We start from the raw sequence: 57,671 nt of genomic DNA on the forward strand, positions 1-57,671 counted from the left end.
CGCACCGCCTCGCGGGCGCGCCCCGCACAGCGCGCACAGGATGCGCGCCGGTACGCTCGAACGATGCGTCTGGGCGTCCTCGACATCGGTTCCAACACGGTCCACCTGCTGGTGGCCGACGCGCATCCGGGCGGCCGCCCGCTGGCGACGACGAGCCGTCGCACGGTGCTGCGCCTCATGCGCTACCTGACACCCACCGGGGCGATCAGCGAGGAGGGCATCCGCGCGCTCGAGGACGCCGTCGCAGAGGCGCGCCAGACCGCGCGCAAGGAAGGCGTGGTCGAACTGCTCGCCACCGCCACCTCCGCCGTCCGCGAAGCCACCAACGGCACCGAGGTGATCGCGCGCATCGAGGACGCGCTCGGTCAGCCGCTGCAGGTGCTCGGCGGCGAGGACGAGGCACGCTTCACGTTCCTCGCCGTGCGCCGGTGGTTCGGATGGTCGGCCGGGCAGATCCTGCTCTTCGACATCGGCGGCGGCTCGCTCGAAGTGGCCGCGGGATCGGACGAGCTGCCGGCGGCGGCCGCATCCGTGCCGCTGGGCGCCGGCCGCATGACGGTGCGGTTCCTGCCGGAGGATCCGCCCGGAGAAGACGCCGTCGAGGTGCTGCGCACCCACGCGCAGGAGGTGCTGGCGCCGGTCGTCGCGCAGTTCGCCGGCCAGCCGCACCCCGACCACGTGGCCGGGTCGTCGAAGGCGATCCGCTCGCTCGCACGCCTCGCGGGCTACCCCGTGCCGGGATGGTCGGGCGGCGAGCGGATGCTGCTGCCCCGGGCCGCGCTCGGGTCCTGGATCCCGCGGCTCGCCCGCCTTCCCGCCTCGGCACGCCAGGAGCTCCCCGGCATCACCGCCGATCGCACGTTCCAGATCGTCGCTGGCGCGGTGGTGCTGCACACCGCGATGCGTGCGCTCGACATCGACGAGCTCGAGGTGAGCCCCTGGGCGCTGCGCGAAGGCGTCCTGCTGCGCTACATCGAGTCGATGGCCTGGGGATGAGGTCGCCTACGTTCGGCGCCGCTGCTCCCGATAGCCCGCGACGCCGAACGTAGACTGAACCCGAACCCGAGGGTCGGGATGAACTCATCCCGACCGCCCGGCCGTCGGTACCGACGTCCCCCCAAAGGCGATCACTGCCGGCGCTTCGCGAGAGCAGGATCTTCCGTCGGTATGAACGAAATTAGAGCACAGCGCGACGATGAACAAGACTCTGGACTCAGAGTCCATAACGTTTCGTCATCGCCCACGGCGTCGCGCTCCCGCAACAAGGCCCCGCGGATCACGCGTGCCGAGCTGCGCGAACGCGTCCTGGATGCCGCCGAGGAGATGCTCGCCGGCGGCGGACTGTCGGTGGGACTGCATCACCTCAACATGGAGGAGCTGATCCGGCGCGTCGGCGTTCCCCGCAGCTCCGCGTTCGCCGCCTTCGGGGGCAAGGACGAGCTGCTCACGGCCCTCATGCTGCGGCTGCTCGAGCCATCCGGCCCGCACTCGCTCGGCTACTCCCCCGCCACGACCGAGATCGCGACGGAGATCTTCACCCGCCACACCGATCGCCTCGTGAACCCCGACGGCACCCCGAACCCCGCCGGCATCATGGCGGTCCTCCAGGAATCCGTGCGCGTGGCGATCGAGCGGAACGTCGCCGACACCACGACCTCCGCCGAGTGGAAGACCTATATGGCGCTCTCGGTATGCGTTCCGAGTCTTCCCGAAGAGCAGCAGCCGCGGATGCGGGCGGCCCTGCGCGCGAGCGAGACGCAGTTCCTCCACGAGATGGCGACGGTCTACCAGGGGGTCCTGGAGGCCGCGGGACGACGCCCCGCCGAGGGGGTCACGTGGATGCACATCGCGGCCGCCGGGGCCTCGCTCATCGAGGGCATCGCCAGCAAACGTCTCGTCGGGATCGACGAGCTCGAGGGCGTGATGATGCGCCCGGGCCTGGACGGGACGCCCGTCGAATGGGAGCTGCCCGCCCTCGCCTTCTGGGCCATGCTCGACGGGCTCACCCGCCCCGCGGAGTGAGATCCGCGGACGCACGATCGATGGACGGGGCGCCGGTCGGGTTAGGCTACCGCTCGGTGTGGGCAGTGTGTGAGAGTTGCCCTGTGATGGGTATTTCTACGTGGAGGATCGCCGGGTGGCGCATGTGAGGATCGCCCTCGTCGAGGACCAGCCGCTGTACCGCGACATGCTCGCGGGTCTGCTGCGCTCGGTCCCCGACCTGGACCTGGTGGCCGTGGCGGCGAACGTCGCCGAGGCCGAGGCGTTCCCGACCGACCTCGATGTGGCCTTGCTCGACATCACCCTGCCCGACGGCGACGGCCTGCAGCTCGGCCGCGATCTGCAGCGCAGCCGCCCCGATCTGTCGGTCGTGCTGCTGTCGGCGGTCGATCACCTCACCGCCCTGCTCGAGATCCCCGAGGACCAGCGACGACGCTGGAGCTACCTGTCGAAGACCTCCGCGCTCTCGGCGACATCCCTGCTCTCCGCCATCCGCGCCAGCGCCGCCGGCCGCAGCGTGCTCGACCGCGAGCTCGTCGAACGCCGCCGGGCGCGGCCACGCGGGCGCCTCGCCGCCCTCAGCGCGCGTCAGTTCGAGGTGCTCTCCCTGCTCGCCGAGGGTCTCACCAACACGGCCATCGCGCGCCGGCTGGAACTCGCCGACCGTTCGGTCGACAACCACGTGAACGCGGTCTACGGCGCGCTCGGACTCGGCGGCGACGCCGAACGCAACCCCCGCGTGAGCGCGGTGCGCATCTTCCTCGAGGAGAGCGCGTGAGCACCCCGGTCGACCCCCGACCGGTCGACATCGCCGAGGACCGCCGGCTGGACCAGCGCCTCTTCGTCCTGGTCGTCGGTGTCCTCGGCGGCGTCCTCTCGCTCTCCATCAGCACGCAGGCCGTCGTGCTCCTCGGCATCAACGCCGCCAGCCTGCGCGGCGTCGAGGCATCGCCGCTGGTCAACCTGCTGCTGCGCGTCGCACTCAACATCGCCACGATCGCGGTGGCGATGCTCGTCGGCTCGCGGTTGCGCCTGATCGACCGGCAGGGCGTCGCCCGCATCGTCATCCTGCTGGTGTGCGCGGCGATCCCGGCCGCCTTCCGCGCCGTGCTGCAGATCATCGGCGGCTTCTACCCGCAGCCGCACTACTCGCTCACCGACGGCATCATGGCGATGCTGCTGCTCATCGTCACCTATGCGTTCGCGCTGCTGGCCGTCGCCTCGCAGCGACAGGCGCGGGAGTCCGAGCGGGCGCGCACCGCGCAGGCGGCCCAGGCCACCGAGGCGCTCGCATCCCTCCAGCAGGAGGAGCTGCGCGTCCGACGCGAGATCGCCGATGCCCTGCACGGCAACGTGCAGGGGCGGGTCGTCATGATGCAGGCCGAGCTGACGGATGTGGCGCGCCACCTGACGGGCGATAACCGGGCCCGGCTCGACCGGGTGCGCGCGGAGCTCGACGATCTGCGCGAGAACGAACTGCGCGCCTTCAGCGCCTCGCTGTATCCCGAGGGCATCGACCGCGGACTCGTGCCGGCCCTCCGGGCGCTGACGGGCCGCATCCCCGCCGCGATCGGCGCCCGACTGGTCGTGGCGCCCGCCGCCGACACGGCCGCGGCACTCGAGCTCGACCTCGACCGGCGTCTGGCGCTCGTGCGGGTGGCCGAGGAAGCGGTCTCGAACGCCCTCCGCCACGGGCAGGCCACGGCGATCGATGTGACCGTCGACGCCACCGCGGATGCGGTCGTGCTCCGCGTGGCCGACGACGGCATCGGCGTGGCCCCCGACGCACGCCCGAGCGGCCTGGCCCGTCTCGCCGAACGCCTCGGCTCGCTCGACGGCACGCTCGATCTGCGCGACGCCGTCGACACCCCCACCGGCGCCGTCCTCGAGGCGCGGCTGCCCCACGCCTGACCCGCGGCGGACGAACCGGGGTCAGAGGGCGAGGCGCTCGCGCACGACGTCGGCGAGACGGTCGGCGATGCGCCGGGCGTCGTCGATGCCCTCGGCCTCGACCATCACGCGCACGAGCGGCTCGGTGCCGGAGGCGCGCAGCAGCACGCGTCCGCTCGAGCCGAGCTCCGCCGTGGCCTCGGCCACCGCAGCCGAGACGACGGGATCGGCCACGCGTGTGCGGTCGACGCCCGTGACGTTGACGAGCACCTGCGGGAAGACCGTCATGATCGACGCGAGCTCGGCGAGCGTCTTGTTCTGACGCGCCATCTCGGCCATGAGGTGCAGGCCCGTGAGCAATCCGTCGCCCGTCGTGGCGAAGTCGCTCATGATGACGTGACCCGACTGCTCGCCGCCCAGCGAGTAGTCGTTCTGGTTCATCGCCTCGAGCACGTAACGATCGCCGACACCGGTCTGGACGACGCGGATCCCCCGCGCGTCCATCGCCCGGTGCAATCCGAGGTTGCTCATGACGGTGGCCACCAGGGTGTCGTCGCGGAGGACGCCACGGTCCTGCATCGCGGCCGCGAGGATGGCCATGATCTGGTCGCCGTCGATGGTGCGGCCCGCCGCATCCACCGCCAGGCAGCGATCGGCGTCGCCGTCGTGCGCGATGCCGAGGTCGGCACCGACGCGGAGCACCTGCTCGGCGAGGTGATCGAGGTGGGTCGAGCCCACCCCGTCGTTGATGTTGAGGCCGTCGGGATCGGCGCCGATCACGGTGACCTGGGCGCCGGCATCGCGGAACGTCTCGGGAGAGACCCCGGCGGCGGCGCCGTGGGCGCAGTCGAGGACGACGTGCAGGCCCTCTAGGCGGTGCGGCAGGGACTGGAGCAGGTGGACGACGTAGCGGTCCTCGGCATCCGCGAACCGGCGGATGCGGCCCACGTCTGCGCCGGTGGGCAGGAGCTTCGGCCCTGCCACGGCGAACTCGATGCGCTGCTCGACCTCATCGGGGAGCTTGACACCGCCACGCGCGAAGATCTTGATCCCGTTGTCGGGAGCGGGGTTGTGCGAGGCCGAGACCATCACGCCGAAGTCGGCGTCGATGTCGGCCACCAGGAACGCGAGAGACGGCGTGGGAAGCACGCCGGCATCGAGCACGTCGACCCCGGATGAGGCGAGCCCCGCAGCGACCGCCGAGGCGAGGAACTCGCCCGAGATGCGGGGGTCGCGGGCGACGACCGCCGTGATCCGCTTGCCGGACGCACGACGTGCGTCCGCGGAACGTCCCTGGCCCAGGACGACGGCAGTCGCCTGGGCCAGGGAGAGCGCCAGATCGGCGGTGAGGGGGCCGTTGGCCAGCCCCCGCACGCCGTCCGTACCGAACAACGCCATCTGGCGTGTCAGCGCTTCGAGTACTGAGGAGCCTTGCGGGCCTTCTTGAGACCGGCCTTCTTGCGCTCCTTGACGCGAGCGTCGCGCGAGAGGAAGCCGGCCTTCTTCAGGGTCGGGCGGTTGTTCTCTTCGTCGATGCCGTTCAGCGAACGGGCGATGCCCAGACGCAGTGCGCCGGCCTGACCCGAGGGGCCACCACCGTGGATGCGCGCGATGACGTCGTACGCGTCGGTGAGGTTGAGCACCGTGAAGGGGTCGGTCACCAGCTGCTGGTGCAGCTTGTTCGGGAAGTAGTCCTCGAACGTGCGGCCGTTGATCGTGATGACGCCCGAGCCGGGGATGATGCGCACGCGGGCGATGGCCTGCTTGCGACGACCGACGGCAGCGCCGGGGACGGAGAGCACGGGACGCGGGGCGCTAGCGGCCTCGAGGTCGGCCGGCGTCTCGGTCGAGTAGTTGGTGGTTTCTTCGATGTTCGCCACGAGTGTTGTCCTTATCCTTTTCGGCGCTTACTGGGCGACCTGGTCGAAGACGTAGGCCTGGGGCTGCTGAGCGGCGTGCGGGTGCTCGGCGCCACGGTAGACCTTGAGCTTCGTCAGCTGCTGCCGGCCGATGCTGTTCTTGGGGAGCATGCCGCGGATGGCCTTCTCGACGGCGCGAACCGGGTTCTTCTCGAGGAGCTCCGAGTAGGTGACCGACTTCAGTCCGCCCGGGTAGCCCGAGTGGCGGTACGCCTTCTTCTGCTCGAGCTTCTGACCCGTGAGGGCCACCTTCTCGGCGTTGATGACGATGACGAAGTCACCGGTGTCGATGTGGTTGGCGAAGGTCGGCTTGTGCTTGCCGCGGAGGAGGACCGCCGCGTGCGTCGCGAGGCGTCCGAGGACGACGTCGGTCGCGTCGATGACCAGCCACTCGCGCTGGACTTCGCCAGCCTTGGGGGTGTAAGTGCGCGTCACAGTAGTGCTGCTTTCTTAGTCGAACGGAGAAGTTCGTGAATCCCACTCCGGGGTGCTTCCGGTGACAGATGTCGCGGCAAGACGCCAGTGGAGGGCTCACGTTCGCGGGCCGGACCAGCAGGGTCGCGGCACCAAAGAGTCAGACTAGCACGCCGACCCCGCCGCACGAAGCCCTCGTCTTGCGCCCGACCCCCCTACGGGCCCGCGGGGCGGGGTCGGGCCCCCGTGGCGCCGGGTCTGCCGGGGCGCACTCGCGTGAGGTCGGGCCTGCCGGGGCGCACTCTCCTTGTGCATCTGCCTCTCCTTGCTCGCTCGCCTCTCCTTGCTCGCTCGCCTCTCCTTGCTCGCTCGCCTCTCCTTGCTCGCTCGTCGCATATGCAGAGTTCGCGCGACACGCACCCCGCGTATGCGGCGAATGAGCAAAGGGGCGAGGGGGCGAGGGGCCGAACGATCGGCGCGGGATGTGGCGTGGCGGGCGCCGCGAGGTTCATGCCGACGGCGAAGCGATGGCAGCTCTCCTTGCCGACTCGTCGCATATGCAGGGTGCGCGCGATACGCACCCCGCGTATGCGGCGAGCGAACCGGGGGCGGGAGAGGGAGGAACGCCGACTCGATCTCCGCACCGACCTCGCGCACTCCGCATCCTCGCAACCGCACCCGGCACCACCGCGCATGCAGAGAACTTGTGCATAGATTCTATGCATGTCATGCTCGGCGTATGGATGCACACGACGACACCCCGGAGATCCGCGACACGATCGAGCTCGACGAACGATCGGTGAAAGTGCTCGCTCATCCGTTGCGCTCGCGCATCCTGAGTCGGCTGCGCATCGCGGGGCCCGCCACCGCCACCACCATCGCCGCGGCGCTGGGCACGAACTCCGGTGCGACGAGCTATCACCTGCGCGCCCTGGAAAGCGTCGGGCTCGTGGTGGACACCGAGGAGGGGGCCGGGCGGCGGCGGCTGTGGCGCGCCGCATCCCGCGCGCACTCGTGGGTCAACTCCGCATTCGAGGGCGACGAGGACGCCCGCACCGCGATGGACTGGCTGCAACGCGACTACGTGCGCCAGTTCGCCGTGCGTGCCGAGGAATGGCTGGATGCAGCGGCGGAATGGCCCACGGAATGGGTCGACGTGATGGGGCTCAGCGACACCTTCCTCGAGGTCACTCCGGCGCAGGCCGCGTCGCTGCGGGACGAGCTGGCTGCGCTGGCCGAGAAGTACCGCGACGCGGGCTCAGGCGATGGGTCGGCTCGCCGCATCCACCTCACGACGTTCACCCGCCCCGTCGACCTGGGCTGAACCGTGCTGCTCACGGCGCGTCAGGCCGAACGACGCCTGATGCTGCTCACCGCGCTGCGCTGGGTGCCGGTCGGCGTGACGTTCGGGCTCACCGTCCTCCTCCCCCTCGAGCGCGGGCTCACCCTCACCGAGGTCGGCGTCCTGCTCTCGGTGCAGGGGTTCGTGGTGCTGGGGCTCGAGCTTCCGACGGGCGGCCTCGCCGACACGTTCGGGCGCCGACCGGTGCTGGTGGTCGCGGGCATCATCGGGGTCGCCGCGACCGCACTGTTCGTCGTCGCCGACGGCTTCGTGTGGTTCGCCGCCGCCATCCTGCTGCAGGGGGTCTTCCGCGCGCTGGACTCTGGACCGCTCGAAGCGTGGTTCGTGGATGCGGCCACCGCTGCCGAACCGGACTACCCGCTCGAGCGCACCCTCTCCCGCGCGGGAACCGTGCTCGGACTCGGCATCGCCGGCGGGGCTCTGGCGGGCGGCGGGCTCGTCGCGTGGGCGCCCGTGCCCGGATGGTCGCCGCTCGTGCTGCCGTTCCTGGTCGCGCTCGCGGGCGCGATCGGGTCGACCCTCGCCACCGCTGTGCTGGTGCGGGAGCCACCGCGACGGAGACATCGGGCGACGAAGCCCGGGGCCGCCGCATCCGCCGATCGTCCCGCAGCGCCGGTCGCCGCCTTTCGCCTCCTGCGCCGCTCGCCCGTGCTGCGCGCGCTGATCGCCGTCGAGGTGTTCTGGGCGGTCGCGATGGTCGCCTTCGAGAGCCTGACCCCGGTGAGACTCGCCGAGGTGCTCGGCGGCGAGGATGCGGCGGGCGCGGTGTTCGGGCCAGCCTCCGCGGCCGCGTGGGCACTGTTCGCGGCGGGCGCCTTCGTCGCGGGACGGGCGAGCCGACGCATCGGCGTCGTCACGACGGCCATGGTCGCCCGCGTGCTGAACGGGCTGTTCGTCGTGGCGATGGGGGTGGCGGCCGGGCCGATCGGGCTGCTGTCGGCGTACGGACTGGCGTACCTGACGCACGGGGCCGCGGGGCCCCTGCACAATGTGCTGCTGCATCGGGAGGCGGACGCGAACACCCGCGCGACGGTGCTGTCGGCGAATTCGATGGTGGCCGGCGGCGTCTACAGCGTCGGGCTGCTCGTGCTGCTGCCGCTCGCGGAAGCCGCCGGCACCGGTGCGGCGGTGATCGTCGCCGGTGCGTTCAGCATCCTGGGCGTGTTCTGCTACCTCCCCGCCCGGCGCGCGGAGCGCGGCGGCGCCCCGGCCTGACGGGGTGGGGGGTGTTTGCTCACTCGTCGCGTATGCACGGTGCTCGCGCGACGCGCCCCGCTTTCGCGACGAATGAACAGGGTGGTGGCGGCGCGCGGGGGGGGCGGGGCGGGGCGGGCGCGGCGGGGCATGGCGGGGGCGGGCACGACGGCGGGGCAGGCGCAAACCCTGCCCACTCGTCGCATATGCGCGGTGCTCGTTGGGCACACCCCGCTTTCGCGACGAATGAACAGGGTGGTGGTGGCGGGTGCGACGCGGCATGGCGGGTGCGACGCGGCATGGCGGGGAGCGCGGAAGCGATGGCGGGGCACGCGCATACCTTGCTCACTCGTCGCATGTGCACGGTGCTCGCGCGGCACACCCTGCTTTCGCGACGAGTGAACAGGGTGGTCTCGCGACGCGACGCGCGACGCGCGACGCGGGTCAGGCGGGTGGGAGGACCGTGATGGCGTGCACGGCTCCGACGGGCAGAGGCTCGAGGGCGGCCTCGACATCGACGAGCGACCCCGAGACGATGACGGCGCCCCCATCCGCCCACCCGGCCCGGGTGACCGCCACCGACGACCCGCCCACGCCCACTGCGCCCGCCACGACCGCCACGACCGCCACCGCGCGGACGGCGGGTTCCGACGCCCGGTGCAGCGACACGGTGCGCGTCATGGCGAGGCGTTCGAGCGTGCGCGCGAGAACACGGGCCAGCCGCTCGCTCGCGCGGAAGATGATCGACATTGCGCCGGCCCCGTCGGCCACCGTCAACGTGGTGAACGAGGTGAAGCTCACTCCTCTGCTCGAGAAGGTCTCGGCGAGCGCCGTCAGCGTGCCGCTCCGGTCGTGCGCCGAGACGAACACGATCCACCGCTCGTGCACGCCGCCGGTGCGTGGCTGTTCCGCTTCGCCGGTGCTCACCGCATCCACCCCTCGATCGACGACGTGATCTGCCCGCCCACGGCCGCGAGCCGGCGCTCCTCGTCGGGCGCGAGCTCGCCGAGGAGCACGTCGCGCCATCCATCGGGACCGAGGACGACGGGCACGCCGAGCACACCGCGCCACGGGATGCCGTCGAGCGCGATCTCGCCGTCGAGCAGCACCTGACCGGCCACCACGATGTCCCGTCCGTCGAGGATGGTATCGACGAGATCGACGGTGGCTCCGGCCGTGCCGAATGCCGTCTTCGCCCCGCTCTGGTGGGTGAGGTAGGGCCGGACGACCGCCTGCACGTCGGGCGGCCACTCGTCGATGCGGGCGAAGGCGCGTCCGAGCGAGGCCGCATCCGCCGCCGCCGAGATCGCGCCGAGCTCCGCTTTGGCCGCGGCGATCTCGCCCGCGAACGTGCTGAGGTCGCGGGGTCCCCGCAGCCGGTCGAGCACGTCGAGCCGCTCGTCCACATCGAGCCCGCGCAGCCGCACGCTCGACCACAACGGCACGGCCGCATCGCCGTGCTGTCCGGCCACGAAGCCGCTGACGCGTTGACGTCGGATGCCGAGGGCCGAGGCGACTTCGCGGCGGAAACGCAGGGTGTCGAGCCACCCGCCCATGCCGATCACACGGTGACGGCCCAGGTGACGGGCGACCACGGCGACACCGAGCTCCACCGGGTTGGACACGACGACGACCACCTCATGGCCGCTGCCGTTCGCGGCGATGGCGGCGGCGTACTCGTCGAAGATCTCGAGGTTGGCGGCGGCGAGCGCATCGCGATCGACGACCTGACCGACGCCGGTCGGGATGGTCCGTCCGGCCGCGAGCACGATCACGTCGGCGACGACCTCGTCGGGGGTCAGCGCCACATCGATGAGCGGAGCATGCTCGTCGTGCGCGTCGATCAGGTCGACGCGCAGCCCGTGGGCCGCCCGACCCGACGCACCGTCCGCGCGGCCGACGAGCTGCAACCGCGAGGTGGGACGCAGGATCCGCCGCTCGATGAGCTCCGCGCAGATCGCGCGCCCGACATCCCCCGTGGCTCCGAGCACCGCGACATCCATATCCGCGACGCTACCCGACCCCCTCGCCGCCCACTCGTCGCGAAAGCGGGGTGCGGGCGGCTCGGCATCCGTCATCTGCGACGAGTGAGCAAGACCCGCCCGCGCAGGACCCGCCCCCGAGACCCCACCGCACCCCGGAACCCCGCCCCATCCCCCAGCCCGACCCCATCCCGAGCACGGGCCCGAGACCCATCCCGAGCACGGGCCCGACCCCAGCTCACTCGCCGCGAATGCGGGGTCCCCCGCCGCAGCACCCGGCATATGCGACGAGTCAGCAAGACCTTCCCACGCAGAACCACCCGGGAACCGTGCCCCGCCAAAGCCCCTCCCCGCCTCAGCCCGTCCCCGCCCCAGCTCACTCGCCGCGAAAGCAGGGTCCCCCGCCGCAGCACCCGGCATATGCGACGAGTGAGCAAGACCCACCCGCGCAGAACCCACCAGCCCCCGCACCCGCACCCGCACCCGCACCCACACACACCCACACCACACCCGCGGGCGGGGTGAAAGCGCGGGTGAAAACGGGGCGGATGCGGATGCGGCGGGGCGCGGGATCTCCACCCTGAAGGGGAACGGCCACCCGTGCCGTTCCCGCACGCCCCCCGAGCGCGCCCCGGACGACGGCATTCTGCCCGCCGCCCCAGCGCGTTCGTCCGCGCGTGCCCACCGCTGAATCCAGGGGGATCCATGCACACGGCCCACACCGCTCTCGCCGACGGACGCGTCGCGCGCCGACGCACCGCCGCACGACGCACGGCGCGCACCCGCGCCCTGGCGTTCGCCACCGCCCCGGCTCTCGTGCTGGGGATGCTGGGCCTCGGCGTCTGGAGCGCGACGAGCGCGACCGCCGCCGCGCTGCCCGCCCCCACCGCATCGCTCGCGCTGCAGGACACCGGCGGCGCGCACGGCGACGCCGACCCGAAGCCGTTCATCCTCGCCGGCGAGGATGCGACGTTCGACGTGTCGCTCACGAACAGCGCGGCGGATGCGGGCGGCTACAACATCGGCTTCACGCTGAGCGTCCCCAACGGCATCGACTTCGTCGCGAGCGGACTCGGCACCCCCGTGATCTACGCCAGCGGTGCGACGCTGCCCAACAGCAGCAAGACCCCGCCGCTGCCGACCGTCCCGGCCGGAACCCAGCTCTGGGTGTTCGAGGACGTCGCCGACCTGCCCGCCACGGCCGACTACGCGTCGACCCTCACGGTGCGGCCGGATGCGGCCGTCTTCCCCGTCGGCGCCGCTCCCACGTTCCGCCTGGACGGCTACGTGTCGTCCGACCCGGCACTCAAGCCCGTCTTCGACGGCTCCACCGGCGTCGGCGGCGCCGCGGCGCTCGCCGAGACGTCGTCCGACGACGCCGTGACCACCGCGCCCGTGAAGGCGCTGCGCCTGACCAAGAGCGAGCCGAGCCCCGAGATCGAGCTCCTGCGCGGCGTGCACGACCATCAGACCGTCTACACGCTGACGATCGAGAACACCCCGCAGGGCGCCACCGACGGCGTCACCGTCGTCGACTACCTTCCCGCCGGCCTCGAGTTCCTCGGCTGCGCGGATGTCGACAACACCCAGCCCTCCGCGCTGCTGTCGGGCCCCGACGGCACCCGCGAATACCCCGGAGCGGGGCAGGTGACCGGCAGCTCCCCCACCGACTGCCTCGCTCCGGTCAGCGTCGAGACGGTCGACACCGGCATCCCCGCCGATCTGCCCGCCGGCGTCTACACGAAGGTCACCTGGCAGCTGCCCGCGCTCAGCGGGGCGACCGCGCAGGCGTTCCCGACCGCCGCCGGCACGCCCGGTGTCACCACGATCCGCTACGCGGCCGCCGTGCCCCTGTTCGAGAACACGATGGACTTCGCGACCGACGCGGGCTCCGGCGCCCCCTCGCCGGGCAGCCTCGCGCAGGGCTCGAACCTGAACAACAACAACGGCCCGTCGACCCGTCAGGGCCTGGCAGACGGCTACAACGACGGCATCCTCTACACGAACTCCGCGACCGTCGCCGGCACGTACGCGGGCCCCCTCGCCGCGGGCGCCGCGGTGTCGGTGTCCGACACCGACACCGAACGCATCCAGGCGATGGATCTGCGCATCCTCAAGAGCGTCGACACCGGCGAAGGCAGCGAGGGCAACGAGTTCCGCACCGGGCGCCTCGCGACCTTCACGCTGGATCTCGCCACGAGCGAATACACCTCGGCCGACGACATGACCGTCGTCGACACGTACCCCAACGGCCTCTGCCCCGCGATCCCCACGGGCGGCGCGACGCTCACCGGCGACCCCTGGCCGAGCGACTGCGCCTACCCGTCGTCCGCGACCGGGGCGGCGCTGACGGGCGCCACGCTGGACAGCATCCACTACGACGCGGTCGCCGGCACGTTCGAGCTGACGTTCACCCCCGACCCCACCGCACTGGCCGCGAACGACGGCCTGCAGATCGTGTACACGGCCTTCATGCGCGCGGAGTACACCGACGACGCGCCGTACGTCGGCAACACGTCCTCCGGCGACGACCTCGAGAACACGGTCGAGATCGAGGGCATGACGCACTCGGTCCCCGCGCTCGAGGGCATCACCAACGGCTCGGGCGTCCCCGCCTTCGGCGACGAGGACGTGTGGGACGACTCGGCCGCCGAGATCGTGTCGGGCTTCTCCGGCATCTCCAAGCGGGTGCTGGCGCGTGACGCCGTCCTCGCCGGCGGCGACGCCGCCACCTCGTGCGCCGTGCCCTCGTCCGACGGAGCGTGGGACCAGAACCAGACGGATGCCGGTGACACCGCCTTCGTGCCGGGTGACGTGGTCTGCTACGAGCTGACCGTCGACTTCGCCACGCAGATCGACGTGCGAAACCCCCTCGTCACCGACTTCCTGCCCACCGGCGTGCGGTACCTCGACTCGGCCGTCGCGGGCGGCACGTCCGCCGGCATCGACGTCCCCACCCCGACGGTGTCGGGTCAGCGGATCGACTGGAACGTCGGCACGCCCGGCGCCGACGGCGACCGCTTCGTCCCGCTCGGATCGACCCTCGTGCTGCACGTGCGCGGCGAGGTGACGTCGTGGACGCCGAACGACGAGGCCACCCTCGACAAGCCCGAGAACCTCATGAAGTACCAGCAGGAGAACGTGCTCGCCGACGTCTTCTTCCTGCGCGACGCCTCGGCCATCCAGACCGGCCAGGGACCGACGCTCCTCAAGGGCGTCGTCGACGTGGACGGCGACCCGACGCGTCCCGCACGGTCGCAGAACGACGCGAACGGCACCGTCTTCGACTCCGACCGCGACGGCATCCAGGTCGTCGCCGACGACGTCGTCACCTACCGGGTCGACCTCACCGGCGGCACGACGGATGTGGCGGGCCTGGTCGTCTGGGACGCCCTGCCCACCGGCATCACCAAGGCCGACGTGTCGGCCGTCTCGAACGGCGGCACGGCGCTCGATCCGGGCGACGCCGGCTACCCCGCGAACGCCGAGCACCCGACGCGCTCGGTCATCGTGTGGACGGGCATCGGCCTGGCCGCGGCCGCCGAGCGCACGCTCACCTACGACGTGACCGTGCCCACCGACGTGCTGATCGACGAGAACCTGGTCAACACCGCATCCATCACCCAGTACGACGTGGCGCTCAACACGGGCGACGACCGCACGTTCTACCCCGCGGACTCGCTCGACGACACCCCCCGCGACCCCGCGGACGAGGTTCCCGGCACCCGCAGCCGTGACGACTCGGCGATCTATACGCCCCCGGCGGCGGTCACGAAGTCGCTCGCGGGCACCGAGATCAGCCCGGCGACGAACGACCTCGACCCGAACAACGGCGCCGCGCAGGCCGTGCAGGGCGAGCTGATCACCTACACGTTCGCGGTCACCGTCCCGGCGCACACGTCGGTGTCGAACGGTGTGCTGCGCGACCGCGGCACCCTCACCCCCGGCAACGCGGCGCTGACCGTCACCGACGGGACGTGGAGCGCCTCCGCGCTGACCGGCGCCACCGCATCCGACTTCACGTTCACCGCGTCGCCGACGACCGGCGCCGCGCGCGGCGTGCTCGTCTTCCCCGCGACGTACACGAACTCCTCCGACGACCCGCAGGTGTTCACCGTCACCCTCACCGGCTACCTCGGCGACGCGGGCGCGAACAACACGACGCTCACGAACCAGGCGCAGTTCCGCAGCGACTCGTGGAACGGCGACGCGACGGCCACCGTGCAGTACCGCGAGCCCAACCTCGACGTCGTCAAGACGGCGACCCCCGCCACCGACGTCACCATCGGCACCCCGGTGACGTACACCCTGACCGTCACGAACAACACGGCCCGCGTCATCAGCTACGACAACGTCGTGACCGACACCGTGCCCGCGGGCCTGATCGTGGATGCGGCGACGTTCGACCCGGCGCCCGCGTCGGTCGACCCGGGCGTCACCACGGGCGCCGGCGGCGTGATCCGCTGGAACATCGCCGAGGTGCCCGCCACCGCGACCCTCACCTACGACGCCTCGATCGACCCGGCCACCGGTGCCGGCGAGACGTACCGCAACGTCGCCCGGGTCACCGGCTACACGCTGCCCGACACCCTGCCGGGCGATCCCGAGGACCGCCGCGGTGAGCGCACCGACCAGGACGACGCCGTGATCGAGGCGACCACCGCGACGATCACGAAGGGCGTCCGCCCCGCCGGGGCCACGAGCGTCTTCGCACAGGAGATCACCGCTCCCATCGGCGACACCGTGCAGTACGAGGTCGTGACCACCCTGCAGCCGAACATCAACTACTACGACCCGGTCATCGCCGACGACATGCCCGCCGGTGCCCAGCTGGTCACCGCGTCCGTCGAGGGCCCGACCGCGAGCTCGGCGACGATCGATGGCACCTGGGCGCGCACGCACGACACCGCCACCAACACCTGGCGCTGGACGTACGCCGGCGACATCGCCTCGGCCGGCTTCGTGCGCACGCTCACGCTGCGCTACGAGGTGCTGCTGAGCGACGGCATCGCGCGCTCGGTGAACGACCTGCCCAACACGGCGGCCTTCTCGTGGAACAGCCTGAACGGCGACGAGTCGACCCGCACCTCGGTCGACGACGCGGCCGACGTCGACGTCGTGAACCCGGTTCCGGCGATCGTCAAGTCGGTCTCCGACGAGACCCCCGACCCCGGTCAGGACTTCGACTACACGGTCTCGGTCACCAACACCGGCACCACCCCCGCGTACAACCTGATCGTCACCGACACGGTGCCCGCCGGCGTCGTGGTCGACCCCGCGACGATCTCGAACGGCGGCGCCCTCACCGGTGCCGACGCGACGACCGGCGGCGGCACCATCACGTGGGACGCGAGCGATCTGCCGGGGCCGCTGCATCCGCAGTCCTCCGCCGATGCTCCGAAGACCATCGCGCTGACCTACACGGCGACCCTCGCCCCGTCGGCGACGATCGGTGACACCCAGGTCTTCACCAACACGGCCCGCGTGACGCACCTGGAGTCCTTCCCCGACGGCGGGCGCACGTACGACCCGACCGACGTGCAGGACACCGCCACCGTCGATCCCGCGTTCCCGAACGTGACCCTCACCAAGACGACGACCGCCGGCGACACCGCGTACGCCGGCGCCCCGTTCGGGTGGACGCTGACGCTCGTGAACGACGGCGACGGCATCGCCGACAGCGTCGCGATCGGTGACGTCCTGCCGAAGAACTGGACGTACGACGCGGGTTCCGCGACGATCCGGGTGGGCACGGCCGCATCCGCTCCCCTCGCCGACCCGGCGATCGCGACGGCCGGCGACGTGCAGACCCTGACGTGGGACGCGGCGGATGTGGCGGCCTCCCCCGCCCTCCCCGGCACCGCGTCCGGCGCACCCGCCGCCGCGCGCACGATCGTCGTCGCGTTCACCGCGACACCCACCACTGCCGCGCTCACCGACGCCGGCGTCACCTCGTCCGAGGGGGTGCGCGTCGCGCACACCAACACCCTGTCGGCGGTGACGACCGACACCTCGGGCGCCGAGGGCAACTCCTCGGGCTCCTACACCGGTCCGCAGGACACGGCCGACGCATACATCCACGCCGCCGACCTGTCTCTCACGAAGGACCAGGGCACCGGGCTCGTCGCGGGCGGCGCCGCCGGCACCGCGTGGACGATCACGGTCGCCAACAACGGCCCCGACACGGCCGTGGGTCCGTTCACCGTGACCGACGACTGGGGCACGCTGCCCGACGGCTTCGTCGTGACCGGCGTCACGGGCACCGGCTGGAGCGTCGCCACGACCGCGGGCGGGTTCACCGCCACACGCACCGATGCGGCCGACACCCTCGCCGACGGAGCCTCGTTCCCGCCGATCACGGTCACGGCGCGTGCGGCGGCGGGCTTCGACCCGGCCGACGCGCCCGTCGCCAACACCGCGACGGTCTCGAGCACGGGCACCTACGACCCCGAGCCCGACAACGACACCGACGACGCCGAGGTGCCCGTCGCCGTGGCCGCCGATCTGTCGATCGTCAAGACCGGACCGACGACCGCGCCCGCCGCGGGCGGCCCGATCGCCTGGACGCTCACCGTCACGAACAACGGCCCCGCCGACTCGGTCAGCGCCGCGGGTGCGCTCATCACCGTCACCGACACCATCCCCGCCGGGGTCACCGGCGTGACGGTCGGCACCCTGCCCACCGGATGGACCTCGGATGCGGCCGGCCCGCTCGATGCCGGCGACACGCTGACGCTCACCCTCGACGCCGGCCAGCGGCTGACGCCCGCGCAGGCGACGGCCTTCGTGCTGGGCGGCACGGTGTCCTCCTCCATCGCCCCCGACACCGAGATCGAGAACTCCGCGACGGTCAGCCCGGGAGCCACGAGCGACCCCGACCCGTCGAACAACGAGGACTCGACCACCACGACGCCCACCACCGACACCACGCTCGGGATCACCAAGACCCGCCAGGTGTTCGAGGGCGGCGCGTGGCGCGACGCGACGAGCGCGGATGAGACGGTGCCCGGCTCGCCGGTGACCTACCTCGTCACGGTCGCCAACACCGGCACCGCCGACGCCCGCGGCGTGGCCGTGGTCGACGAGGTGCCCGCGTACCTCGCGTACACGTCGTTCGCCTCGGCGACCGGCACCTGGACGCGCACCTCGACCACGAACGCCCCCGGCGACGACCAGACGTTCGCCCTCACGGGCGTGCTGACGCCCGGTGCGACGGCGGCGCTGCGCGTCACCCTCTCGATCGACCCGGCCTACGACGCCGAGGTGGTCAACTGGGCGCAGGCGAGCGCCGACAACGCGACGAACGAGCCGCGCGACAGCGACGACTCCGACGCGACGCGCTCGGCGAACCTCTCCATCGTCAAGTCGCACACCGGCACGGCCGTCGCCGGCGCCACCCTGCCCTACCGCCTGTCGGTGACGAACGAAGGCCCCTCGTACTCGTCGGGCCCCATCGTGATCACCGACACGCTGCCCGCCGGCTTCGGCTACGCGGCGGGATCTGCGACCGTCGCGGTCGCGGGCGGCGCGGCGACCGGCGTCGAGCCGGTCGTCGACGGGCAGACCCTCACCTGGACGATCGGTGCGGCGGGATCGACCCTCGCCGACGGCGCCGGCATCGTCGTGGACTTCACGGCCACGATCGACGCCGCCGTGACGACCGGGACCTACGACAATGTGGGCACGGTCGACGGCCCCGACGACACCGATCCGTCGGATGACACGTCGACCGACCCGACGCCGGTCACCACCTCGGCCGACCTGTCGGTCGTCAAGACCGCCGCCGCCGGGCCGTACGTCGCGGGCACCTCGGTGACCTACAGCATCGACGTGACCAACGCGGGGCCCTCGGTCGCGCGTGACGTCTCGGTCGTCGACACGGTCCCGGCCGGACTCACGGTGACCGCCCTCGGCGGCACCGGCTGGACCTGCGACGTCGACACGGCCACCTGCGAGCGCGCCGTGCTGGCGCTCGGCACATCGACGATCACGGTGACCGCCGACATCGCCGCGTCCGTCCCCACCGGCACGGAGCTCCGCAACATCGCCACCGTCACCTCGTCGACGCCCGACCCCTCCGGGCCGGTCACCGATGACGCGACGATCGAGGTCGAGACCCTCGCCGACCTGGCGCTGGTCAAGACCGCGGTCGACGCGGACGGCGTCGAGATCACCACGGCCGACGCCGGCACCGACGTGCGCTACCTGTTCGAGGTCGTCAACAACGGCCCCTCGGATGCGGTGGGCCCGCTGACGATCGCCGACACGCTGCCCGCCGGCATCCGGTTCGTCTCGGTCGCCGACGGCGCTGCCGCGTGGACGTGCGCGACCCTGGAGACCGACGCGCAGGAGCTGGTGTGCGAGAACCCGTCGGGCCTGCCCGCCGGCGCCTCGGCGACGGACCTCGTCATCGTGGCGGCGATCGATCCCGCGCAGCCGGTAGGCGCGTCGACGAACATCGCCTCGGTGTCGTCGCCCACGCCCGACCCGGTGCCCGCGAACAACACCGACGACGCGCCGCTGGAGATCACCCAGTCCGCCGATCTGTCGATCATGAAGACGCACGACGCGGATGCGGTCGCCATCGGCGAGCAGCTGACGTTCGCCCTCGAGGTGCGCAACGCCGGCCCCTCAGACGCGACGGAGGTGACGGTCGTCGACACGCTGCCCGCGGGCCTCGAGTACGTCGACGCCGGAGCATCGGATGAGGCATGGACCGTGATCGCGGCCGACCCGGCCGAGGACGGCACCACCACGATCACGGCGACCCTCGACGGCTCGCTCCCGGTGGGCACGACGGCGCCGCTCCTCGAGGTGACCGTGCTCGTCCACGCCGAGGCGTACCCGGGCGTCGTCAACACGGCGGTCGTGGGCGCCGCGCAGCCCGATCCGGAACCGGCGGACAACACGTCCGACGACCCGGTCGAGGTGCCCGCGCTCGCCACCCTGGTGCTCGAGAAGACCGCGGTGGGAACCTTCCAGGTCGGCTCGGATGCGCGCTACCGCATCACCCTCACCAACACCGGCCCCACCGAGGACCCGGGTCCCGTGGTGATCTCCGACACGCTGCCCTCGGGCCTCGCCTACCGCGGGGTGTCGGCCAACGGCGCGGCGTGCGTCGAGGCCGGCGGCACGGTGACCTGCACGGTCGAGGGGCCGCTCGCGGTGGGCGCGTCGGTGGCGGTCGAGCTGACCGTCGCCGTGCAGGCGGGGGCCTTCCCCTCCGTCACCAACACGGCCGTGGTCACGACGCCGACCGCGCAGACGCCCGACGCGGAGCTGACGGCGACCGCGACGGCGAGCGTCACGGCGCAGCCGCTGCCCGCGACCGGCGCGGCGGCTCCCGGCATCTGGATCGGCACCGGTGTGCTGCTCCTGCTGGGCGGGGCTCTGCTGCTGGCGACCCGACGCCGGCGCACGCAGAGCTGACCGGACCGGGGGCCGGGTGCGTCCGCGCATCCGGCCCCCGGCTTCCGCATCCCCTCGGCAGGAGAGATCCGCACGGGGACGGCCGCGGCGCCGCATGAGCGAGATGAGGCCGGTGCCGCCCCGCATCCGATATCGTTCCGCAGGGTCCGGGGAACCCGCGCTGCCCCTGTCCCCCGACCGCTCGGAGCCACCGATGACCTCGACCGATGACCGCACCCGCACGGGCGGCCGCGATGTGTGGCTCCTCGCGGCGGTGAACCTGGGCGCTCTCGGCGCTCTGACAACGCCCGCGGTCGCCGGCCTCCCGGTCGCCGTCTCCGACGCGGTGCCCGCCGATCAGCGCGCCGCCGCCCTGGCGACCGTGCTCACGCTCGGGGCGCTGGCCGCGGTCGTCTCGAACCCGGTGTTCGGCGCCCTGTCCGATCGCACGCGCGGGCGTCTCGGACGCCGCCGCCCGTGGCTTCTGGGCGGCGTGCTGGCGGGGCTGGTCGCGATCGGCGGGCTCACCGCATCCGACACGCTGCCCGCCATCGCGCTCTGGTGGGTGCTCGTGCAGATCGCCTACAACGCCACGCTCGCCGCCGCCGCGGCGCTCCTGGCCGACACCGTCCCCGAACCGCGGCGGGGCGCCGCATCCGGGCTGTTCACGGCGGGCGCATTCGTCGGCGCCCTGCCTCCCCTGCTGCTCGCCACACTCCTGCCGCACCACCTGAACGCGGTGTCGTTCGTCATGCCGGTGGTCGCCGTGCTGATCGTGCTGGCGGCGCTGCGCGTGCCCGATGCCGCCGCCTCGACGCATCCCGGGGCCGACCGACGCCCCTCGCCCCTCGCCGGGCGCCGCTCCTTTCCGCGCGCGTTCGCCGCGGTGTGGGTGCAGCGCTTCGCGATGCAGTCGGCGTTCTCACTGACGACGGCGTTCACGCTGTACCTGATCGCCGACCGGATGACGGGCGATGCCGCCACCGCGACGCCCGTCGCGACCCTCGCCACGCTGATCGGCGGCGCGGGCGTCGTCACGGGTGCCGTCGTGGGCGGTGCCTGGGCGTCGCGGCGCGGGCGGTACCTGCCGTTCCTGGTCGTCGGTGCGCTCGGGCTCGCCACCGCCGGGCTCATCCGTGCGTCGGCGACCGCGCCGATCATGCTGTGGGGCGCGGCGATGATCGGCGGCACCGCTGTCGGGTGCTTCCTCGCGGTGAACCTGGCGCTCGCTCTCCGAAGCCTCCCTCCGGAGCGCGCAGGCAGCTACCTCGGCGTGCTCAACGTCGCCGAGACCCTCCCCGCGGTGATCGCCCCCGCCGTCGCGACGGCGCTGTTGCGCGTCGGCTCCGGTGATCCGCTCTCGGGCGCGCCCGACGACTACGTCGCCCTATACACGACGGCCGCGCTCGTGGCGCTGCTCAGCCTCGCCGCGCTCCCCGCCCTGCGACGCGTGGCGCGGAGCGCCTGAGACCCCGGGGCGATCCGGGTCAGACGCCCGCCCCGTCCGTCGACGGATCCTCCCCGACCAGGCCCCGGGCGGCGAGCGCCCGCAACGCCTCATCCCTCGACCCGACGCCGAGCTTGCGGTAGATCGACCTCAGCTGCGACTTGACCGTGTTCGGAGACACCGACAGCGCGGCCGCGATCTCGGCGACCGTCTCGGATGCGCCGAGCTCGCGCGCGACGGCGACCTCGCGACGGGTGAGCCGAGGCGAGGCGGTCGCGCGCGCACCGATGACGCCCGCGGCCATCGCCCGCTCGAGCACGGCGACGAGATCCGGCGACAGCCCCTCGGCGACCGCGACGTCGCGGAGCGCCTCGAGCCCCGCCGCCGGCACGAGCACGAGGGGCTCGAACAGGCCCCGGTCCACCAGGACGGCGTGAAGGCGCACCAGAGCCGCTGCGACATCCGAGACCTCGGCTGGACCCTCGGCGGCGGGGGCGGCAGGGGCGGCTGCGGGCCGGCCAGCGGGCGCGGAGGCGACGGCGGCGGCCGTGAGCGCCAGGTGCTCGGCGAGGGTCCGGGTGTCGGCGGTGTCCAGGGGCGCCACGGACAGCGCGCGCAGCGCCCCATCCGCGTCACCGGCGGCGAGGCTCACCCGGGCGCGCATGATCTCGCGGGCCGCTCCCGCGCTCAGCCGCATCGCCCACCCGCGCGCCGCCTCGAGGTCACCGCGGCCGAGCTCGAGAAGAGCCCGCGCCCGCCGCACCCGTTCCGCGCTGGCGGGGCTCTGCGCCTGGCGTCGCCCCTGCTCGCGCTCGGCGCGCTCGAGACGCAGGATGCCCGCCTCCACGTCACCGCGCAGAAGCGCCGCCACGGCGTCGATCTGCTCGATGATCGCCCAGTGCTCGATCGTCGTGCGATGACGCTCGAGGGTCGCCAGCGCCGCGCTCGCGGCGTCCGGATCGCCGTCCTCGATCGCCAGCTGCGCCCGCGCGACCTGCAGGAGACTCCCGGCGTAGCCGTCCTCCCATCCGTCGGGCCACGACATCTCCGCGCCGCGCGCCACGGCGCCCGCGGCCTCCGGCATGTCGCCGGCGAGCGCGTGCACGCCCGCCAGGTGCGCGAGACCCTGGCGTCCGGCGAGCAGGCCCCGTTCCCGACCGACCGCGTCGGAGCGCCGGAAGCAGTCGAGCGCCTCCTCCACGCGTCCGGCGACGAAGAGCGAGAGACCGATGTGGTTGAAGATCGTCGACTCGTTGCGGCCGAGCCGCATCCGCTCCCCCTCGGACATCTCGCACATGTCGCGGTAGCAGGCCTCCGCGATGCGCCCGGCCTGCGCCGTCCGCCCCGATACCCGCAGCGCCGTGGACTCGACCATCGCCAGCAGCGCCCGATCCGCGGGACGGGCGCGTGCACGCTCCGCGCGGGCGCCGTACGCGGCGATCGCGAAGTACTCGAGGGCCCGCAGGCGGTGCGCGCCCTGGGCGTTCCACAGGATGGCCAGCAGCATGCTCTGCAGCGGGCGGTTGCGCAGCGTCAGCGCGGGCACACGCCCGAGCGAGGCGCGCACCTCGGCGGCGCTGCGGATGAGGTCGTACCAGTGCTCGCGCACCACATCCGTGACCAGGTCGCCGTCGCGCGCCCGCAGCGCCGCCTGCAGGGCGGGGAGCGCGCGTCCCGCCGCGAGATGCCACCGGGCCACGCGCGTGTCGGCGGCGCGCACGCGCTCGGCGGGCAGCGTCCGCCGCGCCGAGCGTTCCGCGGTGCGGCGGAACACCGGCGACAGCACGAAGAGGGTGTCCGAGCGGTCCGGCGACGGCGGGGCCGCCCAGTAGCCGAGGCCCTCCGCCTCCGCCCGGTCGAGCAGCGCGGCCGCATCCGCCGCACCGGTGAGCGCGGTCGCGAGGTCGACGTCGACCGCATCCGACAACGACAGCTCGCGGAAGAACCCGCGGAACTGGTCGTCCCACGCGGGGGCGCGCAGCCGCAGGAGCGACTCGACCGCCGTCTCGAGGGCGTCCTCCGCTCCCCCTCGCGACGGATCGGATGCCGTCTCGCCCGCCAACAGCAGGACGCGGGCGAGCGCGGGGCTCGCACCGTTGTCGAGCACATGGTCCACCGCGGCATCGGATGTCGTCGGGCCCAGCAGCGTCGCGGCCTCATCCGCCGTGAGGGCGAGCTCCGCGGTGTCGATGCGGCGCACGTCGAGCGCGAGCGAAAGACCCGGCTCGGTGAAGCGATTGGCGCGGCGCGTGGCGACCCGCAGCGACAGCGTCGGCAGGTCGGTCAGCAGCCGCAGCAGGCCGTCGATCGTGGTCTCGTCGAGGTGCTCGGCCTCGTCGAGCACGAGCGTGACCGGATGGGGGATCCGGCGCAATCCCCGCGAGAGCAGGTCCCACGGCTCCCGCAGCGCCGTCAGGCTCTCCGCCGCGGTGCGCAGCGGGTTGGATTCGTCGAGCAGGCCCGCATCTGCGAGGGCGACCGAGAGCTGCTGGGCGAAGGCCAGCGGCTCCCCCATCCCCTCGCGTACGCGCAGCCACACGCCGTCCCGCTCGGCGTCGGCCGCCCACCGGGTGAGGGCGACGGTCTTGCCGTAGCCCGCCGGCGCGTGCAGCACGACCAGGGCCGCGGGCACGTCGAGAGCCCCCGTCAGTCGGGGCCGTTCGGCCAGACCCGGGGGGAGTCGCGGAACTGCATGGATGCTCATCGTCGAAGGCGACGGGACCGTCGGGAACGGATTCGGGTGATCTCCCCGTCACCCCCAGACTAGGCCCGCCGGGGCCGACGGCGCGGTGCGGATCATCGGGTTGTGGATCGAGCGCTCAGCCCGGCAGCAGATGCCCTCGAAGCGCCGCGACCACGACGAGCAGCACGACCGAGCTCGACAGCACGATGAGGGGCACGACGGCCACGGCGGGTCCGATGCGGCGCAGCCCGGAGCGGCGGGCGACGCCGACGGACAGGGCCGTCGGTTCGGGTGCGGGCGACGCGCTCATGGGAGCCTCCGAGATGGGCCGGTTTCGGATACCGGTTCGGGTGCCGGTCCGGCGGGACCCGGTTCGACCGGGCCCGGCGAAGCCCACGCTAGGACGCCCGCCCCGCCCCGGGTGCCGCTTCCCCCCGACTTCACCCGCCCCCTCACCCTCCCCGTGGCGCCCTCCCCCCGGTGCCCTCCCCCAGTGCCCTGTCGTGTCACCCTCCCCTGCGCGGTGCCGTGTCGGCGCTCGCGGCGCCACATCCCTGCTCACTCGTCGCGAAATCAGGGTCGCGCCCGCCAACACCCCGCTTTCGCGACGAATGAACACGGATGGGGGTGCGCAGGAAGCACGACGGGCTTCGCGACGAGAGGCTCCGTGATACCCGCGGCTCCACACCCCTGCTCACTCGTCGCAAGGTCAGGGTCGCGCCCGTCGACACCCCGCTTTCGCGACGAATGAACATGGATGGGGGTGCGTAGGAAGCACGACGACACGGCGACACGACGACACGACGGGCTTCGCGACGGAAGGCTCCGTGATGCCCGCGGCTCCACACCCCTGCTCACTCGTCACAAATGCTGAGTCGACGGGCGCCCCAACCCCGCTTTTGCGACGAATGAACATGGATGCTGCGCGCCACACGCACACGCACACGCCACGCACCACGCACGCAAGCCGCACCTCGCCACACGCCGACACGCGCCCCGCGCCCGCGCGCACGCGGGTCAGGCGAGGGTGATGCCGCCGCCGACGCCGAGGAGGGTGCCGACGAGGGCGAGGAGCACGGCGGAGGCGTTGAAGACGATGTGCGCGATCACGGCGCCCCAGAGCCGCCCCGTCACGAGCACGAGCGCGGCGCCGGTGACGCCCACCAGCGCGACGGATGCGGCGGCCGCCCACGTCGCGCCGAGCGACCCGGTCAGCTGGTGCAGCATCACGAAAAGACCCGTCGACACGAGGGCGGCGCCGACGCCGGCGATGGCGTGCGAGCGGGTGAGGCGGCGGAACACGGTGTAGAGCGCGACCAGCAGCACCGCGTGGAAGAACAGCTCCTCCACGACGGGGGCGACGAGGGCGGGCAGCAGCACGTCGCCGAGCCAGTCGACGCCCGCGAGCGAGCCGTCGGTGCTGGCGAGCGCCGGCCATGCGGTGGTGCCCGCAGCGGCCTCGTCGAGCCAGCCGCTGGCGATGCGCAGGGCGACTCCCAGCACGAGGCCGAAGAGCAGGTCGGTCCAGCGGAAGCGCAGCAGCCCGCGGGGCACCGAACGCGAGAACGCGTAGACGACGGGGGCGAGCATCGCGACCCACAGGACGATCTGCGCGATCCACCCGCCGAGCGCGCCGCCCACGAGGGCCCCCGCGGTCGTGGCGATGAGCACACCGGCACCGAGCGAGACGAGCGACCAGCCGAGCAGCATCCATCCCCATGGCAGCGTCGTGGTGCCGCCCTGCAGCCACACGCGGGGCGCGCGCGGGCGCCGTCGCCGCCGCCGCTCGGCGTGCGGGTCTTCCTCGGGGATGTCGACCGGATCGACCTCGGCGAGTCCGAGATCGTCGAACTGCCCGGTCGCGGTCGCGGCGCCGGTGCGCACGCCCACGAAGCCGCCGGTCTCGGAGCGCTGGAAGCGCGCGGACCGGAAGCCGTCGGGCTCCGGGGTGCTGTCGCCGTCGGCGTCGTTAGACTCGGTCACGGCGCCCACGTTACCGGTGCGCCGCCGGTGGGCCGGTTCGAGAGCCAGGGATGGATGCCGCGATGGTGCAGGTTCTGACCGTGTGCACGGGCAATATCTGCCGCTCGCCGTTCGCCGAGATCATCCTGCAGGACGAGCTCGCCGCCCGCGGCGTGCAGGCGTCGAGCGCGGGTGTGCGTGCCCTCGTCGACAAGCCCATGACGCCTGAGGCCGCGCAGCTGGCCCGGCAGTACGGTGTGCCCGCGCCCCTCGTCGACGGCCATCACGCCCGGTGGCTCAACGAGTCGCACCTCGAATCCCCCGACCTCATCATCGCGATGACGCGCGAGCACCGTCGCGCCGTCGTCGAGCTCGCCCCCGCCAAGCTGCGCTCGACCTTCACGGCGCGCGAGCTGGCTCGCTTGGCCGCGCAGGTGTCGGATGCGGATGCGGTCGCCATCGCCGACACCGCGGGCACCGATCCGCGGGCCCGGCTGGCGGCGCTGCTCGCGCATCTGGTCACGCTCCGCGGCGAGACCGATCCCCCCAGCGACCCCGCGGACGACGACGTCGTCGACCCCTACCGCCGCGACTGGGCGGTGTACGAGCAGATGGCGTCGGAGCTCATGCCGGCGCTCGGCGAGATCGTGCGCGTCCTGCACATCGCCACCGCGCCCGCACGCTCGTGACCCCGCACGCTCGTAACCCCGCACGCCCCTAACCCCGCACGCCCCCGACCCGCAGCCCCGGGAACCGCCGAGGCGTAGCGCGCCGGGTACCGAGCGTCAAGCGTCGGTCGATCCGCAGGTCGGGCGGTGACGATGACGCCATGACCGAGATCACCGCACACCACGGACTCCTGACCGACATCGAGCTTCACGTCGACGACACCGGCGGTTCCGGTCGCCCGGTCGTCCTCATCCACGGCTGGCCGCTCTCCGGCGAGTCCTGGTCCGAGCAGGTTCCCGCCCTCGTCGACGCCGGCTACCGCGTCATCACCTACGACCGGCGCGGCTTCGGACGCAGCTCCGCACCGCAGCGCGGGTACGACTACGACACCTTCTCCGACGACCTCAGCGCCGTCATCGACGCGCTGGATCTGCGGGACGCCACGCTGGTCGGGTTCTCGATGGGCGGGGGCGAGGTCGCACGCTACCTGACGCGCCACGGTGCCGACCGCATCCACAGCATCGTGTTCGCCGCGGCCATCACGCCGTACATGGAGCAGACCTCCGACAACCCCGACGGACCGCTCACGCACGAGGCCGCCGCGGAGATGGAGGCGGGCCTGAAGAAGGACGCCGATGCCTTCTACGACGGCTTCACGCGCGACTTCTTCTCGGTCGACGGCGAGCTGAAGGTCACCGAGGCGCAGCGGCAGGACGCCCTCGCGCTGGCGAAGCAGGCCTCGCATCACGCCGCGCTCGCGGCGATGGCGGCGTTCGGCACGACCGACTTCCGCGAGGATGTGGCCGGCATCACCGTGCCGACCCTCGTGCTGCACGGCGACAGCGACGCGATCGTGCCCTTCGAGGGATCGGGCGCCCGCACGCACGCGGCGATCCCGACGAGCGAGGTGGAGATCATCGCCGGCGCACCCCACGGGCTGAACGTCAGCCACGCCGGCGAGTTCAACGCAGCGCTGCTGCGCTTCCTCGCTCGCTGACGATTCCGCCGCCGCGGCGTACCGACGCCGTAGCCGCTTTTGGACTCTCTGTCCAGAGGAGGTCGGGCGGGTCGTCCGCTCGGCTAGCGTGCCGCCATGACCGCGACCCCCCTGCCCGACCTCCTCACCCGCCTCGATGAGCTCAACGACCCCGCGTACCCCTTCGTCTTCCGCGCGGACGGCGACCGCATCGTCGGTCGCTGGGATGTGGCGCACATCGAGTACGTGGCGCTCCTGGGCGCCGGCCGGATCGATGAGGAGTACCGCATCGACGTCACGTTCGACCAGGACAAGGGCACCTACGCGTACGAGGAGCACCAGCGCTCGGGTGAGAGCCACGCCGCCGTGTCGCCGAACGGCACACTGAGCTTCGGCGGCAGCGTCGGCACGTTCAAGGGATCCCAGAAGCGGATCCAGCGCGGCTTCGTCGCCGGCACGCGGGTGCGGACGCCCGACGGCGACGGCGTCGTCGCCGGATGGGACTTCGACACCGATCGCATCAAGGATCCCCTGACCGCCTTCCTCGAGGGCAACGGCTGGGAGAAGAAGAAGGGGCTGTTCGGCCGTCTCTTCGGCTGAGCCTCCCTCCCCGCGCAGACGGATGCCTCCTGCGCACAGATGCCCGCACACACCCCCGCGCACACGGACGAAGGATGACGATGAACAAGCACGCGACCGCATTCGCCACGATGGCCGTCCTGGGCCTCGCCCTCACCGGCTGTTCCTTTTCTTTCTCGGCGGGGGCCACCCCCTCGGGCGTGAGCAGCGACCAGGTGAGCGAGCTCGCCGAGGACGCACTCGAAGAGCAGGTGGGCGAACGCCCCGACATCGACTGCGGTGACGAGGAGTTCCCCCTCGAGGACGGCGCGACCCGCACCTGCCTGCTCACCGACCCCGCCAGCGGCACCGAGTACGACGCCGAGGTGACCCTGTCGGATGTCGAGGGCACCACGTTCCACGTGGGCGTCGAGGTGGCCACACAGGCGAATCCCTGAGGCGCGGTGAGCCGCTCTATTACGAGTTATTCACCGATCTGGTCAAGGGCTCTGTGCCAACTGTCAGGTTTCTGCCATTGTTGAGCGGTCATCACGACTACTCGAGCAACAAAGGACTCACATGACTCAGCAGCCCGCTCCCGGCGTCGACTACCCGGGTAAGACTCTCGGCATCGTCGGCCTCATCGTCGCGATCTTCTTCAACCTGATCGGCCTCATCATCTCGGCCATCGCGTTCAGCCAGTCGAAGAAGGCCGGCTACAAGAACACCCCGGCTCTCGTCGGCATCATCATCGGCTCGGTCCTGCTGGTGATCGGCATCATCGTCGCCATCTTCATCGGCATCGGCACGGCCGCGGCGATCAGCACGGGCTACTCCGGCTGATCTCCTCATCCGTCGAGAGGCCGCATCCCTCGGGGTGCGGCCTCTCGCGTTCGTGCGGTGCGTGTGGTCTGCCGCGCCGCACGCTCCCCCGCGGCGCAGGCCCCCATCCGGAGAGGGTTTTTCACTGCGCGGATGCGGGCGCCCCGACGCCAGGAGGAGTTGAGTGGAGCCGTGGGCGCGAGAGATGCAGCCCGGGTCACACGAACGGTCGATGCCCACGGTGGGTTGGCATCGGGCGCCGGTGACGCGTGCATCTCCGCCCTGTTCGGGTCGCCACTCGGCGCGCGGATTCCGCGCCCGAGGGCGACCTGAACCCTGCCGGACCCACGGCGCCCCCGCGGCGACGTGATCCGTCGCGCGGACCGCGGACCGGGCCGGGATGCCGAGGGCCCGCGGTCCGCGAGACGCAGCGCTTCCGAATCAGTCGGCGGGCATCGTGGCGCGGGCGATCCGCCGCCAGACCGAGCCGCCGACGAGCACCACGACGATGCAGCCGACGAGTGCGGTGAGCCCGCCGAGCACGGCGCTGTCGGTGAGGGCTTCGACGATGCCCTGCGAGCTGTCCCACAACCCGTGCAGCACCGCCACGCCGACGTACGCGCCGAGCACGACGCCGGAGAGGCGGAACCGCCCGGTCCGGCGGGCGGCGTAGAAGAGGGCGGCGCCCAGCAGCGCGCTCCACAGCACGTGGCCGAAGGGCGCCGTGGCCCCGCGCAGCACGGCGACGACCGCGGAGGCGGCCAGCGGGTGATCTCCGCTGTAGTGGTCGCTGATGTATCCGATGGTCTCGAGCACCGCGAATCCCAGTCCGACCGCGCCGCCGACGAACAGGCCGTTGCGCGTCGTCTTGGCCACGCTCCAGCCGGTGGCGACGATGAGCACCCCCTTGGCGAACTCCTCGACGAAGCCGGCGAGCGCGAGCGACACGAGTCCCTGATCGCCGAACGGATGCGGCTGCGGGATCAGTCCGACGAGGCTGTCGAGCGTGCCGCCCAGGGCGACCGCGAGCGACCCGCCGATGACCGCGATGACCACCAGGCGCCCGGGGGTCAGCGTGTCGCCGGCGCGCAACCGATGCGCCATCACCCACAGCAGCACCGCCGGCACGACGGCCGCTCCCACCACGATCCAGGTGGAGAGCAGCACCGGGTTCTTCAGCAGATGCACCGGCACGAGCCCGAGGAACGCCCACAGCGCGATGCCGCCCAGCAGCAGCGGCACCGCCCCGGTACGGCGGCGCGGCGGATGCGCCCGACCGCCGCGCGATCCGGTCGACGGCACGCCCGAGGGCGTCTCCTCGGATGCGGTGACCGCCGCGGATGCGGACGCGTCCGTTCCCTGCTGTGACATCTCTACCCCCCGGTTCGCGCAGCGTGCTCCGAGCGGAGCCTGCGGCGCGAGTGTGGCACACCCGACATGCCGGCGCCGCGATCGGGCTCCGCCGCGCGCGCGTCGGTGAGTAGTTCTCCGTCGCCGCTCAGGAGGCGGGGATCTCCATCGTGAACCGGGTGCCGGCCTCCCGACTGCTCGCCACGTGGACGCGTCCGCCGTGGGCGGCGACCGCATCCCGCACCACGCTCAGCCCGATGCCGAACCCCTGCACGGCGTTCCGGCGCGCGAGCGGGGTGCGGTAGAACCGGTCGAACAACCGCACCTGCTCGGCGGGTCCGATGACGGAACCGGAGTTCGTCACGCTGACGGTCAGGGTGTCGCCGTCGGCATGGTGCTCCACCGTGACGGCCGAGTGCGGGTCGGCGAACTTGATGGCGTTCGTCACGAGTTCGCGCAGCGCCTGGTGCACGCGCTGCCGGTCGATGCGCACCGGGCTCTCGGCATCCCCGATGCGCTCGAGCGTGATGCCGCGGTGCAACGCCTGGGCGCGGGTCTGGGCGATCACGGCGCCGACCATGCGCACCGCGTCGGTCGATTCGAGCACGAGCGGCTTCGCGGTCTGCGTCGCCGCCAGCAGCTCCTGCATCCGGTCGACGAGCCGCCGCGAGTTGCGGTGCACGGCGTCGAGATAGCCCTGCTCGCGCTCGCCCCGCACCTCGATGTTCTCGGTGAGCAGGTCGAGGTAACCGGTGATGTTCGTGACGGGCGTGCGCAGCTCGTGCGACACGGTGCGCAGGAAGTGCTCACGCACCTCTGCCGCGTGGGCGAACTCGGTGACGTCGTAGCCGGCGACGACGGTGCCGAGCAGCTGCTGGTTCTCGCGCAGCGCGCGACGCGATGTCACGTGCAGCGCGACCTGACGGTCGGCGGGGCCCACCCACTCCATCAGGTCGGTGAACTCCTCGCCCGCGAGCGCACGCTGCACGCTCTGCGCCTCCGGCGGCACGACGCTCTCGCGGTCGGCGGCCAGCACGTGCACCCCGGCGTAGGGCGGCCGGACGGAGTCGTTGCCGGCCAGCTCCGCCATCCGCCGCGCCGTGCCGTTGCGCAGCACCAGCACGCCGTCGGCGTCGTAGAAGGAGACCCCCGAGGCCACGGTGTCGAGGATGCTGCGCACCAGGATCTCGTTGTCGTGCGCCTGCCGCAGCGCGACCGCCTGCCGCCGGTGCGCGAGCGTGAGCCGGTCCTGGCTGCGCCGCAGCTGCCGGGCGGCGAGATTGACTCCCACCACCACGATGCTCGTGATGACGGGGAGCATGAGCAGGTTGACCCACTGGAGCGCCGTCTCGGGCCAGGCCTCCCGGCGCACGTAGTCGAACACCGTGATGAAGGCGGCTCCCGCCACCGCCACCCAGATGAACGACTGGTGGAACCCGTACGCGAGCCAGAGGATGGGGAACAGTGCCAGCAGTGCCACGCCCGGGATGACGCCGATGACGACGGTGCGCAGCAGCGCGACCGCGACGATGTCCGCCACGGCGATCAGGACCATGCCGTTGGGGTTGAGCCGCTCCCACGGCACGACCAGCGCGAGGACCGAAGCCGCCGCCGCCAGGGCGAGTCCGGCGAGGACGAGCGGCTCGACCAGCACGGTGGGCGCTGCGACCCACAGCCCCGCGACGAGAGCGACGACCGCGACCGAGAACGGCAGCTGTGCGCGCAGGAAGACGCGCACCCGCCCGCGGCGGGTGGTCTGGAGTTGGAGCAGGGGCATGGGGAACCTCGAAGCAGGGGTGCGGGCCCGAGGGCGCGCACGCCGCGGAAGCGGCAGGAAGGGGGATGGGGCGCCGGAACGGTGCGATCAGGCCGCGGAGCGCGGTTCGAGGGGCCGGGGAGTCCCGGCCGCGGGGGTGCGCGTCGTCGAGAAGGCCGACACGGCGGGCCGGAGGTCACCGGCGCGCCGACCCTCGGGACCGCCGTCGACGGGCAGCGTCACGGTCACCGAGGTGCCGACGCCGACGATGCTCTGCAGCGTGATGGTGCCGTGCTGGCGCTCGATGAGCGCCTTCGTGCTGGCCAGGCCGATGCCCGTGCCGCCGTCGTCCGGATTCGACAGCCGACCGCGCTCGAGCGGATCGAAGATGTTCTCGAGGTCTTCTTCGGCGATGCCGCGGCCGTGGTCGGCGACGACGATGTGCGCATGGCCGTCGGCGGCGTCCACCGAGATGTCGATGACGCCCTCGCTGTACTTGGCGGCGTTATCCACGATGTTCGCGATCGCGCGCCGGAGCGCGAGCGGATCGGCGGCCACGCCCAGATGCGCGAGGCCGCGGTAGTGCAGGCGCCCGTAGGCATCGCCGGGCAGCACGAGCTCTGCGGCCTCCCGGACGGTCGCGGCGGCGTCGACGACGGTGTTCTGCGGAACGTGGTCGGAGGAGTGCAGCCGGCCCGAGAGCTCGACCATCATCGTGGCGAGATGGTCGGTGACGGTCGAGATGCGCTCCAGGGCGTCTCCCGCGCCGAACGGCGACTCGGCGAGAAGGTCGACGTAGCCGCGGAGCGCGGTGATCGGCGAGAGGAAGTCGTGGGCGAACGCACGCATGAAGGTGAACTCCGCGTCCTCGCGCGCCTTCGCCGCGGTGAGGTCGGTGACGATCTTCACGTACCCGACGACGTCACCGGACGCGTCGCGCAGCGCGGTGATCACGACGTGCGCCCAGAACTGGCGCCCGTCGGCACGCACGCGCCATCCGTTGTCCTCGACCGATCCGCGCTCGGCGGCGATCGCGAGCAACTGGGCGGGCAGACCGCGCTCGCGGTCCTCGGCGCGGTAGAAGCGCGTGAAGGAGGAGCCGACGATCTGCTCGGCGGTATAGCCCTTCAGGCGCTCGGCGCCGGGATTCCAGCCGATGACGCAGCCGTCGCGGTCCAGATGCACGATGGCGACGGAGGTGACCTGCGCCGTCCAGTCGGCCACGGCCGGCGCAGCTGCGGCCGACGCCGCGGCCCGCGCGGTGTCGATCGCGATCGGCGCCGCGGGCTCGGCGGCGCCGGTGGGCGCGCCGAAGGGCACGCTCTCGAGCTCAGCGGAGTCGGACATGGTGGTTCGTCCCATCGGGTCGGGCGACCGGGTGCATGCGCACCAGCACGCGTTTCGGGACGCGCAGGACGATTCTGCCGCATGGAGAGGCATGTCCGACATTCGGAGAACGGAGAAATACCCTGAACGGAGGCCGGTACGGCGCAGCGGAGCGCCTCTCCCGGCACCCATGCCACTCTCATCCCGAACACGACGGCGGCCGGGATCATCGCCGGACGGGAACGCCGCCGACGCGATCGTGACGCCGCGCACACACCGTCACCGGCGCGTAACACCCGCTGTGGCAGGATGAATCCGATACCCCCCGACCTGAGAGGCGTCATGGAGCTCAGCGATTACATCCGAGTGCTTCGGAAGAACTGGCTCATCATCGTCGTTGCGACGCTGGTCGGTTTGGGCGCGGCAGCCGCGTTCTCCCTGTCGCGCACGCCGTTGTACCAGTCCGAGAGCGCCGTGTTCGTCTCGACGCAGACCTCTGGCGCCGTCCAGGAACTGCAGCAGGGATCCGCCTTCGCGCAGCAGCGCGTGACGACGTACGTCAGCCTCGTCAACCGCCCGATCGTGCTCGAGCCCGTCATCGCGGAGCTCGGCCTCGACCTCACCGCCGCACAGTTGAGCGGCACCGTGTCGGCATCGGCACAGCTCAACACGACGGTCGTGCAGATCGCCGTTGAGAACGCCGACCCGCAGCTCGCGGCCGATATCTCCAACGCCCTCGCGGCCAGCCTCGGCTCGGCCATCGAGGAGCTCGAGACCCCCAACGCGGCCGACGTCAGCCCCGTCAAGGTCACGATCGTGCAGCAGGCGCTGCCCACCAACGTGCCGGTCAGCCCCAACGTGCCTCTGAACCTCGCCCTCGGCGCGCTCATCGGCCTGGCGGTCGGCATCGGCGTGGCGGTGCTGCGCACGGTGCTCGACACCAAGGTGCGCACGGTCCGCGATATCTCGGGCCTCACCGATCGCCCGATCCTCGGCGCCATCCCCTTCGACCCGAAGGCCCAGGAACGCCCGCTCATCCTGCACGCCGACCCGTACAACCCCCGCTCCGAGGCATTCCGGTCGCTGCGCACCAACCTGCAGTTCATCGAGATGGACGGCGGCCACACCTTCGTCGTCACCTCCTCCATCCCGAGCGAGGGCAAGTCCACCACCACGGTGAACCTGGCCATCGCCCTGGCGGATGCGGGCAAGCGCGTCGCGCTCATCGACACCGACCTGCGCAAGCCCAAGGTGTCGGAATACCTCGGCACCGAGGGCGGCGCCGGTCTCACCGACGTGCTCATCGGCCGCGCCAAGGTGGGCGACGTCATGCTGCCCTGGGGCAAGCGCCCGCTGTTCGTGCTGCCCGCGGGCAAGGTGCCGCCGAACCCCAGCGAGCTGCTCGGCTCGAAGCAGATGGGTCAGCTGCTCGAGGCCATCTCGCGCGACTTCGACGTCGTCCTGCTCGACGCTCCCCCGCTCCTGCCGGTCACCGACGCCGCCATCCTCGCCAAGCAGACCTCCGGCGCCCTCCTGGTGGTGGCCGCCGGTCGCACCACGACGGGCCAGCTCGACGGCGCGCTCACGGCGCTCGAGACCGTCGAGGCCAAGGTCGGCGGCATCATCATGACGATGGTGCCCACGCGCGGCCCGGATGCCTACGGCTACGGCTACGGGTACGGCTACGGCGGCTATGGAACCTACGGCGCACCCGAGCCCGTCAAGGCGGCGAAGCCGGCCAAGGCCCCGAAGGCGGCGAAGACCCGCGGCCCGCAGCGCACCGGCGAGCAGAACGACGGCGTCGATCAGCTCGGCCTCTGAGCCCGCGGCCGACGCCCCGCCCCGCCCCGAGACAATCCCGTCCGCAGGAGAAATGCCACCGCATCCTCCTTCCGGCGGGATTTCTCCTGTCGAGGGGATGCGGTGGCGCGCGCGTCACGCGCAGCCCGGCCGCGCGGTTGCTGGGAGGTCCCGATGAACGCGGTCCGACCCCTCGACGCGCAAGAGTGAACGATATATCGTGAAGTATCGTTCACGACCGTAGGAGGTCATCATGAGTGGTTCGTTCACCGGTGGATTCGGCTCGGGAAGCCGCGGCTTCGGCGCGGGTTTCCCCGTCGACGGCATCTTCCAGGCCATGGATCAGCTGAAGTCGTCGTTCGACCAGCGGGTCGGCACGCGGATGGGGCGCGGCGATGTGCGCGCAGCCGTCCTGGCGCTCCTCGCCGAGCAGCCCATGCACGGCTACCAGATCATCCGCGAGATCTCCGACCGCAGCGGCGGCGCGTGGAAGCCCAGCGCCGGTTCGGTCTACCCGACGCTCCAGCTCCTGACGGATGAGGGACTCATCTCCGCCGAGGAGTCCAACGGCCGGAAGACCTACTCGCTCACCGAGGACGGTCGCATCGAGGCCGACGTCGCCGGCGAGAAGCCCGCCCCGTGGGAGACCCCGGGACTCAAGAACAGCGGCCGCGTCAGCGCCCTGCCGAAGGCCGGCATGGAACTCGCGCACGCGGCGTCGCAGGTCGGCTCGATCGGTTCGCCCGAGCAGGTGCAGCAGGCCGTCGACGTGCTCGACGACGCCCGCCGCAAGCTGTACGCGATCCTCGCGCAGGACTGACGGTGCCGCAGGCCGGTCGGCGCGGGGACTCCTCGGCGCCCGACCACGCGATGCCCGCCGCCTCCGCCGCTTCCGCGGCCCGGCGCACGACCGCACCGCAGGCCCGCCCGCCGCAGGCGCGCGCCCGGTACCGGCGGATCCTCCGATTCGCCGCCCGGTACCTGGCGCAGTCGTGGTGGTACGAGCTGTTCCTCCCCCGCGTGGGGCTGGAACGGCTCGCCGCCCGCGGCAGGAGTGCACGGATGCAGCGGATCGCGCAGCGCTTCCACGTGCTGGCGATCGACCTCGGCGGCCTCATGATCAAGGTCGGGCAGTTCATGTCGTCGCGCCTCGACGTGCTCCCTCCCGAGATCACGGCCGAGCTCGAGGGGCTGCAGGACGAAGTGCCGGCGGTGCCGTTCGACCAGATCCGGGTGCTGGCCGAGGCCGAGCTCGGCGTGCCACTGGAGCGCGCGTTCGCGTACGTCGACCCCGTGCCGGTGGCGGCCGCATCCCTCGGTCAGGCGCACCGCGCCCGACTCGGCGCGCAGGACGCCGCCGACACCGGGCTCACCGAAGTCGTCCTCAAGGTGCAGCGACCCGGGATCGACACGATCGTGGATGTGGATCTGGCCGCGCTCCGCAAGGTCGCGGTGTGGCTCAGCCGGGTGCGCGCTGTGTCGGATCGCGTCGACATGCCCGCGCTTCTCGAGGAGTTCGCGCACACGAGCCTGGAGGAGATCGACTACCTCCACGAGGCCGCGAACGCCGAGAGGTTCGGCGCCGACTTCGCGGATGACGCACGGGTGTCCGTGCCGGAGATCGTCTGGGAGCGCACGACGCGACGCGTCCTCACGCTCGCCGACGTCACCGCCATCAAGCTCAACGACGTCACCGCCCTCCGGGCGGCCGGGATCGATCCGTCCGAGGTCGCGGCGACCTTCGCGTCGGTGATGTTCGACCAGGTCTTCACCCACGGCTTCTTCCACGCCGACCCGCATCCCGGCAACGTGTTCGTGACGCCCCTCCCCGCAACCGGCGAGGCGACCGGCGATGCGCCCCGCTGGCGGCTCACCTTCATCGACTTCGGGATGATGGGCGAGATCCCGACCACGCTGCGCAGCGGCCTGCGCACCGCGCTCATCGCGGCCGCCGCGCGCGACGGCCGGCGCCTCGTCGACGCGATCCGCGAGATCGGCGTGCTGCTGCCGAGCGCCGAGACCGCCGAGCTCGAGCGCGCGATGACCCAGCTCTTCGCCCGCTTCGGCGGTATGGGATTCGCGGAGCTCCGCGACGTCGACCCGCGCGAGTTCCGCGATTTCGCCGTCGAGTTCGGCGATGTCGTGCGCACGCTCCCGTTCCAGCTGCCCGAGAACTTCCTGCTCATCATCCGCGCCCTGTCGTTGACGTCGGGGGTGTGCAGCTCGCTCGATCCCGATTTCAACGTGTGGGATGCCATCGAGCCGTACTCGGCGCGGCTGCTCCGCGAGGAGAGCGGCAACGTCGTGCAGGACGCCGCCCGGCAGGCCATGTCGACGATGGGCACCGCGTGGCGGCTGCCTGGTCGCATCGACGGCGTCATCACGCGGCTCGAAGAGGGGCGCCTCACGGTCGACCTGACCCGCGTCGAGCGGCGGATGTCGCGGCTCGAACGTCTCGCGCGGCGCCTGCTGTCGGCGCTGCTCTTCGCGGCTCTGCTCATCGCGGGTGCGCTCCTGCGCGCCGAGGACGCGGTCTTCGGCGCGGTCCTGATGTGGGTCTCGCTCGCCCCGCTCCTGCACGCTCTTTTACTGGGATTCTTCCCCGGCAGACGCGAGTAGATCGAGAAGCCCGCGCTCAGCTCGAGAAACCCGCGCCCAAAGGGCGGCGCGACGCACGGCGACGACCGCTGGGATTCTCCCCGGCAGACGCGAGAACCGCGGGACGACGCGCGAGGTTACTCCGCGTCCACCGCGTCGACGGCATCCTGCACACGGGCGAGGAAGCGCAGCACGATCTCGGTGTTCTCCGGGGGCATGTCGGCGACGGCGGCGAACATCCGCTCGTGCATCTGGTGCAGAGTGGCGCGCACCTGGGCGTCGGCGTGCTCGGTGGTGTGCACGAGCAGACGGCGACGGTCGCTGGGGTGGGGCTCGCGGCGCACGTGCCCCGAGGCTTCGAGACGGTCGACGATCGCCGTCATGGATGCGGTCGACACACCCAGGTAGCGGGCGAGATCCCCCGGGGTCACGGGGCGCTCCTGCGACTGCGCGCGCAGCAGATAGCGCAGCAGGAGCAGGTCGTTCTCGGTCATCGACATGGACTCGCGGGTGCGCCGACGCATGGCGCTCTCCGCCGCGCGGTAGAGGCGCAGGGCGTCGAGGACCGCGATCGCCCGTTCACGCTTCTCGCGAGAGTCTCCGGCGTCGCCCGCGATGCGATCGGCTTCGGTTTCGGTGGGGAAGACCATGTCGCTCCTTCGTTCGTCGTCCGACCTCGAACTGTACTACAAAAAGAATAGCTAGGTGAACTAGTTACTTTTCGAGTAGATTGAGATTCAAGCGGTACGGAAACATGAAGGAGTAAGCCATGGGCAAGTTGTTCTACGGCAACGCGGCAGAGGGAATGGTGATCCCGGACGACGTGCTCGCGCACCTCAAGATCGTCACGACCACCAAGCTCCGTCGCAACGAGAGTTTCACGGTCAGCTGGCGCAGCGATGCGGACGGCACCCCGGGGCGCACGACCATCTGGATGCAGTCGGCGATCCCGCTGCGCTTCGCCTTCGACGGCGTCGAGCCCGAGACCCTCGACCCCGCGCGTCTGCGCGTGATGTCGGAGCGGGCGAGCTCGAGCGGCGGCCTCACGCTCGACATCGAGCCCGCGGCGACGGCACCCGCCTCCGCGACGCCCGTGGCGATGGCCGGAGTCGCGGCATGACGCTCTCCGCTCCCCCCAGCGTCGTCGACGCCCCCGACCGCCGCGCACGCGCCGTCTGGGCCCGCGTCGACGACGGCTTTTGGGTCGCCAACGCCGAGGGCGCGTTCCTCGGGAGCGTCGACGCGGTCGCGGCCGGCTTCGTCGCCCGCGACGCCCAGGGCACGCCCATCGGCCTCTTCACGACGCTCACCGCGGCGCAGCTGTCGCTCGACACGGTCGAGACGCCCCGCAACATCCGCCGGCGCGAGCGCCGCCTGCGGTCGATGGCCACCACGGCGACCGTGATGGGCGCGGCCGCGCTGTCGCTCGCGCTCACCGCCGGCGTCCTGGCCCCGCACCTCTGAGACGATGACCCTGCTCCCCACTCAGGCTCCTGTCGACAGTGCGGCCGCCGATGCCGACGAGACGTCACGGGCGCGCCTGATCGACGACGCCGTCGAGACCACGTTGGCGCGCCTGCTCGGCGAGGTCGCCCGCGGCGACGAGGGCGCCCTGGCCGCCGTCTACGACCTCGTCTCGCCGCGGGTCTACGCGCTCATCACGCGCGCCGTGCCCGACCAGGCCGCGCACGCCGGCATCCTCGAGCAGGCGTTCGTCGACGTCTGGCAGCGCGCATCGACCTACTCCCCCGGCGACGACGCCTGGGCGTGGTTGCGCATCATCGCTTTCCGCCGCGCGGCGCCCCACATCGCTCGCCCGGAGCCCCGTGAGATCGGGCTCTCCGACGCCGCCTGAGCCGGCGCGCCCCTGTGGAGGGCTCGGCGCATCGCGGGGCTCGGGCTAACATTGCCCTCAGCACGACACCACGATCGGAGGGGGATCCGGCGCGATGTCTTCACGAACACCCGCACAACGGCGCACCCGCCGACTGCTCTCGGTGGCCCTGGTCGTCGTGCTCATCGTCGGCGTCATCGCGCTCGTCTGGCTCGCTGTCGCCCATGTGCGCGGCAGCACGGCGCCCGCCACGACCCGGCCGGTGCCGACGTTCACGAGCGGGCCGGAGACCACCGCGCCCTCCTCCCCTCCGTCGGCCGCGCCCATCGCGACCGTCACCGTCCCCGGCGCCGCCGAGCGCTTCCTGTCGGTCGGCACGGGCGCGATGTGGCGTGCGACCGCCGGCGACTGCGGATCGGTGGAACCGCTGCTGGAGCGCTCGACCGACGGCGGCGCGACGTGGAGCGATGTGACGCCCCGCTACCTCGGCATCGGACAGATCCTGTCGGTGGATGCGTTCGCCGGCACCGAGGCGCAGGTCACCGCCCTCACGGGTTCCTCCTGCCAGGTGCAGGCGTTGCGCACGTTCACGCAGGGACGCTTCTGGGAGCCGAACGCCGACACCCTCGCCGCCGCCACCTACGTCGACCCGGCGGCCACGGGGCGCCTCGTCATCCGGGGCGAGAGCGTCGCCGCCCCCTGCGAGACACCGTGGGGCGTGCGCGCCGAGGGCGCGACGGTGGCGCTCATCTGCGACGGCACCGCGAGCCTCTGGATCGATGACGCGTGGGAACCGATCGCGACGGCCACCCAGGCGCTCGCGGTCGCCGCGGACGGCGCCACGACCGCCACCACGTCGTCCGATTGCGCGGGACTCGTCGTGACGGCGGCGGGCGGCCTGCCTGCCTGCGCCGCGGATGCAGCGGCCACCGGTCCCGCCGCGCTGGCGCTGACCGACGACGGCGCGCTGGTCTGGTCCGGCGACACGCTCACCCTCACGCCCTGATCGCGCCGCCGCGGGCACTGCTCAACCGACGAGCGGTCCGCCCAGGCGCCAGTAGCCGAGGAACGAGACTCGCTCCTTGGGCACCCCGAGCTCGCCGGTCAGGTGGCGGCGGATGCGGGTGACGGCACCGGACTCGCCGGCCAGCCAGGCGTAGAAGGACTCGTCCGGCGCCGCCGGGAGCGCGCTCCCCCACTCCTCCACCGCGCGCTCGAGCGCGACACCGGCGACGTCGCCGCGGGGCACGCACCGCACGGTGATGCCGTCGGGAGCATGCGCGGTCACGATGTCGTCGGCCGGATCGCCGGCCTCGATCAGCACGGTGCCGGTCGCCCCTGCCGGCAGCGCCACGAGGATGTTGGCCAGCGCGGGGAACGCCGTCTCGTCGCCGACGAGCAGGAACCGGCGGGCATCACCCGGGTGCCAGTGCAGCCCGTAGCCGGTCCATCCCTGGCGCGCGTCGGGGCCGGTGACGATGAGCTCGTCGCCGACCTGCGCCGCGGCCGCCCAGGTCGATGCAGGGCCGGGTGGCTCGTGCAGCACCACGTCCACGTCGATCTCTGCCTGCTCCGCCCGGATCGCCGACGGCGTGTAGGTGCGCAGCACCGCTCGCTCGGCCTCGGGCAGTTGCTTCCACCGCGCGTACCAGAGCGAGGGGTGCGGGGTCGGCTCGTCCCGCAGACCGACGTCGCCCGCGGGGCGACCGTCGGGCGTCGGCAGCACGAGCTTGATGCGCTGGTCGAGACCCCACGCCGCGAAGTGGACGAGGGCGGGGCCCACCAGGGTGAGCCGCAGGAACCCGGGGCTCAGCCGGCGGAGGGCTCCCACCCGGACGGTGAACGCGCTGTACTCCCACGGTCGCGCGGCGTCGCCCATTACGGTGTGCTCTTCGCCGGGCCGAGCGCCGCGGACCCCTGCGAATCCGGGCGCGCAGCCGGATCGAGGGCTGCGGGTGCCGGGTGCGCGCCGAGCGGCACCACCAGCGGGCCGCCGGTGACCGGGTCGGGGATGACCACGTTCGCCAGGCCGAAGACCTCGGCCACGCGCTCACTGGTCACCACGTCGGCCGGGGCGCCCTCGGCGACGATCCGCCCGTCGCGCATCGCGATGATGTGGCTCGCGTAGCGTGCGGCGTGGTTGAGGTCGTGCAGCACGGCCACGACTGTGCGGCCCTCGCGGTGGAGACGCGCGAAGAGCTCCATCAGTTCCACCTGATGCGCCACATCCAGGTACGTCGTGGGTTCGTCGAGCAGCAGGATGTCGGTCTCTTGCGCCAGCACCATCGCGACCCAGACGCGCTGGCGCTGCCCGCCCGACAGTTCGTCGACCAGGCGCGCCGACAGGTCGCGCGTGCCGGTGGCCTCGAGCGCGTCGACCACCGCGCGCTCGTCGGCCTCGGACCACTGCCGGATGAGGCGCTGGTGCGGGTAGCGGCCGCGGGCCACGAGGTCGGCCACGGTGATTCCGTCGGGCGCGAGCGCCGACTGCGGCAGCAGCCCGAGACGCCGCGCCACCTCCTTGGCGGGGTACGAGGAGATGGCGCGTCCGTCGAGCAGGACGCTGCCGCGGGTGGGGCCGAGCAGCCGCGACAGGCCGCGCAGCAGCGTGGACTTGCCGCACGCGTTGGGGCCGATGATGATCGTGAACGAGCCGTCCGGGATCCGGACGCTCAGGTCGCTCACGATGTCGGTGCGGTCGTAGCCGAGCGTGATGTCCTCGGCGACGAGGCGGGCCGCGTCGGCCGGCATCCGGGGGTCGGGGTTCTCAGACACAGGCTTGTCAGACACGGCGGCGGATCTCCTGGATGATCGTGACGACGAGGTAGATGCCGCCCACCGAGACGGTGACGACGCCGGCGGGCAGGGCGACCGGCAGCAGATGCTGGGCGATCATGTCGGCGCCGAGCAGCAGCAGCGCGCCGACGAGGGCGGACAGCGGCAGGGACAGCGTGGGGGTGCGCGCGATGCGGCGGGCGATCTGCGGCGCGGCGAGAGCGATGAAGGCCACCGGTCCGATGACGGCGGTCGCGAGCGACACGAGCAGCACCGCGACCAGCAGCGCGGTGGAGCGCACGAGGGCGGGGCGCGCACCGGTGGCGGCCGCCACGTCGTCTCCCAGGTCGAGTTGACGCAGTCGGGGCGCCAGCACCACGAGGACCGCGAGCAACGGGAGGGCGATGAGCAGCGCACCGCCGAGCGGTGCGCCGGTGACGCCGTTGAGGGTTCCCGCGCCCCACGCCGACGCGAACATCGCCGTCTCGAGCTCGACCTGCAGCAGCATCCACGTGTTGAGCGAGGCGAGCATCGCCGAGATGCCGATGCCGATCACGATGAGCCGGAACCCTTGCACGCCGTCGCGCCGCGACAGCGCCCAGATGACGGCGGCGGTGGCGATGCCCCCGAGGACCGCGCCCATCGTGAGCTGCGGCCAGCCGCCCGAGAAGACGGTGAGGGCGAGGAGCATGCCGGTGAAGGCGCCGTTCGAGAGCCCCAGGATGTCCGGGCTCGCGAGCGGGTTGCGCGTCACGGTCTGGAACAGCGCGCCCGCGATCGCGAGCAGCGCGCCCAGGGTGATCGCGGCGAGGGTGCGCGGCAGGCGCCATTCCAGGACGACGGTGCGATCGAGCGCCGCGCCCTCGCCGCCGAGGACGCGCACGACGGCCTCCGGGCTGAGCGCGTACGACCCCATCCCCAGCGAGAGCACGGCGAGCGCGAGCGTGACGGCCGCGAGCACCGCGCCCACCGCGAGGCTCCGCGCCCGCAGCGGCACCGCTACCGGACCCACGCGCAGCAGCATCCGCCGGTAGCCGACATCCAGCGGGGACGGGGCGGTCACGACAGCCCGCTCACGCGTCGGCGGCGGGCGAGCGCCACGAGGACGGGGGCGCCGACGAAGGCGGTGACGATGCCCACCGGCATCTCGGCGGGGGCGATGATGACGCGGCCCAGCACGTCCGAGACCAGGATGACGACGGGCGCCATCACGATCGACACCGCGATGATGGCGCGCTGGTCGACGCCGAACACCCACCGCGCGACGTGCGGCACCATGAGGCCCACGAAGGCGATGGGGCCGGCGAGCGCGGTCGCCGCTCCCGCCAGAAGCGTCACCGCCACGACGACGCCGATGCGGATGACGCGCACGGGCGCACCCTGCGCGCGGGCGACGTCGTCGCCGAGGGCGAGCGCGTTGAGCCCGGGCGCCAGGGCGAGCGCGATCACGAGCCCGGCCAGGATGAACGGCATGATCGGCAGCAGCACGTCGAGGCCGCGGCCCAACAGCGACCCGGCGTTCCAGCTGCGCATGGCGTCGAACGCATCGGGGTTGCTCAGCGTCATCCCGGTGGTGAGCCCCGAGAAGACGGCGCCCAGCGCGACGCCGACCAGCGTGAGACGGATGGGGTCGGCGGCACCCCGCCCCGATGACCCGATGAGGTAGACCGCCGCGGTGACGACGAGCGCACCCAGGAAGGCGAGCCACACGAACGACGACGCATCGCGCAGACCGAGGAAGGCGACCCCCAGCGCGACCGCGAAGGCGGCGCCGGCGTTGACGCCGAGGATGCCGGGGTCGGCGAGCGGGTTGCGGGTGAACGCCTGGATCAGCGCGCCCGCGACGCCGAGCGCCGCCCCTGCGGCGATCCCGGCCAGGGTGCGGGGCACCCGCAGCTCCATGACGATGTAGCGCGCCTCGGCGTCACCGCCGCCCGACAGCGCGTCGAGCACGGTGCCGAGGGAGAGCGGGTTCGCCCCGATGGCCAGCGACAGCGCCACCGCGACGACCAGCGCCGCGGTGATCGCCGCCACGCCGAGAACGGTGCGACGGGCACCGGCCCGCCGCACCGTTCTGCGTGCGAGGGTCGTCACCGGTTGTCGGTGAGGAACTGCTCGATGTCGTCGAGCACCTTCTGCGCGCCCAGCGGGCCGACGCCCGACACCCAGTAGCTGGTGTCGACCAGGGTCACCGACGGGAACTCGCCGCTGTTCTGCGTGATGGCGGCGGGGATGCTCGTCTCGTCGGCCACATCCGTCGCGGTGACGAACACGTGGTCGGCGCGCGCGTCGAGGATGTTCTCGGGCGAGATGTCGGCCTGCAGGCCGTCGGCCCAGTCCTGCTCGGGGATCGTGAAACCGACGCATTCGAGCAGGCTGCCCGCGAACGAGGTGGGGCCGTAGAGGCTGAGGGTCGTCTCGTCGCGGGGGCGCACGAGCTGGGCGGTCTGCCCGTCGACGGCGAACTCGTCGGCGATCTCCGCGCAGCGGTCGTCGACGTCGGCGAGGAGTCCCTGCACCTCGTCCTCGCGCCCGAGGGCCTCGCCGATCAGCAGCGCGTTGTCGCGCCACGGGTCGGCCTGGGTCGCGATGAACACGGTGGGGGCGATGGAGTCGAGCTGGTCGTAGAGCGCGGAGTGGCGCGCCTCGGTGCCGAGGATCAGGTCGGGGGCGAGCGCCGCGATGGCCTCGAGATCGGGCTCGGGCACCGTGCCGACCGGCGTGACGTCGGCGGCGTCGAGGTACGCGGGCACACCGCTCACGTTGCTCGCGACGGCGGCGCCCACGGGGGTGATCCCCAGGGCGACGGCGGTGTCGAGCTCGAGCGGCTCGAGCACGACGACCCGCTGCGGGTCGCTCGGCACCTCGGTGACACCGCGCGCGTGGGTGATCTCGTGGGTGCCGGCGTCGGCCGATGCCGCGGGGGTCTCACCGGTGGCCGCGGCGCCTCCCGAACAGGCGGTCAGGGCGACGGCGGCGAGGATCGCGGCCACCGCCGCGGGGATCGAACGACGGGAGGACAGGCGAGAGCGCATACGACAGCGGCCTTTCTGACGAACGGGGAGATGTCCGTGACGAACGGGAGGGGGGACCACGGGGATGCGCGAGGGTCCTGTCGGAACGACACGGCCTCCGGCGCATGTAAGGCAAGCCTATGCTAATGAATCGGTCGGATTCCACTCGGCGTTCCCGCCGGCCCCCGCCGCCCGGGGCTCACGCCGGGTCCGCGGCAGGCCGGATCCGTGCCGTGATCGTGGCCGAGATCTCCGCGAGCGCGTCCAGCTGCGCGGGGCTCAGCGCGTCGACGACGAGGGCCCGCACGGTCGCGATGTGCTCGGGGATCGCATGGATGAGGGTGCGTCGCCCCTCCCCGGTGAGGCGCACGAGCGTCACGCGGCGATCCACGTCCGACCGGACGCGCGCGATGAGCCCGCGCTTCTCGAGCCGGGCGCACACGTGCGAGAGTCGGGGCAGGGTCGCCACGGTGGTCGTGGCGAGCTCCGTCATCGGCAGGGTGGCGTCGGGCGAGAACCGGAGCGCCGTGAGCACGCTGAACTCGAAGTGCGTGATGCCCGCATCCCGCTGCAGCTCGGTGTCGAGGGCGGCGGGCAGCAGCTGGAGGACGCCGACGAGTCCGCGCCAGGCGCGGGACTCCCGCTCATCCATCCGCGGCACCGGGAATTCCATGGCACCATCGTAGCGTTACTTGTAGCAACAACCTTCTTGACTCGTGGATGGATCGACACCATGGACACCTCCTCCGGAACCCCCGCGCCCGCTCGCCGCACGCCCGCTTCTCGCGGAGCCGCCGCGTGAACGCCGGCACGCCGGGCTGGCTGGCGACCCCGGCGCCCACGGCGGGAGCCGCTCCCGACGCGACCCGGATGGACACCGTCGAGTTGCTCGTGCACGACCTCGACGCGATGAGTGCGTTCTACCGCGACGCGGTGACCCTCGACATCCTCGACGAGTCCGGCGCCACGACGACGCTCGGCCGCGCAGGCCTGCCCATCATGGTGCTGCGTCAGCAGAAGGACCTCCCCGGTCGCGACCGGAACGGCGCGGGGCTCTATCACACGGCCATCGTGTTCGAGGATGAGCGGCGTCTCGCCACCACGCTCGCGTCGATGGCGCAGCGCGCCGGCGCGCTCTACGAGGGCAGCGCCGATCACCTCGTGAGCGAGGCGTTCTACTTCCACGACCCCGAGGGCAACGGCCTCGAGCTGTACCGCGATCGGCCGCGCGCCGAGTGGACGCACAATCCCGACGGCTCGGTGAGGATGGGCACGCTCCCCCTCGACCCCAACGCGTTCCTCGGGCGGTGGTTCGACCCCGACGCGGCCGATGCGGGCCCGTCTGCCGCGATCGGGCACGTGCACCTGCAGGTGGGCGACATCCCCACCGCGCGACGCTTCTTCGTCGACGCGCTCGGGTTCGATGTGACGTTCGAGATGGACTCGGCACTGTTCCTGTCGGCGGGCGGGTACCACCACCACATCGGCGCGAACACCTGGCAGAGCGCGGGCGCGGGGCCGCGCGCAGCCTCACTGGGACTCGGCGACGTGCGCCTGGCGCTGCCGACCCGCGACGACGTGGAGTCGCTGGCCGATCGCCTGCGCTTCCACGGCATCGCGGGCGCCGACGACGGCCGCGCCCTGCGGTTCAGCGACCCCTGGGGCACGCGCCTGGTCGCGAGCCCCGACGCCGACTGATCCCCTGCGGCGCGACGGGGATCCGCCGGAGCCCGGCGAGCAGGCCGGGCCTCAGCGGGCGGTGACCACCGCGGCGCTGCGCGAGCCTCCGGTGCGGATCTCGTCATCCCACGCGAGCGCAATGCCCAGGCGGCCGCTCAGCAGTCGCTGGTAGTCGGCACGGAGCACCGGGTCGGCGTGCACGTCCTCGGGGCGCCGCCCGCTCGTGGCGCAGAACACGGCGAGCGCGCCCGCGGCCTCCCCGATCGACCACTCCACGGGGTGCAGCCGGTACGCGCCGTTCGTGATGTGGGTGCTGCCGATGTTCTTGTTCGCCGCCAGCAGGTTCACCGTGTCCTGCGGGATGAGGGCGCCCAGGGGGATCTGGAACGGGAAGCAGTCGATGTCGACGTAGGTGCGTCCCGCCGTCGAGGGATGCAGGTCGATCCGGTAGAAGCCGATGCCCACGCTGTCGCCGAAGACGGCGGACCCCGCCCCCTCCCCGCGCATCTCGCGCCCGATGTGCTGCTCGGTCACGGTGAACAGGGCGCGGATGCGCCGCGACTCCCGCACGTAGACGGCCTTCGCGAGCCCGTCGACCGTTCCCATCACGTCGCCGCGGGGGGCGAGCTCGGGGTAGCCGGCTCCCCCATCCGCGCGCGGCGCCTCGGTCTGGATCCAGTGGATGAACGAGAGCGTGAGCTCGCGCGACTCGCGCAGGGCGAGCTGCTGCTCATCCGGCGTCACGCCCACGAGCGGGGCGTCCCAGTAGTCGATCTGCGGCCAGTTCATGAGCGTCACGTCGTGACCGGCCCAGTCGTCGGTCATCATGCGGCGGGCGAGGATGCGGCGGTAGTGCCACAGGTCCAGGTCGTCGCTGTCGATCGCCTCCTCCGGGGTCCCCTCGAAGAGCGGGCGCTCGCGGCGCTCGAGGGTGATCGGATGCACGTCGGTCCACGACAGCTGCGGGCCGGGCCAGAACGAGGGGACGCTCGTGCGCCACCGGTCGTAGCTCGCGGGCCGGTCGATCACGTGCGACTCGCCGGGGCGCAGTTCGAGCGCCGCGCACCAGGTGACCGCCTGCTGATCGCGCGGGTCGGCGACGGCGGGCGCGTGCAGCTCGCCCGTCTCGCCCGCGCTCTCGGCGCCCACCACGTGCGCGACGCCGCCGAGGTCGAGCAGGTCGCCGAGCTCGGTCGCGTCGGCGAAGACGTCGGCGTGCACGACCACCTCGTCACCGGTGCGCAGATCGCGCAGGTGCACCGCCACGATCCGCTCGCCGTCACGGTCGACGGACACCGGCTCGTGCTCTGTCAGCACCGTCAGCAGCCCCGACGCTTCGAGGGGCGAGGTCATCTCCCGCACCGCCAGATGCGCGACCCGCGGCTCGGCGCACAGCCGCGACACGAATCCCGCGCCGGGGTTGAGGGCGACGGTGGTGCGGGCGCGCTCGGTGAGCGGGTACTCGCGGCGGTAATGGTCGCGGATGCGTTCGCGCAGTTCGCTGTAGCTGGGCGAGATGCTCTGCCGGTCGATCCATTCGTGCTCGTCAGGCGGCACGCCCTGGCTCGTGAGCTGCCCGCCGAGCCAGTCGGTGGGTTCGGTCAGCACGACGCGGAGGCCGAGTCGTGCGGCGGTCACGGCAGCGGCGGTGCCGCCGAGTCCCCCGCCGATGACGGCGAAGGGCACCTGGATGTGGCGAGTGGGCATGACGGATCGCTTTCTGGTCGAACGAGGGAGTGGAGAACAGAGGGGATCGAAGGCGGAGCGGGACGGTTCCGGTCAGCCCTTGACGCTGCCGTCCGAGAGTCCGGAGATGAAGCTGCGCTGGTTGAAGAGGAACACGATGAGCACGGGCACGGTGGCGATGACGGTGCCGGCCATGAGCGGGCCGTACTGCACGTTGCCGCTGCCGAGGAAGCGGGCGAGCGCCAGTTGCACCGTCTGCACCTCCTGCGACGACGTGACCACGAGCGGCCAGAGGAAGTCGTCCCATACGCCGGTGAACGAGAAGATCGCGACGACGGCGATAAGCGGTTTGGCCAGCGGCAGGTAGACGCTGAAGAAGATCCGCAGCTCGCCCGCCCCATCCATCCGCGCCGCCTCGCCGAGCTCCAGCGGAGCCGAGGTGAAGAACTGGCGGGCGAGGAAGATGTTCATCGGCATCACGATGTAGGGCAGGATGACGCCCGCCAAGGTGTCGAGCAGGCCGCTGCCGCCCTGCCCCAGGATGTCGTTGCCACCCACGAGCGGGATGCCGCGCGCCATGAGGAACAGCGGGATGAGGGTGACCGAGATCGGGATGGCCGCGGTCGAGACGAGCGTGTAGAACAGCGCCTTGTTGCCGGGGAACGGGAGCATCGCGAACGCGTAGCCCGCGAGCACCGCGAACAGGCAGTTCGTGGCGACCGTGACGAGCCCGACGATGCCGGAGTTCAGCAGCGCCCGCGCCAGGTCGGCGTCGAAGAACGCCGTGGCGTAGTTCTCGAGCGTCGGGTTGGCCGGGAACAGCGAGACCGAGCCGAAGGCCTCGGAGGGCGGGGTGAACGAGAGCGAGATCACCCAGGCGAACGGCACGAGCACGAGCACCGTGACGATGGTCAGGGTGATGATCGATCCCGCGCGCCGTTCGCGCGGGCCCTGCCCGCGTCGCATCCGCTGCAGTGCGCTCGCGCGGCGGGTGGAGGCGGCGGCGGTCATCGCTGCTTCCCCATCACGCCGCGGACCGCGAGGACCGAGAAGCCGATGATGAGGGCGAAGAGCACGAAGGCCATGGCCGATGCCGATCCCATCTGGTTGTACTGGAACGCCTCGGTGTAGATGAGGTAGTTGACCGTGGTGGTGCTGCCGAGCGGACCGCCCTGGGTGAGCACGTAGATCTCGGCGAAGCCCTGCGCGAGGTAGATGATGTCCATCGCGACGACGTAGACGAGCATCGGCCGGAGCCCCGGCAGGGTCACGTAGCGGAACGACGCCCAGCGCCCGGCGCCGTCGACGCGGGCCGCTTCGTACAGCTCCCGCGGGATCGACTGGAGCCCCGCGAGCAGGAGCACCATGTTGCTGCCGAGCGCCTTCCAGATGCGCATCGCCGAGACCGCGTTGAGCGACGAGTCGGCGTCGAGCAGCCAGCTCTGCGCGGGCGCTCCGAAGAATCCGAGGATCTCGTTGAACAGGCCGGTCTGCGAGTACATCCACAGCCACACCATGCTCACCGCGGTGAGCGAGACGATGTGCGGCACGTACAGGGCGGAACGGAAGAGACCGACGCCCTTGAACGGGCGGTTGACCAGCAGCGCCAGGAGCAGTGCGATCACGACGGTGAGCGGCAGCACCTGCAGCACGTAGCGTCCGGTCACCAGCAGCGCGTTGCCGAACTCGGCGTCGCCGAGCAGTTCGGCGTAGTTGTCGATGCCGGTGAACTCCGGCCCCGACCGGCTCAACGGGCTGTAGGTCGTGAACGAGAGGATGAGCCCGTAGAAGACCGGGATCAGCTGGAAGATGACGATGTACAGCGCCGCGGGAAGCACGAAGAGCAGCCCGAAGATCGCGGGGCGACTCCAGCGACGGCGCCGACGCGGGCCGGAGGACGACCCCGGGGGCGGGGTCGCCCCGGCAGACGCTGCGGAGGCGCCTGCCGGGACGAGAGCGGCGGAGGACATGGGGCGGGCCTCAGCCGTTCGCCGCGAGGATCTTGTCGGCTTCGGCGGCGGCCTCGTCGAGGCTCTCGTCGACGCCGGCGACACCGTTGAGCGCGCGTTCCAGCTGCTTGTCGAGCGCGTCGCGCACCTGCACCCATCCGACGACGTTGGGGTTCGCGCGCAGGTTCTCGGACTCCGCGAGGAACGCCGAGATGATCGGGCTGTTCTTGGCGTACTCGCTGTCGGCGGCCGAGGCGCGCACGGGGATGGTGCCGGTGCCCTGCGTGTACTCGGTGCTGATGTCGGGCGTCAGCATGAACTCGATGAAGCTCCACGCCAGGTCGGGGTCGGCCGCGTCGGCGTTGATCATGAGGCCGGGACCGGCACCGCCGAAGGCCGCGGGGTCGTTGCCCGCGAACGAGAGCGCCGGCATGACGCGGAGGTCGCGGTCGGGGGCCGCATCCACGATCTGCTGCATCATCGAGGGCGCCTGGATCGTCATCGCGGCCGAGCCGAGCACGAGCGGCTGCTGCGCGGCGGGGGCGTTCAGGTAGTCCTCGCCGAGGTTGGCGGAGACCGCATCCTCGCCGTAGAGGCTGGCGAAGAAGTCGAGCGCTTCCTCCCCCTCGCTCGAGGCGAACGTCGACTCGGTGCCGGCGTCGTTGACGAGCGAGCCGCCCGCGCCGAAGAGGAAGGTCGCGAACGACTGCTGCCGGGCGATCGCCTGGCTGGGCGCGAGGAAGCCGGAGCGCGTGATGGTGCCGGAGCCGTCCTTCTCGGTGAGGGTGTCGGCGGCCTTCTTGAGGTCCTCCCAGGTGGTGGGCGGCGCGTCGGGGTCGAGCCCGGCCGCGGCGAACGCGTCGGCGTCGTACATCACGAGGTACCCCTGCAGCGACAGCGGCATGAGGTACTGCACCCCGTCGACCTGTCCGCCGGTGAGCGCGGTGGCGAGGTCGGCCTGGTCTTCCTCGCTCATCGCGGCGACGCGGTCGTCGAGATCCAGGATGCGGTCGTTCACCACGAAGTCGGCGGTCGCGGCGGGTCCGTGGCCGAAGATGTCGGGGGCGGTTCCGGCGGCGAAGGCCGAGTTGAGCTTGGTCGAGATGTCGCCCCAGTCGACGTAGGTGACCTCGACGGTGGCGCCGGTCTGCTCCTCGAACTCGGGGACGATGGTGTTGGTCACCAGGTCGATCTCGGTCTGGTTGGTGCCGGGCAGCCACACGGTGAGGGTGTCGCTGCCCTCGTCGCCGCCCGAGCCGCCGCCACCCGCGCAGCCGCTGACGACCAGCGCCGTCGCGGCGCCGATCAGCAGCAGGGCCGAGCCGCGGCGGCGGCGTGCGGTGCGCCCGTGTCGAGCGAGGGAGTGAACGTCCATGTTGTCTCCTTATTCGTATTAGCTAGAGGTATGAGCGAAGCGATGAGCGTGATGATAAGTGGATGCGGTGCGGGAGGGGTTCGGGGAGCGCGCGGCGGTCGGCGTCAGGCGGAGGAGGCGAGCGCGGCGGGTGCCGGAGCGCCGACGGTGTCGGTCGCGGGCGGCTCGCAGTGCACCGGCTCGGTGAGCGTGGGCGCGTCCGCGCCGTCGATGACCGCGAGCAGCAGCTCGACGGCCCGACGCCCCATGGCCCGCCGCGGCACGCGCACGTGGCTGAAGGCGCCGCCGCCGCTCGGGTCGGCGTCCAGGCTGATCACCGACAGGTCGCGCGGGGCGACCAGGCCGGCGTCGGCGAGCGCTGCGGCCAGCGCTCGCGCCAGGTCGAACGTCTCGACGACGATCGCCGTCGATCCGCCCCGGCGCACGTCGTTTACCCATTCCGCGGTCACCGCCGACTCAGGACGCACCTCGACGCGGTGGGAGAGGATCTGATCGACATCCGCGGTCACGGCCGACTCGGGACGCACCTCCACGCGGTGGGAGAGGATCTGATCGACATCCGCGGTCACCGCCGACTCGGGACGCACCTCCACGCGGTGGGAGAGGATCTGGCCGGCGCTCGCGATCGCCGCTTCGAATCCCTCGAGGCGCTCCTGCTGCGCGAGGGCGCGGAGCGGTGCGGCCAGGTAGGTGACGTTGCGGTGCCCGGCGTCGACCAGCGTCTGCACGACCGGGCCCATCGCGGCCGCGTAGTCGGCCGTGACGAACGGGATGTCGAGGCCGGCGACCTCGCGGCGACCGATGAAGACGAAGGGGAACCCCTCATCCGAGAGCCGACGGATCTCGTCGTCGTTCTTCTCGAACCCGAGGATGATCGCGCCGTCGGCCAGCCGCATGCGGTTGCTGCCCGAGCCGTAGATGCTGCGGGTGCCGTCGGGCTTCTGCGTGGAGGCGAACAGCACCAGGTCGAGGCCGCTGTTGACGGCCTGCTCCTCGATGCCGTTGAGGAACTCGCGGTAGTAGTCGTCGGGCGCGGTCGGGAAGACCCGCTCGAAGGTGTGCACCCCGATCAGGCCGCTACGGCCGCCGCGCAGCGACTGGGCCGCGATGTTCGGCACGTAGCCGAGTTCGGCCATCGCTTCGCGGATGCGCTGCTGCGTCGACTCGGGGATGCGGTTGTCGGCCGCCCGGTCGTTGAGCACCATCGACACCGTCGCCTGCGACACACCGGCGAGGCGGGCGATGTCACTCTGGCGGGGAATGCGGGGGCGGGTCACGGTCGTCTCCTTCGACGGGGCTGAGCCGAGCATAGGCGCTGATACGTATAAGTCGCAAGAACGAGTTTCGGTCCCTTGTTCCGCCGCCTCGCCACGACAAATCTTCACCCCGCGCTTGTAGTTATACGAATTAGCGGTTACGAACGGACGCAGCACCCATCGGTTCAAGGAGGAACTCATGAGAACGAAGAGGTTCATCGGAGCCGCGACCGCGGCGCTCGCGCTGGTCATCGGACTGAGCGTGGCCGTCCCCGCCTCCCCCGCGGCGGCCGCCGGAACGACCTACTACGTCGACGCGGCCGCCGGCGCCGACACGAACGCCGGGACGAGCGAGAGCGCGCCGTGGAAGTCGCTGTCGATGGCGAACGCCCTGGTCCACACCCCGGGCACCCGGATCCTGCTGAAGGCCGGCAGCACCTTCACCGGGCAGTACCTCGATCTGCGCGGGTCGGGCACGGCGGCGGAGCCGATCGTCGTCGGACGCTACGGCACGGGCGCCAAGCCGAAGATCGACTTCGGCAACACCGCCGTGGGCGGTGAGGGGTTCGGCGTGCGCGTGACGAACGGATCGCACTGGACGATCTCCGACCTCGAGATCACGAGCGGTCAGCACACCACGTCGATGCGGCGCAACGGCATCCTGATCCTCGGCGCGGGCGCCGGAGGCGGAGCGTTCCAGGGCATCCGGATCCTCAACAACGACATCCACGACATCTTCGGGCGCGACCGCCGCACCGGAGGCATCAACATCCACGCGCGCCGGGCCAGCGCGGCCGACCCCGAGAGCACCTGGGACGGCGTGCTCATCCAGGGCAACACGGTCGACAACGTCGCCGACACCGGCATCCAGACGATGACGGATGCCCTGCTCGACGGGTCCACCTGGACCCGCACGCACGACGCGTTCAGCAACGTGGTCATCCGCCGCAACACCGTCACGCGCATCCACCGCGACGGCATCCTCGTGCGCGCCGGTGTCGACCCGCTCATCGAGTACAACACCACCGACCGCATCGGGAAGTACACCGACGCCAACACGGCGGTGGTCACCTATCTGCCCGCGGTCAGCGTGGTCGCCGCCCAGTGGGCGTACTACACCTCGGGTGCGGTGTTCCAGTACAACGAGGCCTCGCGCACGCGTCGCATCGACGGCGACGGCCAGCCGTGGGACTTCGACGTCGAGGTGTCGAACAGCGTCTACCAGTACAACTACAGCCACGACAACGAGGGCGGAACGCTCCTCATGATGGACGACACGTCGAACAACGTGTTCCGTTACAACATCTCGCAGAACGACCTCGATCGTTCCGGCGCCGCGTTCAGCATCCCGTTCGGCGGGGGCAGCCTGGCGGTCTACAACAACGTGTTCTACCGCTCCGCCGGCCAGACGGGGCTGCTCACCACCTCGAACTCCGCCGGGGTGGCGACCTACACGAACAACGTCTTCGTCAACGCCGCGTCCGGCACGTACGCGATCGGCGGCGGCGCGGTGTACGCCAACAACACGTTCTTCGGCGCCAACTCGTCGGCGGCGCCCCACACCGGCAAGCTCACGAGCGATCCGCTCCTCGCCGCCCCGGGCGGGGCCACCTCCATCGCCGACGCGGCCGCGGCCTACGCGCTCGGCGCGGGATCGCCCTCGCGCGACGCGGGAGCGAGCATCGCATCGAACGGCGGGCTGGACTTCGCGGGCCGCCCGCTCTTCGCAGGCGCGGCGCCCGATCGCGGCGCGATCGAGGGCGCGGCCGGCGGCATCCTCTCGGGCGAGACGTTCGAGACGGGAGGATTCGGCGGATGGGCGCCGGTCACCGGGGCGTGGACGGTCGGCGGCGTGCCCGGGGCGCTGCGCCAGGGTGCCGTGTCGGGCGAGGCGATCGCGTCGGCGGGATCGACCGCCTGGACCGACTACTCGGTCAGCGCGCGGATGGCCGTCACCACCGCGAACGGCAACGCCGGCCTGCTGGCGCGCTACACCGACAGCGCGAACTTCCTGATGCTGCGCCTGAACCTCGCCACGTCGAAGCTCGAGCTGTACACGCGGGTCGCCGGCACGCTCACGCTCGTCGCGTCGCAGTCGGTGTCGGTGGCGCCCGGCGAGATCGTCTCGGTGCGCATCGACGTGCGCGGCACCGCGGTCGACGGCTGGGTCGACGGCCAGAAGCTGCTGAGCTGGACGAACCCGTCGCCGACGACGCTCGCCGCCGGCAAGGTGGGCGTGCGCACCGCCGCGTCGGGCGCGGTGATCGACGAGGTGGTCGTTCGGGGGTGAACCGCCGCGACCCATCCGGATGCGGGTCGCCCACGCGAACGGAACGCCGGTGCCCACACGGGCACCGGCGTTCCGGGTGAGCGCAGACGGCTCAGAGATCGACGGTGGCGTTGTCGCCCTCGACGCGGCGCCCGGTGAGGGCGGCGATGGCCTGGACGATCTTGCCGCTCGTGTTGTGCCAGTACTCGGCGCCCTCGGCGGTGAACTTCAGCAGCGCGGCGTTGGGGTCGCTCGGACCCGACTCGAACCAGGCGTCGACGGCGGGGCTCCACAGCTCTTCGAGCTTGGCCCGGTCTTCGACGATCTCGGCCGTGCCGGTGAGCGAGACCCAGGCGCTGTCGCTGCTGAACGAGACGTTGACCTCTTTGTGGCTGCGGAGGTTCTCGACGCTGGACGAGCGCGCGGCGATGATGAACCAGAGGTCGCCGTCGAACTCGCGCTCCTGCACCGTGAGGGGGTGAGCGACGTGCTTGCCGTCGGCGGTCATCGTCGTGAGCATCGCGAATCGGAACTTCTTGAGCAGACGGATGAGTTCTTCGCGGGTGTCGTCGGTCATGACATCGCCTTTCGTCAGGGGGAGGCGGTCTCGTCGGGTCGACGAGCCGCGCGTCGTGCCGAAAGTCTCGACGAGCCACCTGCGGATACGCCCCCCATTGCGCCCCTCGCCGAGGGAGGCTACGCCGACGGCATCGAGGATGACGCCCGCCGCGTCCGCGGCCGCGCGATCACGCGCCTCCGGACCACACGCCGACGCGGCGTATCCCCCGGATGCGGCTAGCGGAACGCTCTGCTGATCGCCCCGCCCGTCTGGAACAGCCGGAGCCACACCACGAACTTCTGCAGCGGACGCAGCGGGATGCCGACGGCACGCCGCCACCCGGCGGGCCGGGTCCAGGAGATGCTGACGGTCACCTGCGTGCCGCCGGTCGTCTCGACGAGGGCGAACTCGGTCAGGATGGGGCGGCTCCGCGGCGCATCGGGGTAGGCGAACGTCCACGCCGCGCGGTGAGGACGCTCCGCGACCTCGAGCTCGATCAGACGCCGACGAAACCTCGGGGCGATCTTCACCGGCTTCCCATCGGGCCGAGCGTCGGGGGCCCGACCCTCCCAGAGCGTTCCGGGGCGCGCATCCCGGCCCGCATCCTCGATCGAGCCCACGCTCACCTCCCACTCCGGTACGCGCGCGGGGTCGGTGAGGAACTCCCAGACCTGCTCGACCGGCGCGGGCACGAACGTCTCCTGCACTCCGAAGGCGCGCCCCCTCACTGATGGCCGCGCCGGCACGGTGATCTCGTCGCTGTCCGCGCGATCGAGGAGTTCCTGCACGTCGTGCGGTGTCGTGCCGAGTCGCTGCAGGATGTCGGCGATCAGCCCGCTCGGCTCCGCCACGAGGTCGCGAAGGACAGGCGACGCGCTCCCCTCGCGGGACCCGCCGCCCGACCGGCCGAGCAGGTCGGCCGCGCGCGGGGTGAATCCGTACCCGTCCGTCTCGTGGAACACGATCCGGCCGGGGTGCGGCAGCTCCGCCCGAACGCCCAGCGACGCGAGCTGGGCGTCGTGCTGCTCCCGGATCGCGCGACGCGCATCGTCGATCCCGATCCCCAGATCCCGCAGCACCCGCCCCGCGATCTGGTCGGAGAGGACGAGCGCGAGGAACACGTGCTCGACGTCGGCTTCGCGAAGTCCCTGACGGG

Annotated in this window: 47 protein-coding genes (1 of these 47 only partly in view); 22 read left to right on the top strand and 25 right to left on the bottom strand. The window is 72.0% G+C overall.

Going from position 1 to position 57,671, the window contains the following annotated elements:
- The first annotated feature begins 63 nt into the window (after positions 1–63).
- The 4 genes from AB0N73_RS03705 to AB0N73_RS03720 all read left to right on the top strand — a co-directional run bounded on the left by AB0N73_RS03705 (position 64) and on the right by AB0N73_RS03720 (position 3,912).
- The gene (locus AB0N73_RS03705; protein ID WP_363560487.1) at positions 64–996 is read left to right on the top strand and encodes a Ppx/GppA phosphatase family protein; all 933 of its coding nucleotides are present in this window, start codon (positions 64–66) and stop codon (positions 994–996) included.
- Positions 997–1,167: 171 nt separating this feature from the next.
- The gene (locus tag AB0N73_RS03710; protein WP_363560489.1) at positions 1,168–2,022 is read left to right on the top strand and encodes a TetR family transcriptional regulator; all 855 of its coding nucleotides are present in this window, start codon (positions 1,168–1,170) and stop codon (positions 2,020–2,022) included.
- Positions 2,023–2,137: 115 nt separating this feature from the next.
- Positions 2,138–2,779: a response regulator transcription factor gene (locus tag AB0N73_RS03715; protein ID WP_363560491.1), complete on the top strand. Its 642-nt coding sequence runs from the start codon at positions 2,138–2,140 to the stop codon at positions 2,777–2,779.
- Positions 2,776–3,912 (top strand): ATP-binding protein, encoded by a 1,137-nt coding sequence (locus tag AB0N73_RS03720; RefSeq protein WP_363560493.1) that lies wholly within the window; start codon positions 2,776–2,778, stop codon positions 3,910–3,912. Before AB0N73_RS03715 ends, AB0N73_RS03720 begins: the two co-directional genes overlap by 4 nt.
- Positions 3,913–3,933: 21 nt before the next feature.
- Here AB0N73_RS03720 and glmM read toward each other — a convergent pair whose 3' ends face one another.
- From glmM to rplM, 3 genes are read right to left on the bottom strand one after another with little or no spacing between them, the layout of a single operon-like run.
- Positions 3,934–5,289, bottom strand: a complete 1,356-nt coding sequence (gene glmM, locus AB0N73_RS03725) for a phosphoglucosamine mutase (protein WP_363560495.1) — start codon at positions 5,287–5,289, stop codon at positions 3,934–3,936.
- Between the two features lie 8 nt (positions 5,290–5,297).
- Positions 5,298–5,771, bottom strand: coding sequence for a 30S ribosomal protein S9 (rpsI, locus tag AB0N73_RS03730; protein ID WP_363560497.1), 474 nt, complete (start codon positions 5,769–5,771; stop codon positions 5,298–5,300).
- Positions 5,772–5,798: 27 nt separating this feature from the next.
- Positions 5,799–6,245 (bottom strand): 50S ribosomal protein L13, encoded by a 447-nt coding sequence (rplM, locus tag AB0N73_RS03735; protein ID WP_363560499.1) that lies wholly within the window; start codon positions 6,243–6,245, stop codon positions 5,799–5,801.
- 718 nt (positions 6,246–6,963) lie between these two features.
- Here rplM and AB0N73_RS03740 point away from each other — a divergent pair.
- Together AB0N73_RS03740 and AB0N73_RS03745 are read left to right on the top strand one after the other, a co-directional pair.
- Positions 6,964–7,548: a helix-turn-helix domain-containing protein gene (locus AB0N73_RS03740; protein ID WP_363560501.1), complete on the top strand. Its 585-nt coding sequence runs from the start codon at positions 6,964–6,966 to the stop codon at positions 7,546–7,548.
- A gap of 3 nt (positions 7,549–7,551) precedes the next feature.
- Entirely contained in the window at positions 7,552–8,802 is a 1,251-nt protein-coding gene (locus AB0N73_RS03745) for an MFS transporter (protein ID WP_363560503.1), read from the top strand.
- 423 nt (positions 8,803–9,225) lie between these two features.
- On the opposite strand, the gene AB0N73_RS03750 is transcribed toward AB0N73_RS03745, so the two are convergent.
- Together AB0N73_RS03750 and AB0N73_RS03755 are read right to left on the bottom strand one after the other, a co-directional pair.
- Positions 9,226–9,708 (bottom strand): hypothetical protein, encoded by a 483-nt coding sequence (locus tag AB0N73_RS03750; protein WP_363560505.1) that lies wholly within the window; start codon positions 9,706–9,708, stop codon positions 9,226–9,228.
- Entirely contained in the window at positions 9,705–10,784 is a 1,080-nt protein-coding gene (locus AB0N73_RS03755) for a lactate dehydrogenase (RefSeq protein WP_363560507.1), read from the bottom strand. The genes AB0N73_RS03750 and AB0N73_RS03755 overlap by 4 nt, the downstream gene beginning before the upstream one ends.
- Before the next feature lie 684 nt (positions 10,785–11,468).
- Here AB0N73_RS03755 and AB0N73_RS03760 point away from each other — a divergent pair.
- Positions 11,469–20,192, top strand: coding sequence for an isopeptide-forming domain-containing fimbrial protein (locus tag AB0N73_RS03760; protein WP_363560509.1), 8,724 nt, complete (start codon positions 11,469–11,471; stop codon positions 20,190–20,192).
- A gap of 193 nt (positions 20,193–20,385) precedes the next feature.
- Positions 20,386–21,639, top strand: a complete 1,254-nt coding sequence (locus AB0N73_RS03765; protein WP_363560511.1) for an MFS transporter — start codon at positions 20,386–20,388, stop codon at positions 21,637–21,639.
- 19 nt (positions 21,640–21,658) lie between these two features.
- Here AB0N73_RS03765 and AB0N73_RS03770 read toward each other — a convergent pair whose 3' ends face one another.
- From AB0N73_RS03770 to AB0N73_RS03780, 3 genes are all read right to left on the bottom strand, one after another.
- Positions 21,659–24,322, bottom strand: coding sequence for a LuxR C-terminal-related transcriptional regulator (locus AB0N73_RS03770; RefSeq protein ID WP_363560513.1), 2,664 nt, complete (start codon positions 24,320–24,322; stop codon positions 21,659–21,661).
- 115 nt (positions 24,323–24,437) lie between these two features.
- The gene (locus AB0N73_RS03775; protein ID WP_363560515.1) at positions 24,438–24,611 is read right to left on the bottom strand and encodes a hypothetical protein; all 174 of its coding nucleotides are present in this window, start codon (positions 24,609–24,611) and stop codon (positions 24,438–24,440) included.
- A 707-nt stretch (positions 24,612–25,318) separates the two neighbouring features.
- The gene (locus AB0N73_RS03780; protein WP_363560517.1) at positions 25,319–26,284 is read right to left on the bottom strand and encodes a CPBP family intramembrane glutamic endopeptidase; all 966 of its coding nucleotides are present in this window, start codon (positions 26,282–26,284) and stop codon (positions 25,319–25,321) included.
- A 62-nt stretch (positions 26,285–26,346) separates the two neighbouring features.
- On the opposite strand from AB0N73_RS03780, the gene AB0N73_RS03785 reads away from it, so the two are divergent.
- The 5 genes from AB0N73_RS03785 (at position 26,347) to AB0N73_RS03805 (ending at position 29,309) form a co-directional block, all read left to right on the top strand.
- Positions 26,347–26,952, top strand: coding sequence for a low molecular weight phosphatase family protein (locus tag AB0N73_RS03785; protein WP_363560519.1), 606 nt, complete (start codon positions 26,347–26,349; stop codon positions 26,950–26,952).
- Positions 26,953–27,092: 140 nt separating this feature from the next.
- Positions 27,093–27,929, top strand: a complete 837-nt coding sequence (locus AB0N73_RS03790) for an alpha/beta hydrolase (RefSeq protein ID WP_363560521.1) — start codon at positions 27,093–27,095, stop codon at positions 27,927–27,929.
- 96 nt (positions 27,930–28,025) lie between these two features.
- Positions 28,026–28,508 carry a hypothetical protein gene (locus AB0N73_RS03795; RefSeq protein ID WP_363560523.1) on the top strand — a complete coding sequence of 161 codons (483 nt, stop codon included), beginning with the start codon at positions 28,026–28,028 and terminating at the stop codon, positions 28,506–28,508.
- An 80-nt stretch (positions 28,509–28,588) separates the two neighbouring features.
- Positions 28,589–28,924: a DUF4333 domain-containing protein gene (locus AB0N73_RS03800; protein ID WP_363560525.1), complete on the top strand. Its 336-nt coding sequence runs from the start codon at positions 28,589–28,591 to the stop codon at positions 28,922–28,924.
- Positions 28,925–29,045: 121 nt separating this feature from the next.
- Positions 29,046–29,309 carry a hypothetical protein gene (locus AB0N73_RS03805; RefSeq protein WP_363560527.1) on the top strand — a complete coding sequence of 88 codons (264 nt, stop codon included), beginning with the start codon at positions 29,046–29,048 and terminating at the stop codon, positions 29,307–29,309.
- 420 nt (positions 29,310–29,729) lie between these two features.
- Here AB0N73_RS03805 and AB0N73_RS03810 read toward each other — a convergent pair whose 3' ends face one another.
- From AB0N73_RS03810 to AB0N73_RS03820, 3 genes are all read right to left on the bottom strand, one after another.
- Complete coding sequence (locus tag AB0N73_RS03810; protein ID WP_363560529.1) at positions 29,730–30,659, bottom strand: PrsW family glutamic-type intramembrane protease; 930 nt, start codon at positions 30,657–30,659, stop codon at positions 29,730–29,732.
- A 127-nt stretch (positions 30,660–30,786) separates the two neighbouring features.
- Positions 30,787–32,415 (bottom strand): ATP-binding protein, encoded by a 1,629-nt coding sequence (locus AB0N73_RS03815; protein ID WP_363560531.1) that lies wholly within the window; start codon positions 32,413–32,415, stop codon positions 30,787–30,789.
- Positions 32,416–32,502: 87 nt separating this feature from the next.
- Positions 32,503–33,741, bottom strand: coding sequence for a PAS domain-containing sensor histidine kinase (locus AB0N73_RS03820; RefSeq protein WP_363560533.1), 1,239 nt, complete (start codon positions 33,739–33,741; stop codon positions 32,503–32,505).
- A 321-nt stretch (positions 33,742–34,062) separates the two neighbouring features.
- On the opposite strand from AB0N73_RS03820, the gene AB0N73_RS03825 reads away from it, so the two are divergent.
- From AB0N73_RS03825 to AB0N73_RS03835, 3 genes are all read left to right on the top strand, one after another.
- Entirely contained in the window at positions 34,063–35,541 is a 1,479-nt protein-coding gene (locus tag AB0N73_RS03825) for a polysaccharide biosynthesis tyrosine autokinase (protein ID WP_363560535.1), read from the top strand.
- Positions 35,542–35,773: 232 nt separating this feature from the next.
- Positions 35,774–36,340, top strand: coding sequence for a PadR family transcriptional regulator (locus tag AB0N73_RS03830; protein ID WP_363560537.1), 567 nt, complete (start codon positions 35,774–35,776; stop codon positions 36,338–36,340).
- Positions 36,341–36,390: 50 nt separating this feature from the next.
- Entirely contained in the window at positions 36,391–38,139 is a 1,749-nt protein-coding gene (locus AB0N73_RS03835) for an AarF/UbiB family protein (RefSeq protein WP_363560597.1), read from the top strand.
- Between the two features lie 116 nt (positions 38,140–38,255).
- On the opposite strand, the gene AB0N73_RS03840 is transcribed toward AB0N73_RS03835, so the two are convergent.
- Complete coding sequence (locus AB0N73_RS03840; protein WP_363560539.1) at positions 38,256–38,768, bottom strand: MarR family transcriptional regulator; 513 nt, start codon at positions 38,766–38,768, stop codon at positions 38,256–38,258.
- A 119-nt stretch (positions 38,769–38,887) separates the two neighbouring features.
- Here AB0N73_RS03840 and AB0N73_RS03845 point away from each other — a divergent pair, with 119 nt between their 5' ends.
- From AB0N73_RS03845 to AB0N73_RS03860, 4 genes are all read left to right on the top strand, one after another.
- The gene (locus tag AB0N73_RS03845) at positions 38,888–39,238 is read left to right on the top strand and encodes a hypothetical protein (RefSeq protein ID WP_363560541.1); all 351 of its coding nucleotides are present in this window, start codon (positions 38,888–38,890) and stop codon (positions 39,236–39,238) included.
- Positions 39,235–39,582: a hypothetical protein gene (locus tag AB0N73_RS03850; RefSeq protein ID WP_363560543.1), complete on the top strand. Its 348-nt coding sequence runs from the start codon at positions 39,235–39,237 to the stop codon at positions 39,580–39,582. Before AB0N73_RS03845 ends, AB0N73_RS03850 begins: the two co-directional genes overlap by 4 nt.
- A gap of 4 nt (positions 39,583–39,586) precedes the next feature.
- The gene (locus AB0N73_RS03855; protein WP_363560545.1) at positions 39,587–39,973 is read left to right on the top strand and encodes a sigma factor; all 387 of its coding nucleotides are present in this window, start codon (positions 39,587–39,589) and stop codon (positions 39,971–39,973) included.
- A gap of 94 nt (positions 39,974–40,067) precedes the next feature.
- Positions 40,068–40,958 (top strand): hypothetical protein, encoded by an 891-nt coding sequence (locus tag AB0N73_RS03860; protein ID WP_363560547.1) that lies wholly within the window; start codon positions 40,068–40,070, stop codon positions 40,956–40,958.
- 21 nt (positions 40,959–40,979) lie between these two features.
- Here the strand turns inward: AB0N73_RS03860 and AB0N73_RS03865 are convergent, their stop codons facing one another.
- The 6 genes from AB0N73_RS03865 to AB0N73_RS03890 form a co-directional block, all read right to left on the bottom strand.
- Positions 40,980–41,831 carry a siderophore-interacting protein gene (locus AB0N73_RS03865; RefSeq protein WP_363560549.1) on the bottom strand — a complete coding sequence of 284 codons (852 nt, stop codon included), beginning with the start codon at positions 41,829–41,831 and terminating at the stop codon, positions 40,980–40,982.
- A complete protein-coding gene (locus AB0N73_RS03870) occupies positions 41,831–42,703 on the bottom strand; it encodes an ABC transporter ATP-binding protein (protein WP_363560599.1) in 873 nt (290 codons plus the stop codon). Before AB0N73_RS03870 ends, AB0N73_RS03865 begins: the two co-directional genes overlap by 1 nt.
- A gap of 31 nt (positions 42,704–42,734) precedes the next feature.
- Positions 42,735–43,790: an iron chelate uptake ABC transporter family permease subunit gene (locus AB0N73_RS03875; protein WP_363560551.1), complete on the bottom strand. Its 1,056-nt coding sequence runs from the start codon at positions 43,788–43,790 to the stop codon at positions 42,735–42,737.
- Positions 43,787–44,821, bottom strand: coding sequence for an iron chelate uptake ABC transporter family permease subunit (locus tag AB0N73_RS03880; protein ID WP_363560553.1), 1,035 nt, complete (start codon positions 44,819–44,821; stop codon positions 43,787–43,789). Before AB0N73_RS03880 ends, AB0N73_RS03875 begins: the two co-directional genes overlap by 4 nt.
- Positions 44,818–45,762, bottom strand: coding sequence for an iron-siderophore ABC transporter substrate-binding protein (locus AB0N73_RS03885; RefSeq protein WP_363560555.1), 945 nt, complete (start codon positions 45,760–45,762; stop codon positions 44,818–44,820). Before AB0N73_RS03885 ends, AB0N73_RS03880 begins: the two co-directional genes overlap by 4 nt.
- Positions 45,763–45,940: 178 nt before the next feature.
- Positions 45,941–46,414 (bottom strand): MarR family transcriptional regulator, encoded by a 474-nt coding sequence (locus AB0N73_RS03890; RefSeq protein ID WP_363560557.1) that lies wholly within the window; start codon positions 46,412–46,414, stop codon positions 45,941–45,943.
- 125 nt (positions 46,415–46,539) lie between these two features.
- Between AB0N73_RS03890 and AB0N73_RS03895 the strand changes: the two genes are divergently transcribed.
- Positions 46,540–47,439, top strand: coding sequence for a VOC family protein (locus AB0N73_RS03895; protein ID WP_363560559.1), 900 nt, complete (start codon positions 46,540–46,542; stop codon positions 47,437–47,439).
- Positions 47,440–47,490: 51 nt separating this feature from the next.
- On the opposite strand, the gene AB0N73_RS03900 is transcribed toward AB0N73_RS03895, so the two are convergent.
- From AB0N73_RS03900 to AB0N73_RS03920, 5 genes are all read right to left on the bottom strand, one after another.
- Positions 47,491–49,128, bottom strand: a complete 1,638-nt coding sequence (locus AB0N73_RS03900) for an FAD-dependent oxidoreductase (protein ID WP_363560561.1) — start codon at positions 49,126–49,128, stop codon at positions 47,491–47,493.
- Positions 49,129–49,200: 72 nt separating this feature from the next.
- A complete protein-coding gene (locus AB0N73_RS03905; protein ID WP_363560563.1) occupies positions 49,201–50,118 on the bottom strand; it encodes a carbohydrate ABC transporter permease in 918 nt (305 codons plus the stop codon).
- Entirely contained in the window at positions 50,115–51,077 is a 963-nt protein-coding gene (locus AB0N73_RS03910; RefSeq protein WP_363560565.1) for a sugar ABC transporter permease, read from the bottom strand. Before AB0N73_RS03910 ends, AB0N73_RS03905 begins: the two co-directional genes overlap by 4 nt.
- Before the next feature lie 10 nt (positions 51,078–51,087).
- Positions 51,088–52,431 (bottom strand): ABC transporter substrate-binding protein, encoded by a 1,344-nt coding sequence (locus AB0N73_RS03915; RefSeq protein ID WP_363560567.1) that lies wholly within the window; start codon positions 52,429–52,431, stop codon positions 51,088–51,090.
- Between the two features lie 104 nt (positions 52,432–52,535).
- The gene (locus AB0N73_RS03920) at positions 52,536–53,708 is read right to left on the bottom strand and encodes a LacI family DNA-binding transcriptional regulator (protein ID WP_363560569.1); all 1,173 of its coding nucleotides are present in this window, start codon (positions 53,706–53,708) and stop codon (positions 52,536–52,538) included.
- A gap of 178 nt (positions 53,709–53,886) precedes the next feature.
- Between AB0N73_RS03920 and AB0N73_RS03925 the strand changes: the two genes are divergently transcribed.
- Positions 53,887–55,977 carry a right-handed parallel beta-helix repeat-containing protein gene (locus tag AB0N73_RS03925; RefSeq protein ID WP_363560571.1) on the top strand — a complete coding sequence of 697 codons (2,091 nt, stop codon included), beginning with the start codon at positions 53,887–53,889 and terminating at the stop codon, positions 55,975–55,977.
- Positions 55,978–56,068: 91 nt separating this feature from the next.
- On the opposite strand, the gene AB0N73_RS03930 is transcribed toward AB0N73_RS03925, so the two are convergent.
- Both AB0N73_RS03930 and AB0N73_RS03935 read right to left on the bottom strand, forming a co-directional pair.
- Entirely contained in the window at positions 56,069–56,533 is a 465-nt protein-coding gene (locus AB0N73_RS03930) for a pyridoxamine 5'-phosphate oxidase family protein (protein ID WP_363560573.1), read from the bottom strand.
- A gap of 218 nt (positions 56,534–56,751) precedes the next feature.
- A protein-coding gene (locus AB0N73_RS03935) for a Clp protease N-terminal domain-containing protein (RefSeq protein WP_363560575.1) crosses the window boundary here: on the bottom strand, positions 56,752–57,671 show its 3' portion. The gene runs 67 nt beyond the window's last position; the window shows 920 of its 987 coding nt (coding positions 68–987); its start codon lies off the right edge, out of view — the gene reads right to left on this strand; the stop codon is at positions 56,752–56,754.

The organism is Microbacterium sp. NPDC089189 (genome assembly GCF_040685095.1).
Classification (GTDB): Bacteria; Actinomycetota; Actinomycetes; order Actinomycetales; family Microbacteriaceae; genus Microbacterium.

Coding starts and splice junctions, on each gene's coding strand:
- AB0N73_RS03790 (WP_363560521.1), top strand. CDS start 27,093: ATGACCGAGATCACCGCACACCACGGACTCCTGACCGACATCGAGCTT.
- AB0N73_RS03890 (WP_363560557.1), bottom strand. CDS start 46,414: ATGGAATTCCCGGTGCCGCGGATGGATGAGCGGGAGTCCCGCGCCTGG.
- AB0N73_RS03915 (WP_363560567.1), bottom strand. CDS start 52,431: ATGGACGTTCACTCCCTCGCTCGACACGGGCGCACCGCACGCCGCCGC.
- AB0N73_RS03860 (WP_363560547.1), top strand. CDS start 40,068: ATGTCTTCACGAACACCCGCACAACGGCGCACCCGCCGACTGCTCTCG.
- AB0N73_RS03755 (WP_363560507.1), bottom strand. CDS start 10,784: ATGGATGTCGCGGTGCTCGGAGCCACGGGGGATGTCGGGCGCGCGATC.
- AB0N73_RS03870 (WP_363560599.1), bottom strand. CDS start 42,703: ATGCCGGCCGACGCGGCCCGCCTCGTCGCCGAGGACATCACGCTCGGC.
- AB0N73_RS03865 (WP_363560549.1), bottom strand. CDS start 41,831: ATGGGCGACGCCGCGCGACCGTGGGAGTACAGCGCGTTCACCGTCCGG.
- AB0N73_RS03835 (WP_363560597.1), top strand. CDS start 36,391: ATGCCCGCCGCCTCCGCCGCTTCCGCGGCCCGGCGCACGACCGCACCG.
- AB0N73_RS03850 (WP_363560543.1), top strand. CDS start 39,235: ATGACGCTCTCCGCTCCCCCCAGCGTCGTCGACGCCCCCGACCGCCGC.
- AB0N73_RS03810 (WP_363560529.1), bottom strand. CDS start 30,659: ATGTCACAGCAGGGAACGGACGCGTCCGCATCCGCGGCGGTCACCGCA.
- AB0N73_RS03705 (WP_363560487.1), top strand. CDS start 64: ATGCGTCTGGGCGTCCTCGACATCGGTTCCAACACGGTCCACCTGCTG.
- AB0N73_RS03910 (WP_363560565.1), bottom strand. CDS start 51,077: ATGTCCTCCGCCGCTCTCGTCCCGGCAGGCGCCTCCGCAGCGTCTGCC.
- AB0N73_RS03770 (WP_363560513.1), bottom strand. CDS start 24,322: ATGAGCATCCATGCAGTTCCGCGACTCCCCCCGGGTCTGGCCGAACGG.
- AB0N73_RS03900 (WP_363560561.1), bottom strand. CDS start 49,128: ATGCCCACTCGCCACATCCAGGTGCCCTTCGCCGTCATCGGCGGGGGA.
- AB0N73_RS03930 (WP_363560573.1), bottom strand. CDS start 56,533: ATGACCGACGACACCCGCGAAGAACTCATCCGTCTGCTCAAGAAGTTC.
- AB0N73_RS03740 (WP_363560501.1), top strand. CDS start 6,964: ATGGATGCACACGACGACACCCCGGAGATCCGCGACACGATCGAGCTC.
- AB0N73_RS03830 (WP_363560537.1), top strand. CDS start 35,774: ATGAGTGGTTCGTTCACCGGTGGATTCGGCTCGGGAAGCCGCGGCTTC.
- AB0N73_RS03775 (WP_363560515.1), bottom strand. CDS start 24,611: ATGAGCGCGTCGCCCGCACCCGAACCGACGGCCCTGTCCGTCGGCGTC.
- AB0N73_RS03820 (WP_363560533.1), bottom strand. CDS start 33,741: ATGTCCGACTCCGCTGAGCTCGAGAGCGTGCCCTTCGGCGCGCCCACC.
- AB0N73_RS03825 (WP_363560535.1), top strand. CDS start 34,063: ATGGAGCTCAGCGATTACATCCGAGTGCTTCGGAAGAACTGGCTCATC.
- AB0N73_RS03795 (WP_363560523.1), top strand. CDS start 28,026: ATGACCGCGACCCCCCTGCCCGACCTCCTCACCCGCCTCGATGAGCTC.
- AB0N73_RS03765 (WP_363560511.1), top strand. CDS start 20,386: ATGACCTCGACCGATGACCGCACCCGCACGGGCGGCCGCGATGTGTGG.
- AB0N73_RS03885 (WP_363560555.1), bottom strand. CDS start 45,762: ATGCGCTCTCGCCTGTCCTCCCGTCGTTCGATCCCCGCGGCGGTGGCC.
- AB0N73_RS03800 (WP_363560525.1), top strand. CDS start 28,589: ATGAACAAGCACGCGACCGCATTCGCCACGATGGCCGTCCTGGGCCTC.
- AB0N73_RS03710 (WP_363560489.1), top strand. CDS start 1,168: ATGAACGAAATTAGAGCACAGCGCGACGATGAACAAGACTCTGGACTC.
- AB0N73_RS03760 (WP_363560509.1), top strand. CDS start 11,469: ATGCACACGGCCCACACCGCTCTCGCCGACGGACGCGTCGCGCGCCGA.
- AB0N73_RS03785 (WP_363560519.1), top strand. CDS start 26,347: ATGGTGCAGGTTCTGACCGTGTGCACGGGCAATATCTGCCGCTCGCCG.
- AB0N73_RS03845 (WP_363560541.1), top strand. CDS start 38,888: ATGGGCAAGTTGTTCTACGGCAACGCGGCAGAGGGAATGGTGATCCCG.
- AB0N73_RS03855 (WP_363560545.1), top strand. CDS start 39,587: ATGACCCTGCTCCCCACTCAGGCTCCTGTCGACAGTGCGGCCGCCGAT.
- glmM (WP_363560495.1), bottom strand. CDS start 5,289: ATGGCGTTGTTCGGTACGGACGGCGTGCGGGGGCTGGCCAACGGCCCC.
- AB0N73_RS03840 (WP_363560539.1), bottom strand. CDS start 38,768: ATGGTCTTCCCCACCGAAACCGAAGCCGATCGCATCGCGGGCGACGCC.
- AB0N73_RS03805 (WP_363560527.1), top strand. CDS start 29,046: ATGACTCAGCAGCCCGCTCCCGGCGTCGACTACCCGGGTAAGACTCTC.
- AB0N73_RS03815 (WP_363560531.1), bottom strand. CDS start 32,415: ATGCCCCTGCTCCAACTCCAGACCACCCGCCGCGGGCGGGTGCGCGTC.
- AB0N73_RS03925 (WP_363560571.1), top strand. CDS start 53,887: ATGAGAACGAAGAGGTTCATCGGAGCCGCGACCGCGGCGCTCGCGCTG.
- AB0N73_RS03905 (WP_363560563.1), bottom strand. CDS start 50,118: ATGACCGCCGCCGCCTCCACCCGCCGCGCGAGCGCACTGCAGCGGATG.